Raw genomic sequence first — 43,196 nt, forward strand, 5'->3', positions numbered from 1 at the left:
GCTTCCGGTGCTCACGTACTTAAGTACGCTCCGCTCCGGTTCTCGGCAGCCACCACTTTCGACTCGGCCTGACCTGACGCTCAACATACCTTAATTCCCCGACCCTTGCGCGTCGTCATAGGCTTTCTTGATGTCCTCCGGCCAGTCCTTGACCGGTGGCCAGGCCTGCGGCTCGCCATTGTCGCCGCGGCGGGCGAAATAGACCTTCTGCTTGCCCGGATCGACCGCCATGAAGCCGTCATTGCCGCCGCAGTCATGCGGCACGCAGCCGGTGGCGTAGAAGGCGCCCGATGCCGTCTTTTCGGTGCCGCCGCCGACCAGCAGGCTGGTCGCCATGTCGGGCATGTCGTCGCCCAGCAGAGCCTGTCCAGCCTTGTAGACGGCCTCGTTGTGGAAGGCGTCGATGATGTTGTCGTATTTCGACGGGTCGACGTCCTTCCAGTCGGTGCCGGGTTCGGGCGTGTAGGTCAGGTTGCCGGAGGTGGTCAGCCCTTCCGTGGGCGACCATTGCAGAGCGCCGGCTTGGAATCGCCCGGCAGCAGATAGGGCACGAAATAGACGGCGCTGTCGGAGATCGCGGCCGGCGGCGCCCCGCATTCGTCCTGCTCGACCGTGGTGGTCTGGATCTCGCCGTCCTTCGGCTTCCAGACGATGACCTTGGCCGGCCCGCACTGGTTGCCGCCGTCGCCGACATCGACCAGCGCCACGTTGACGTCGCCGATCTTGACGATCCTGTCGAAGAAGACGTCGTAATTGCTGGCCAGCTGCTTGCCGTCATAGGACAGCACCTTCTCGCCATCCTGCTCCGGCTGCGTGATGGTGAGCTGGCCGCCCTCGAACGGGATCGGCGCTTGCTTTTCCTCGTCCGAACCGGCCTGGTCGCTGCCCGATCCCTGGTCGGTCACGCCTTGATCGGCCGCCGGCTGGTCGGACGCGGGCGCCGGCTGCGGGGCCGGCGCGGTGGTCTGCGCATTGGCGCCGATTGTGGCGAGAAGAATTGCCGCCGACGCGCAGGCACCGGCTAAAGACAAGCGTGTCATGACTGTCCCTCCATTCCGCCGCCGCGAACCCGGCCGCTTGCGGCCGGATTCATCTATCTCAGTGCTTTCGGGCCCTCAGGCCCAGGGACGCTGCTCGGCGTTCTTCTTCTCGAACGATGCGATGGCGCCGGCCTTCTCCATGGTCAGCCCGATGTCGTCAAGGCCGTTCAAGAGGCAATGGCGCTTGAAGTCGTCGAGGTCGAAGGTGACCACGCCGCCATCCGGCCCGCGGATTTCCTTCGCCTCGAGATCGATCGACAGCGTTGCATTGGAGCCGCGCGAGGCGTCGTCCATCAGCTTGTCCAGGTCTTCCGGGCTGACGGTGATCGGCAGGATGCCGTTCTTGAAGCAATTGTTGTAGAAGATGTCGGCGAACGAGGTCGAGATCACGCAGCGGATACCGAAATCGAGCAGCGCCCAGGGCGCATGCTCGCGACTCGAGCCGCAGCCGAAATTGTCGCCGGCGACCAGGATCTGCGCCTTGCGGTAGGCCGGCTTGTTGAGCACGAAATCCGGGTTCTCCGAACCGTCCTCGTTGTAGCGCATCTCGGCGAACAGGCCGGTGCCGAGCCCGGTGCGCTTGATCGTCTTGAGATAATCCTTCGGAATGATCATGTCGGTGTCGACATTGACGATCGGCATGGGCGCGGCGACGCCGGTGAGCTTGGTGAATTTATCCATGGTCCTTGCCCGTCTTCTTGGCTTGCGGGGAACTTTGCGGGACGGTTTACACAAAGCCGGCGGCAAATGAAAGGCGACTGTCCGTGCATTGCCCTTGGGCCAATGGCGGCCATGGCGCACGGACCAGGGGCTGGAGCGCTTCAAAAACGGCTTCGAAATCCTGCCCGGCTGGTGCAGTCTGCGGCCATGGCCGATCCTTCCAAAGTTCTCTACGCCAGCGAGCCCGCCCTCGATGTCGCAGAATTCCGCCGCGTGCTGGTCGAATCCGGCCTGGGCAAGGTAAGGCCTGTCGACGACGAGGCCCGGCTGCAAGCCATGCTGGACAATGCCGACCTGGTGCTGACCGCGCGGCTCGACCGGCCGGACAGGCAACTGGTCGGCGTCGCGCGCGGCATGACCGACTTCTCTTGGGTCTGCTACATTTCCGACCTCGCCGTCTCGAAGGCGGCGCAAGGGCTCGGCGTCGGCAAGGGCCTGATGGACGAGGTCAAGCGCCAGCTCGGCCCTTCGGTCGCCGTCAGCCTGATCTCGATGCCCGACGCCGTCGGCTTCTACGAGCGCATCGGCATGACGCGCATGACGGACGCTTTCTGGTTCTCCCGCAAAAGCTGACCTGAACCGCCACCGATATCGGAGCCGACTCCTGCCTGGAACCGGCGAGCCAGATCGACCCCACTCCGTCGAGCTTCGCTCGACACCTCTCCCCCGATCGACGGGGGAGAGGAACCGAGCGAGTTCGCCGACCCTGGCTCCCTTCCTCGCCCTCCGGAGGGGGGAGAGGTGGCGCTGCGAAGCAGCGACGGAGCGGGGGACGGCGCTGCTCAAAAGCGAAGCCACCTCAAGACAGGCACAATCCGGCAAGCAAGAAACCTTAGGCAAGCAGTCATCAGGCAGCAGAATATTTTTGCCATCGCTTGACATGCAACCAAATGGTTGCATATTAAAGCCATGAGCATGGATGCCGTCTTTCGCGCCTTGGCCGACCCGACCCGCCGGCAATTGCTGGACAGTCTCCATGCCCGGAACGGACAGACGCTGAGCGCGCTCTGCGAGCACATGGAGATGACGCGTCAGGCGGTGACCAAGCACCTGGCGATCCTCGAGGAAGCGAATCTCGTCACCACCATGCGCCGCGGCCGCGAGAAGGAGCACTACCTCAACCCCGTTCCGATCAACGAGATCGCCGAGCGCTGGATCGGCAAGTTCGAGCGAGGGCGGCTTGCTGCCCTCAGCCACCTGAAGCAACGCCTTGAAAGGGAAGAGCCGTGAGCGAGAACAGCTTTGTTTATGTCACCTATATCCGCACGACGCCTGAAAAACTTTGGCAGGCGCTGACCGATCCGGAATTCAACCGGAAGTTCTTCCTCTGCTCCTATCAGGAGAGCGACTGGAAGGTCGGCGCGAGCTGGAAACTGGTCTTCCCCGACGGGCGCGTCGCCGACTCGGGCGAGATCCTCGAGGTTGACCCGCCAAAACGCCTGGTCATCAAATGGCGCAACGAATGGATGCCCGAGGTCAAGGAGGACGGCTATACGCGCTGCACCTTCACCATAGAGCCCGATGGCGAGCTGATGAAGCTCACCGTCATCCACGAGGCCGACGGCCCGCACAGGCTGATCCCGAACGTCGCCAAGGGCTGGCCGCTGGTTCTGGCGAGCCTCAAGAGCCTGCTCGAAACCGGCAAGGGTTTCGAGCGCCCGCCGTCAAAGGGATGAGCGTTCGTTTCGGATACGAGACAATCCTTTGTGGAGTTGAATCTGATGCTTCACTTGTCGTTACCGCAAGCCATGGCGAATGCAGACACGGTCATGGCCTCGGCCGAGCTCCCCGCCTCGCCGGACGAGGTTATCGCGGCGCTGGTCACCATTGAAGTCGAGCGCTGGTGGGGTTCGCCCGAAACCTATCGCATGACCGACTGGTCCGCCGATCTGCGCGTCGGCGGCGGCTGGAACGTCACGGTACAGGTCGCCGACGGCGGACACCTCCCCGCCGGCGGAAAATTCCTCGAAATCGCGATGCCGCGCCGCATCGTGCAGACGCGGCGCTACGATTGGGACCATCCGACGCTGGGATATCACGAAACGACGGTGGCTTATCTGCTTGAGCCGATCGGCGGTGGCACGCGGCTCACCGTCTGCCATGGCGGCTTCGCGGGTTTCCCGGATGCGGCGGCCGAACATGCCGAGGGCTGGGCGCGGGTGCTTGGCTGGCTGCAGGGCTATTTCGATACCCTGCCAGATGCCTGAACATCTCCCTTGACCTGGCAGTGGGCCTGTCCAGATTTTGGACATGGAGAACAGCCATTGTCTCGTAGGAACCGCTGGATGGAGCATACCGAAAGCGCATAGGCCTTCGTTCTCGGCGGCGGGCTCGCAGCTTGAACGCTATGCGGCATGGTTTCCGGTCGTGGAGATCAATTCCTCGTTCCACAAGCCGCATCGGCGGGAAACCTATGAGCGCTGGGCACGCTCAGTTCCGGATCATTTTCGCTTTTCCGCAAAAATCCCCAAAGCCGTGACGCATGAGCGCCGCCTGGAAGATTGCGATGATCTTCTGGACGCGTTTTTGGGTCAGGCCGCAGGACTCGATTCCAAGCTTTCGGTGCTCTTGGTTCAACTGCCGCCCAGCCTGCGGTTCGAACCCAAAACCGCCGAAAAGTTCTTCGCCGTGCTGCGTGCAAAGACCGACCGGCGCCTTGTTTGCGAGCCGCGTCACGCCAGCTGGTTCGAACCGGAAGCCGACGCTCTTTTGAGCCGCCTTCGGGTCGGTCGCGTTGCGGCCGACCCCGCTCCCGTGCCTGCTGCTGATATGCCTGGCGGCTGGCGCGATCTCGCCTACTTCCGTTTCCATGGCGCGCCGCAGGTCTACTATTCGGACTACGAGGCTGCTCAGCTGCTGGATATCAGCGGGCGGCTTGCCGAAGCCAGCGCATCGGCCGCCGAGGTCTGGTGCATCTTCGACAACACGGCACGAGGCCATGCGCTCGGCAATGCACTTTCGGTCGACGCGGCCGTTCGTCAGATGACGTTCAGCTCCCGGAACGCCCTTCCCTCGGCCACTCTCTCATAGTCGAACGCCGTGCAGTCCACCGTCCGGTAGCCGCCACGCACGATGAGCTCGGCGAGCGACTTCCCCACTGCCGGCGCCTGCTGCAGGCCGTGGCCGGAGAAACCGTTGGCGAAGAGGAAGTTCTCGACCTCCGGATGCGGCCCTATCACCGCGTTCTGGTCGAGCGTGTTGTAGTCGTAATGCCCGACCCAGGCGCGCGTCGGCTTGATCGCCTCGAAGGCCGGGATGCGGGCGGCTAAGGTCGGCCAGATCACCTCTTCGAACAGCGGCCAGTTGACGTCGAAGTCCTTCGGATCGGGAGCGACATCGCCCTCCTCCGGCTCAGCGCCGCCGGTGAGGTAGACGGAGCCTTCCGGCCGCACATAGATGCCGCTTGGATCGACCAGCAGCGGCATGTCGGCATATTTCTCGCGCGCCTCGAAGACGAAAACGTTGCGCTTGCGCGGTTCCACCGGCAGCGCCAGCCCGGCAAAACCCGCCACCTTGCCGGCGTTCGGCCCGGCGGCGTTGACGACGATGCCGGCCTCCAGCGTCTCGCCATTGTCGAGGCTGACGCCGGTCACACGATTGCCCTCGCGCGAAATGCCGGTGGCGGAAGCCGCGATGAAATCGATCTTCTTGTCGCGCAAAGCCTTGCGGAACAGCGCCAGCAGCGCATGTGCGTCGAACCAGCCCTCGCCGCTGCGGCCAAAGGCGCCGGCGGTGATGCCTTCGACCGACAGCCACGGGAAGCGGCGCGCCAGCTGCCCGGGGTCCTCGAGCAGGATATCGGCGCCCTCGGCGACCTGCGTCTCGTGATTGGCCTTGAGGATAGGCAGGCCGGCCTCGCCGGCGAGGATGAGGTAGCCGCCTTCGCGAAAGCCGATATCGGCATCGGCGCCGAAGGTTTCCTTCAGCCGCCGGAACAGTTTCAGCGTGAACTGCGACAGGCGGATGTTTTCCGGGATGGAAAATTGCTGGCGGATCGAGGCGAGCGACAAGGTCGTCGCCGCATGGGAGAATTGCGGATCGCGCTCGATCAGCGCGATCGAGCCGGTAAAGCCCTCCTCGCGCAGGTAATAGGCGACCGAGGACCCGACGATGGCTCCGCCGATGATGACGATGTCGTAGCGCATTTTTTCTCCGACCTGGAGCAATTCCAGGAAAAGTGTGTGGCGGTTACGCTCGACAACTTCGTCTTAGCGGCCCGTCCGGAATTGCGTAGAAACAATCCTCTGGACGGTCGCGTCTTCACGCAACCGGCAGGTCGATCTCGAAGCGCGTGCCGCGCTCGGAGTCAACCAGCCTGATCGTGCCATCATGCGCTTTCAGGAGGGCCAGCACGATGCCGAGCCCCATGCCGGTGCCACCGGACTCGCGCCGCGTGGTGAAGAACGGCTCGAAGATCCTGGCGCGGTTGGCGGCCGAGATGCCGTCGCCGTCGTCGCCGATCTGGACCGACGCGCGCGCGCCATCGGCTGAGGCATGGATCGCCGCCTGTCGGGCGCCGTGCCTCGCCGAGTTGTCGATGAGGTTGGCGAGCACGATGCCGAGATTCTCGGCCGAGATGCCAAGCCTGATGTCGCCGCCGCCTTCAAGCCGCGCTTCCAGCCTGGTGTCGATCGGCAATGATGCCAGGGCCGCATGAAGCGTCGTGCTGTCGCCGCTCGGTTCCAGGTTCTCGACGCGCGCCAGGTCGAGCAGCCGGCGCACCAGGAGATTGAGCCGCCCGGCATCGGTGACGATGTTGTTGGAGAAGCGCCGCCGCTCGGCCTCGTCCATCGCGCCGCCGGAATCCCTGAGCAGCTCCGCCGCGCCCTGGATCGCCGTCAGCGGCGATTTCAATTCATGCGAGACGTGGGTGGCGAAGGTCTGGATGCTGTCGGAGCGCGCCTGCAGCTTTTGCGCCATGTCGAGGAAGGCGGTCGACAGCGCCGCCATCTCGCGCGTGCCGTGATGGTCGAGCGGCCGGATTGCATCGCGGTCGCCGGCGGCGATGCGCTTCGTCCGGTCGATCAGCGCGTAGATCGGCCGGCTGACTGTGCGGATGAACACCAGCGCGATCAAAAGTGTGCCGCCGAGGATGGCGATGGCCGCCAACGTCACCTTGCCGCGCTCGCCATAGAGGTGCTTGACGATGTTGTTCGGCGTTCGCGACAGGTACACGACGCCGGCGACCCGGCCGTCGAGCTCGACCGGCATGGCGACGAAGACGCGCACCTTGGTGCCGCGGCTGACCGAATAGAGCGGCGGGGTCGGCTGGTCGGGGATGCGCAGCCTGAGCTCGCTGGCATAGGTGCCGGAAAGCGCGGCCCGCACCTCTTCGATCTCGCCGAGCGACCGGCCGACCTCGTCGCCACCGGCAATCACCACACCGCGTGGATCGAGCAGCCGGAAGCCGGCGAGCGTCGTTTTCTGCGTCTGGTCGAGAATGCCGTCGAGCCGCGCGCCTATTGCCGCGAAGACGGGATCGGGCGTGGCGGGAAGCGCCGCCGGCCGCGACGGCATGACATCGTCCGAGGCAAGGTCGAGGCGCGGCTCGATCGGATCATAGGGATAGTTGTTGTCCCTTGCCGGATCGGCCGAGACCGGCGCCCCCAGTCTTTCCGGGGCGATGCCGGCCGCGCGCACCTCGCTGGCATAGACGGCGGCGACGACCGCCCCTTGCGCGATCAGCTCGCCCTCGGTCTGGCGGATCAGCTGGTTCTCATAGAGCCGGAAGAAGAACAGCCCGACCAGCGGCAGCGCCATGACCAGGATCAGGATGACGACGACGACGGTGGCGAGCCGCGGCCGCCACCTTTCCTTGCTCAACCACCGCATCGGCCGAGCCGGAAGCCGACGCCATGCACCGTCGCGATCGCATCGATACAGCCGACCGCGGCCAGCTTGGCCCGCACGTTGCGGATGTGGCTGTCGACCGTGCGTTCCGAGACATGGATGTTGGAGGCATAGGCATTGGCCATCACCGCGTCGCGGCCAAGCACGTGCTGCGGCCGGGCGAGGAAGCCTTTCAGGATCGCGAACTCGATCGCCGTCAAGGTGAGCGGCTTGCCGCCGAAGCTTGCTTCATGGCTTGCCGGGACGAGCATGAGCTTGCCATGCGTGAATTCACGATCGTCCGCCTCTTCCTCCACGGCGGCCGGCCGCGCGCGCCGCAGGATGACGTTGACGCGGGCGACCAGCTCGCGCGGGCTGAACGGCTTGGTCACATAGTCGTCGCCGCCCATCTCCAGACCCAGAACGCGGTCGATCTCTTCATCCCGCGCGGACAGGAACAGCACCGGCACGTCGGATTTTTGCCTGAGCCGCCGGCAGACCTCGAGCCCGTCCATCTCCGGCATGCCGATGTCGAGCACGATGAGGTCGGGCGCGCTGCGCTCGACCGCCTGCAGTGCTGCGGCGCCGTCGGCGACGGCGGCCGTCTTCATGCCGGCCTTTTCCAGCGCGAAGCAGATGATCTCGCGGATATGCGGGTCGTCGTCGGCGACGAGGATATTGTGCGGCATGAAATCAGCGGCCCGGTGCGTAGGGTTCGGTGACGGCAGGATTAGCAAGCGCGCCGTGCTTGTCGAGTGTGCGCAGCAGCCGCCAGTCGCGAAAACCCCAGGCGTGCCAGTTTTTCTGCTCCGTGCGATAGCGGAATTCGGCTATCGCGTCGGGCCCGTCGCCGACCGCGCGATCGGGGAATGTTTTCTTCTGATGCTCGAAATAGCGCCCGAGCGCCGGCAAAGCGCTCGGCCCGAGCGAGCGTATATGCCAGATGTCGAGGGGAACGCCCTTTCCGGTCATTTCAAGCGAGTGGTCGACATTGTAGTTGGCGATCGTTGCGGCGAAGTTGACGAAGCAGCAGGCATAAAGCGTCGCCGATAGTGTCGCAAGATTGGCGGAGAGCAGCCATTCGCCGGATTTTTGAAGCGCGATGCGGGCGACGATGAGGGCCAGCCCCGCCGCCACCAGTCCCATCCAGATGAAGGCGGCGATGCGCAGATAGGTGAGCGCATAGACATCGATATAGAGATCGAGCCGAAGCATCGAGGAGATCACCAGCGCGATGTTCTGCGTCACCCAGAGATAGACCAGCCCGCGGATCAGCGGATCCCGGGACGTCTCGCTGCCCGAGCGCAGCGCCGCCAGCACGAAGCCGGCGGCCAGCAGCGCGGTGGCGACCAGCGGATAGGCGCCACGATGCGCATAGGCGGCATAGGTCATCCCGTCGGGCAGGGCGACTCCGCCCCAGAGATAGGTGGCGTCGAGCGCGCTCTGCACCGCGAACAAGCCATTGAAGACAATCAGCGCGCGAAGAATGGCCGCCTTGCCGAAGAGGATATCCTCGGCCTTCGCCGGTCTCGCTATGGGCGCGGCAGGCAAAGCGCGCCTGACACGGAAGGCGAAGCGCGGCAGGCGCGGCCTCAGGAACGCCCAGACGCCGGCAAGCACGATCAGCCAGAAGATAAGCCGCGCGATCTCGATTTTTTCGAGGAGCGCGTGGAGGTCGATCAGCGACAGCCAGTGCTCGATGATCGGATTGGCGGCGCCGAACAGCGCCAGGAAAACGACGCCCAGCGTCAAGGGCACGATCCAGACGACAATGGCCGTAAGCTGAAGCCGCCGCTGGCCGAGTTCCCGCGCCGCCTTGCGCCAGCGGAAGAAGTCGCGGGCGAAGCGGAAGGGCGTTGCGACCAGGAACAGGCTGAGCTGGCGGGCTATTCGGGCAGGTTCGCCACGCAGCCGCCCGGCCAACGACAGCGCGAAGACCGCAAGTGCCGCGACAGCGACCAGCAGCGAAAGCGGGCTGACATTTTCGACCAGCGGCAGCAGCGCGACGAACAGCGCGGCCGGCTTCAGCCAGACCCGGCCGTCGCTGAGCGCCGACGGATGCATGGCGACGACCGTGGCGGCGAGCACGGTCGCGAAGATGAAGACGGTGATCCCGACCGGCTGGCCGTAGAAAAGAAAATCGGCCAGCGCCACCAGCAGCGCGGCGGCGCCGACGCGGCGGCAGTAGCTCGGGACAGGCGATGTCTTGCTCGCCGGCGCCGTCATGGTCATCGTCGTCATCGCCGCGCCTTCGTGGCTGTGTTACCGCCGGCGCATGCCGGCCGGGCCCTGAACGGAAGCACCGACCCCGTGACGCGCCGCCTTTGCGGCTCGACCAGCCACCAACCTTCGTCGCGGAGCCGGCGCGGCAGCGACCAGCGGGATGTGTGAGGCGTTCGCATGCCGGCTTTATCGCCGACGGGCACGGTGAACGCGCGGCGGAATCCCGGAGCTTTTCAGCAAGGGTTTGCAGTTTTCGTGCAAGACAGCCCGGCGCCGGCGCCCGAGACGCTCGAGTACGGCAATCGCATATGGCGGTGCCAGCCCCTGGGATGTCGTCAAAGGCGATAGAGAGGGTTCTTGCGCGTGAAACGGCGACGTATCCTTCGTCATTCCAGGGCGGAGCAAGGAGCGAAGCGACGCGGCGCAGATCCTGGAATGACGAAGGACAGGTAGGTAGGACAGCGTGCGCCTCCGCCCTGCCGGGCATCTCACCCTTGCGGCCCCTCAAGGAGAAGATTGCTCCCCGCCTTGCCTCATCCGCCATCACCCTGCATAGATCGGCCATGGCTCAGGAACCCTACCGCCCGCGCCGCTCGGTGCTTTACATTCCCGCCTCGAACGACAAGGCGCTCGCCAAAATCGGCGCCTTGGCCTGCGACGCCGTCATCATCGATCTCGAGGACGCCGTCCTGCCCGCCGACAAGAAAGCCGCGCGCGACAAGATTGCCGGCATCCTTGGCCGGCGCGAAAAACGCTGCGAAATGGTGGTGCGCGTCAACCCGCTCGCCAGCGAATGGGGCGCCGACGATCTGTTGGCCATGGCCAAGGCCGAGCCCGACGGCATTCTCCTGCCCAAGATCGGCACGCCGCGCGACATCCTCGAGGCGGGTGACCTGCTCGACGACAATTTCGCGCCGGACGGCGTGAAACTGTGGGCGATGGTCGAGACGCCCAAAGCGCTGCTCAACATCGGCGCCATCGCCGAGCTTGGCCGCGATCCAGCGTCGCGCCTCGCTTGTTTCGTCGCCGGAACGAATGACCTGGTGAAGGCGACCGGCATCCTGGCGACGCCCGACCGGCGCTATCTGATGCCCTGGCTGATGCAACTGGTGCTCGCCGCGCGGGCCGGCGGCCTCGACGTGATCGACGGCGTCGCCAATGATTTTCGCGACCTCGACGCCCTGGCGCGCGAATGCGCCGACGGCGCGGCCATGGGTTTCGACGGCAAGTCGCTGATCCATCCCGCCCAGATCGAGCCGGCGAACCGCGCCTTCACGCCGTCGCCCGAGGCGCTGGCCAGGGCCCGTGCGATCAGGGATGCGTTCGCGCGGCCCGAAAATACCGGCAGGGGCGTGATCGCGATGGACGGCCGCATGGTCGAGCGGCTGCATCTGGCGGAAGCCGAGAAACTTCTGGCGAAGGCGATAATCATCGGCGCATGATGCGCCGATATTCAAGACAGGCTCGAAAAATGAAACTCTACCGCTTTCTGTCCGGCCCGGACGATTCAACCTTCTGCCACAAGGTGACGGCGGCCCTGAACAAGGGCTGGCACCTGTTCGGCTCGCCGACCTACGCCTATGACAAGAAGACCAAGTCGATGCGCTGCGGCCAGGCCGTGGTGAAGGATGTCGAAGGTCAGGACTACGGCCCGGACACCAAGCTGAGCGACTGGTAGAAAGGACGCAACCCCCACTTCGTCATTCTAGGGCGGAGCAGGAGCGAAGCTCCGTCGCGCAGACCCTAGAGGCGCAGCGGATCAGAATATAGGGGACGTTTGCGGGTGTCGGGCGGCAAGCGTTCCGTTCTGCACCGCGGGTTTGGTGTTGATGGAACGGCATGGATCCTAGGGTCTGCGCGCGTCGCTTCGCTTCTTGCTTCGCCCTAGGATGACGAAGTGCGCGCTCAGCCCGCCGCCGCCTGCTCGGCCGCTTCCTCGATGCGCTCCATGTCGTCGTCCGACAGGCCGAAATGGTGGCCGATCTCGTGGATCAGCACGTGGGTGACGATGTCGCCCATCGTCTCTTCGTTCTCGGCCCAGTAGTCGAGTATGGCGCGGCGGTAGAGCGTGATGCGGTTCGGCCCCTCGCCGGTCTGCGGGTTCCAGCGCTCGGCGATGCCACGTCCTTCGAACAGGCCGAGCAGGTCGAAAGGCGTCTCCAGCGACAGGTCGTCCATGATCTCGTCGGTCGGGAAATCGGCGATCTGGATAATGATCTCGCCGGTGAGCTTGCGGAATTCGTCCGGCAGATGGGCATAGGTCTCCAGCGCCAGAAGCTCCATCTCGTCCATCGACGGGGAGAGCTGGTCGTGCCAGGTGCGTGTCTTATAGATGCGGGCCATGAAATTTCCTTTGATCCCGGCATATAGGCTTTCGCGCGGGTCGAGGCAAATGAGCCGGCTGGGCGTTCGCTTTCAGGGTAAAGGCTCGAAGGAATAAATTCCTTGTGACTCTGCTTGACTCTTCCGGACGCCTCTGGAATCTATAGGAACATAACAGGAACAATTGCTGCTGGAAGTGAACGTCATGGCGATGAGCGCCGTGGCGCGGGACACTGTTTTTGCCCTGCGCCGCCAGATCGCGAAGATCGAGGGAACGCTGCCCGAGCGCCTGCAGGCGCCGACGGCTGGCGCGCCTGGGGCGATTCCAGGAGAAGTGCGAAGCGGTCTTCCGTCCGCAATTGCGGAAAAGCTGAACCGCTCTGGCGATGCCACCGGACCGGATATGACGCGGGACAGGACGATCGTCCGGCGTGGGCTCGCCGTGGCTTCGGCGGACGCCTTCCTGCATACCGGCATCGGTCGCCTCGATGCCGCCCTCGGCGGCGGCCTGCCCAAGGCGGCGCTCAGCGAAATCCATGGCCTGGAGACCCGCGATGCCGGCGCCGTTGCCGGCTTCGCGCTGTCGCTCGTAAGCCTGGTCCTCAGAGAGAAGCAGGGCCTGCCGATCCTCTGGGTCGGCACGGCGGAAATTTTCCACGAGGCCGGCTTTCCCTATGCCAGGGGCCTTCACGCCCTGTTCGGCATCGAGCCGGAGCAATTGCTGTTTTCCGAGGCGCCAAAACTGCTCGATGCGCTGTGGATCGCCGAGGAGGCCGCCCGCATGACGGCCTTTGCCGCGGTCATCCTCGAGATCCGCGGAAGTCCGCGGCGGCTCGACCTCACCGCCACGCGCCGGCTGCACGCCCGCGCCCAGAATGCCGGCCGGCCGCTGCTTTTGCTGCGCCAGGCCGGCGAGGCCGACCCCACTGCCGCCCCGGTGCGCCTCATCGTCTCGGCGGCGGCGGCGGCAAGCCGCGAAACCGTCGCCGGGCCGCTCGCCGGCTCGATCGGCCGCCCCGCCTTCAAACTCGATATCGGCAAGAGCCGCACGGCCCTGCCCGGACAATTCACACTGGAGTGGAACCCAAATGAGCACGCTTTTGCAGAAAGAACAGAGAATTCTGTCGCTGTGGTTCCCGCATCTGGCCGCGGAGCGGATCCTGCGCCAGCGCCTGGGGCGGTCCTGGCGTTCCCGGCCCCCGCATCACCTGCCGTCACCTCACCCGCCGCTTGTGATCAGCCATCGCGACAACAACACCCAGCGCATCGCGGCCCTCGACGAGCGGGCTGAGGCGCTCAGATTGAAGCGCGGCATGGGCATCGCCGATGCGCGCGCCATGCATCCCTCGATCGATGTGGTCGAGGCCGACACGGAAGCCGACCGCCGGCTGCTCGAAGGCCTTGCCGACTGGTGCGACCGCTACACGCCGTTGGTGGCGATCGACGGCGAGGACGGGCTGTTCCTCGACGTCACCGGCTGCACGCATCTGTTCGGCGGCGAGCGCGCCATGCAGGACGAGATCCTCACCCGCTTCTTCCAGCAGGGTTTCGATGTCCGCGCCGGGCTGGCTTCGACGCCGGGCGCCGCCTGGGCGGCGGCGCGCTTCCATGGCGACCGCATCATCGCCGGCGGCGAGGAGGAGGCGCTGCTTTCGCCGCTGCCATTGTCGGCGCTGCGCATCGCGCCGGAAACCCGCGCCGGCCTGGAAAGCGTGGGCCTGCGCACCGCCGGCGCGGTGATGGCCGCGCCCCGCGCGCCGCTCGCCCGCCGCTTCGGCGCCACCTTGCTTCTGCGCCTCGACCAGGCGCTCGGCCGTCTCGACGAGGCCGTGTCGCCGCGCCTTCCCGTCGCGCCGCTCTCGGTCGAGCGCCACCTTGCCGAGCCGGTCGTGCTCACCGACGACATCGAGCGGCTGGTGAGCCGGCTGGCGATCGCCTTGAAGACCGACCTCGAACGCCGCGGCGAGGGCGCGCGCACGCTGGCGCTGCTTCTCTTCCGCGTCGACGGCGCCGTCAGCCGCATCGCCGTCGGCACCTCGCGCCCGATACGCGAGCCGCGGCTGATCCAAAGACTGTTCCATGAGCGGCTCACCGCGCTGGAGCAGACCATCGACGCCGGCTTCGGCTTCGACCTCGTGCGGTTGTCCGTGCTGTCGGTCGCGGCCTTCGACTTGGCTCAGGGCGACCTCACCGGCGAGACGAACGACGATGACGCCGACATCGCGCTCTTCGCCGACCGCGTCCGCGCCCGTCTCGGCGAGGCCGCCGTGCTGAAGCCGCTGGCCGTCGAAAGCCATCTGCCGGAACGCGCCGTCAAAACCGTGCCTTTCGCCGAAGCGCCGCAAAGACGCGCCCCGGCGGCCGGCCGGGCGGCACCCCCCCGAACGGCGCCGCCGATGACCGTCTATCCGCCGGAGCGGCCGGTTCGCCTGTTCCGCTCGCCCGAGCCGATCGAGGTGCCGGCGACCGAGATCCCGGAAGGTCCGCCGATGAATTTCCGCTGGCGGCGCGCGCTCTACCGCGTCGCCCGCGCCGAAGGGCCGGAGCGCATCGCCGCCGAATGGTGGTGGCAGCTGCCCGGCGAGGAGGAGGCGCCGACCCGCGATTATTACCGCATCGAGGACAGCGAGGGACGCCGCTACTGGCTCTACCGCCAGGGCCTCTACAGCAGCGCCGCGCAGGCCGCGCCGCCGCGCTGGTTCATGCATGGGGTGTTCGCATGAACGCGCTGACCGTCATTCCCTATGCCGAATTCGGCATCCGGTCGAACTTCTCCTTCCTGCGCGGCGCCTCCAAGCCGGAGGAGCTGGTGGTCACGGCGAAATTCTACGGTTTTGCCTCGATCGGGCTTGCCGACAGGAACACGGTCGCCGGCGTCGTGCGCGCCTGGCAGCAGGCCAGGGTGGAGAAGATGGCCTATCATCCCGGCTGTCGCCTGGTGTTCGGCGACGGCACGCCGGACATCCTCGCCTATCCCCGCGACCGCCAGGGCTGGGGCCATCTCTGCCGCATGCTGACCCAGGCCAATCTGCGCGACGAGAACGAGAAGGGCGCGACGCTGCTCCGATTGAGCGACCTGCTCGAATGGGGCGATCGGATGTCGCTGGCGATCCTGCCCGATCTGTCGGCAAGCGCCGAGGGCAGCTTGTCATTTATTAGCCGGCTTAAGGATCGTTTCGGCGCGGCGCTCCGTCTTGCCGTGGCGCCGGATTATGCCGGTAACGATCGTTTCCGCATCGAGCAGGCGGCGTCGATGACCGAGCACGCCCGCGTCCCGCTGATGGCGACCAACGACGTGCTCTATCACGCCGCCGACCGCCGCCCGCTGCAGGACGTGCTCACCGCGATCCGCCTCAACACCCCGGTCTCCGAGGTCGGGCTTGAGCTGACCGCCAATGCCGAGCGCCACCTGAAGCCGCCGCTGGAGATGGCGCGGCTTTTCCGCCGCCACCCGCAGGCGCTGGCGGAGACGCTGCGCTTCGCCGACGAGCTCACCTTCTCGCTCAGCGACCTCGAATACAATTATCCGGACGAGCCGACCGAATCCGGGCTTGGACCGCAGGCCGAGCTCGAACGCCTGGCGCGGGAAGGGGCGGTCAGGCGCTATCCGGCCGGCGTTCCCGATTATGTGCTGAAACGCATCGACAGCGAACTCGCTTTGATCGAGCGCCTGAACTATGCCCGCTATTTCCTCACCGTCCACGACATCGTCAAATTCGCCCGCAGCCAGGACATCCTCTGCCAGGGCCGCGGCTCGGCCGCCAATTCGATCATCTGCTTCTGCATCGGCATCACCGAGGTCGGCCCCGAACGCATCGACACCTTGTTCGAGCGCTTCATCTCGGAGGAGCGCAACGAGCCGCCCGACATCGACGTCGATTTCGAGCATGAGCGGCGTGAAGAGGTCATTCAGTACATCTATACGAAATACAGCACCAAGCGCACCGCCTTGGCCGCCGCCGTCATCAGCTATCGCGGCCGCTCCGCCTTGCGCGAGGTGGCCAAGGCCATGGGCCTGTCGGAAGATGTCCGCAGCGCGCTGTCCAGCACCATCTGGGGCTGGTCGACCTCCGAGCTTGGCGAAAAAGAAGCCAATGCCGGCGGCCTCGACCGCACCGATCCGCTGTCCAGGCAGGTGCTTGAGCGCGCCAACGAGATCATGGGCTTTCCCCGCCATCTTTCCCAGCATGTCGGCGGCTTCGTCATCACCAGGGACCGTCTCGACGAGGTCGTGCCCATCGTCAAGACGGCGATGGAGGAGCGCAAGATGGTCGAGTGGGACAAGGACGACCTCGACGCGGTGAAGATCCTCAAGGTCGACGTGCTGGCGCTTGGCATGCTGACCTGCCTGAAGCGCGCTCTGACCTTGCTCACGCAGCATTATCCGCAGGCGCGGGACGATTACGGCCGGCCCTACAGCTTGGACTCTATCCCGCCGGAGAACCAGCGCGTCTACGACATGATCTGCCGGGCGGATACGCTGGGCGTCTTCCAGATTGAATCCCGCGCTCAGATGTCGATGCTGCCGCGGCTTAAGCCCCGCGAATTCTATGATCTCGTCATCGAGGTGGCGATCGTGCGGCCCGGTCCGATCCAGGGCGACATGGTGCATCCTTATCTGCGTAGACGACAGGGCAAGGAGAAGGCCGAATACCCCAAGCCTGAGTTGGAAGAGATCCTTGGCAAGACGCTCGGTGTGCCTTTGTTTCAGGAGCAGGCGATGAAGATCGCCATTGTCGCCGGCGGCTTCCGGCCGGGCGAAGCCGACGAACTACGCCGCGCCATGGCGACCTTCAAGCGAACCGGCACGATAGGCAACTATGAGACGCGGATGGTCGAAGGGATGGTCGAGAAAGGCTATCCCAGGGAGTTCGCCGAACGCTGCTTCAAGCAGATCGAAGGTTTTGGCGAATACGGCTTTCCTGAAAGCCACGCCGCCTCCTTCGCGCTGCTGGTCTACGCCTCCTGCTGGTTCAAGACCTTCTTTCCCGACGTATTCTGCGCCGCGATCCTGAATTCCCAGCCGATGGGTTTCTACCAGCCGGCGCAGCTCGTGCGCGATGCGCGCGACCATGGCGTCGAGGTGCGCGAGGTCGACATCAACCATTCCGTCTGGGACTGCACGCTGGAGGCCACCGCCTTCGATCCGTCCCGCATCCTCGAGCGCCACGCCTCGATGCGCGGCATCATCGAGACGGCGCATGCCGTCCGCCTCGGCTTTCGCCAGATCAAGGGCCTGTCCGAGGAGCGCATGGATATCGTCGTTGCCCAGCGCGGCGATGGCTATCGGTCGGTCAGGGATGTCTGGTTGCGCTCGGGCCTCGATGTCGGCGAGATCGAGAGATTGGCACAGGCTGATGCGTTCCGCTCGATCGGCCTCGACCGCCGTGCCGCGCTCTGGGAGGTGCGGTCGCTCGACGGCAGGAGCGCCGCCGAAAAACTGCCGCTGTTCGACCGGCCCGCTCTCGGCTTACGCGAGCTGGAGCCGGAAACGAAACTGCCGAAGATGCCGCTCGGTGAGCATGTCGTGCACGATTACCGCTCGCTCGGCCTGTCGCTGAAGGAGCATCCCGTCGCCTTCCTGCGCGAAAGGCTGGATCGCGCCGGCGTCACCGCCAATGCCCGCCTGCCGTCGGTGCGCGACGGCCGCCGCGTCTCCGTCGCCGGGCTTGTGCTGGTGCGCCAGCGCCCAGGCAAGGGCAATGCGATCTTCCTCACGCTGGAGGACGAAAAATCGATCGCCAACGTCATCATCTGGCCACGCGTCTTCGACCGCTTCCGCTCCATCGTCATGGGCGCGCGCTTCATCCGCGTCACCGGCAAGCTGCAGCATGAATCGGACGTCATCCACATCGTCGCCGACCGGATCGAGGATCTGACCTCCTGGCTGAGCGTGTTGCTGGAGTCCGCCAGCCACCCGGTCATCGAGCATGATCCCGCCGAACGGCCGGTTGGATCAGAGTCCGCCGCAAGCCGCGGCCTGCCGGTCCGCCAGGATATCGCCACGCTGTCGGGCACGGCACGCCAGGTCATGCCGAAGGGGCGGAATTTTCAGTAGCAGCGATTTCCAGCACAAAAGGGAACGCAGCAGAGGCAAGAAGCGTAATCGCCGCCTGCGCAAGCACACTCATGACGGCCCGCCGAGCCGCGGCGGCCGTGGCGCCAGCATGTCCTCGGCCGAGATCGTGCGCGCCTCCGAAGGCAGCATGATCGGGATACCGTCGCGCACCGGATAGGCGAGCTTCGCCACGCGCGAGACCAGCTCGCTGCGCTCGGGGTCCCAGGTCAGCGGCCCCTTGGTCAGCGGGCAGGCCAGCAACTCCAGCAGCTTCGGGTCGACCTCGGCCTTCCGCCCGTCACGTCCGTCAGCCATGAACCCATTCCCGTACCGGCAACCTATTGCAGGCTTGACCCAAATTCATCATCCTCGCGCGCCAGCGTTATTTCGGTGATGGCGATCAGCGTCTCGGCGCGCGTCTTCAGGTCCGGCGCTTCCAGCAGCGCCTGTTTCTCGGCCGGTCCATAGGGCGCCATCATCGACAGCGCGTTGACCAGCATGCCGTTTTCGGCGCGGCTGACGCTTTCCCAGTCGGCCTCGAGGTCGTTGGCCTGCAGATAGGCGCGAAACGCCTTGAGCAGCGCCGGCCGGTCGACCTCGGCGCCGGCCGGGTCTTCATCGAGGTCGGCCAAGAACGGCCTGATCTTGCACTGCCGGAACGGCGCCTTTGCCGCGAGCTCCTGCACGATGCGAAACCGGCATACGCCCTGCAGCGAGATCAGGTAGCGCCCGTCGCCGGTCTCGGCGAGCGAAATGATGCGCCCGGCGCAACCGACGCTGCACAGCTCGGGCTCGCCGTCATCGCGCAATGCGCCGTCAAGGCTGGGCTGGACCATGCCGATCAGCCGCGAGCCGGCCATCGCCAGGTCGATCATCTGCAGGTAACGCGGCTCGAAGACGTTGAGCGGCATGCGGCCGCCCGGCAGAAGCAGCGCCCCGGCAAGCGGGAACACCGGGATTGCCGGCGGCAGATCCTTGGCAAGCCGATAGAGTGCGTTACCGACGCGCACCGCGACCCTCCCAAAGCAACGGCGGCAAGAGCATCAAGCTGCAATCTCCTCTCGCACCGGCAAACTCGCCTCTATCGGCGTCCGGCCCCGCCCTTATCTGGCGCTGACGTCCCGCTGCGCAAGCCTACCGGCCACGACAGCCGGCAAAAAATTCACGGCAATTCCGCGAAAAGTGCCTGGCGGTCAGGTTCGGCGACGTCGCCGTAGCCTCCCGTCCGGAATTGCGCAAAACCAAACTTAAAGCGGTTCGGCGATTCTGTGAAACGCCGAACCGTTCTAGGAAAACAGCAGCGACGAGAGCTTGCGGCGTGCCGCGAGCGTCGCCTCGTCGGTCATTCCCCAGGCCTCGAACAGTTTCAACAGCTGCGCCCTGGCGCCGTCGTCGTTCCAAGTCCGGTCGGCCTTGACGATCGCCAGCAGGTTGTCGGCGGCCGCGTTGCGCTCGCCGCGCGCGTTCTGGATCATCGCCAGGTCGAAGCGCGCCTGATGGTCGGCCGGGTCGGCGGCGAGCCGGCGCTCGAACTCGGCCGGATTGCCGAGCGCGGCCGCTTCCGCGGCAAGCGTCATCTTGGCGCGCAGCGCCGCCAGCGCCGGCGCGTCCTTCTTGTCCTCGGGCGCCCGCGCCAGAACGGCTTCGGCGCCTTCCGCATCCCCGGCATCGAACAGGATCTCGCCCAGGCCCGCGACCGCCTCGATCGTCTCCGGCGCCTGCTCGAGGATCGCATCGTAGATGTCGGCCGCGGTCTGGACGTCGCCGGCCGTACGCGCCTCCGCCGCCGCGGCAAGTGCGTCCGCGATCTGCGGCGCGCCGCCGCCCTTGCCGCCGACCTTCTGGATGAACTGGGCGATCTGGCTTTCCGGGACCGCGCCCATGAAGCCGTCGACGGGCTGGCCGTCCTTGAAGGCGATGACCGCGGGGATCGACTGGATGCCGAGCTGGCCGGCGATCGAGGGATGGTCGTCGATGTTCATCTTGACCAGCTTGACCTTGCCGCCGGCGTCCTTCACCGCCTTTTCGAGCTGCGGCGTCAGCTGCTTGCAGGGCCCGCACCATGGCGCCCAGAAGTCGACCAGCACCGGCTGGCGGCGCGATTCCTGGATGACGTCGGCGGCGAAGGTGGCGGTCGTGGTGTCCTTGATCAGGTCGACCGCCGCCGGCGCGTCGCCGAGCGAAACCTTGGCGCGGTCGCCGCCGCCATATTGCACCGTCTGGGCGTACTGGCCGCCATTGCCGCCGAACGCGCCGCTATACGGATTGTCGTCACTCATATTCTCGCCCTTTCGGTCGCGCTCTCGGCGTCGGCGCCCGGCGCGTCATTGTCGTATTTCAAAAACCGCCTTCCATGTGGCGATCAGCCCCCGAGTTTCAAGGTAACGGGACTTTCAAGGTCATGAGACTTTCAGGATAACAGGATCGTGGCCGGTTGCCTCGACGAATCTGATCAGGTCGGCGGCGGCGATCGAGGTCGTCGCCTCATTGGTCAGCGGGTGGCCGTTGATGACGTCGTGGCTCATCAACGCCTGGTCGAGCACGATCTTGACCTTCCCTTCCGTGTCGTTGATCAGGCCGAAAACGGTGACCGCGCCGGGGCTGACGCCGAGCAGCTCCATCAGCATTTCCGGCCTGCCGAAGGACACCCGGCTCGCGGCGCCGATCAGGTGGTGGATCTGTTTCAGGTCGACCACGGCGTCCTCGCCGACGGTGACGAGGAAATAATTGTCCTTCTTGTCCTTGAGGAACAGGTTCTTGGTGTGGCCACCGGGAATCTCGCCGCGCAGGCCTTGCGAATCGGCGACCGTGAACAGCGGCGGGTGCCGCACCGTCGTGACGGCAATGCCGAGATCGGCAAGAAAGGCGTTGAGCTCGGCTTCGGTCTTCGGCATCGGTCCTCGCGCGGTCGAACAGGGCTCATGCCGTTTACGGCCAACGGTGCCCTCGGGGCAAGGCTGCCGCAGCGATTCCAGGCAAGGCGAACGGCGGTTTTGCCCGGGACTCGCGACCGGCCCGGTTTTGGCCCCGCTTCGATGCTTTCGAAGCAAACTTCGCCGCGGGAGGAATTCGCTCCAAAAAGACCGTCATTTCCCTGTTGCAATCGCCGCGCTCTTCGGCCATATAGGCGCGGCTTGCGGCCCAAGGCCGCGCGAGCGGGTGTAGCTCAGGGGTAGAGCACAACCTTGCCAAGGTTGGGGTCGAGCGTTCGAATCGCTTCACCCGCTCCAATTTCCTCAAGGAAGTTAAGCGCTATGAAAAAGGGCCGGATCGATCCGGCCCTTTTCATTTTTGCCGCTGACATACGCTGTTTTTCACTCATGCCTGCCGCTTGGCGGAGCCTTTCGCGGATCATTTCGCGATTGCCCCTCGCACCGGAGGTAGGTTAACAACGGCAAGACAGGCCTCGGCGGGGCGCTTGTCGCGTAACGCAGGCACGCTTGCCGCAGTATCTGGCCTGAACAGGCTCCATACCCATGACCTTCCCTCTCTCATCAACGGTTGCTCGGTGCGCCGCGATTGTCGATCCGGTCACCACGTGGGCGTGCGCTGAGCAGGTGCCGCGTGTACCAGCCTGATTGCTCACAGGCCGATTTGGAGGCCCGCAACGGACTGGCGGAGGCGCTCTCGCCTCTATTGCAGGGTTTTGTTCGGGCTCCCTCCGGATCCGGGCCTGCCGAAGCGATTCATGGCTTGTTCGCATGTTTCAAGCGCCGTTTCGCCGAGCCGGCGGCGCACTGGGCGCAGAACAACCTTGCGGCGCACCGGACCACGGTCGAGACCATTTTCTATCCTTTCGGCGGCCCGGACCTGCTGTTCCCCCTTCACCTTTTCCCGCACGCTCGAGAATATATACTGGTTGGCGCCGAACCATGCGGCCCCTGGCCGCTCGCGGAAAGACCGGACGACTTCGCGTTGGCCGGCGTTGCGGACATCTTGCGGCACTATCTCGACTGCTCCTATTTCGTCACCAGGGACCTGCGATCGCAGCTGACGAGCGGCAGCATAGGGGGCGTCCTGCCGCTCCTGATCGCGCAGATCGCCCATGCCGGGCTGCCGCTGCACCGGATCGATCCCGTCGACGGCACGGGGATCCATATCCTGTTCGGTGACCGGGCGGCGCCAACCCGCCTCACCTATTTCCAGCAGGACCTTCGCGACGAACACTGGCGGCGGGAGAGTCCGCTCAGCCGTCACCTCGGGGCCACCCGCCGCCTGGCGACCTTTGTGAAGAGCGCGAGCTATCTCCTGCACGAACCGCCCTTCGAGCGGCTTCGCCGTCTTCTGCGGGAGCGGACCGATGTCCTGGTGCAGGATCCAAGCGGCATCCCCTACCGCCTGTTGCGCGACTGGGGTTGGCATATCGAGCTGCATGGACGCTTTGTCGCCGATATTCCGGTGTTCGCGAAGTATGATCAGGCGGAGCTGGCCGCGGCCTATGGCGACAGGGGCGACGGTCCGGTCCTGCCCTTCGGGATCGGCTATCTCAACGACGCCGCAAGGGCCGGCCTTATCGTCGCCGTGCCCCCGTCCCGCTTATAGAGGCCGGCATGCGGCTCCTGATGACCCAACGCGAGCTTGTCGACTTCCACGGGTCGGAGATGGTCACCGTCGAGGTCGCCCGCGAAATGGCCGAGCGCGGCCACGAAATCACGGTTTTCAGTCCTCGCCTCGGCGGTGTCGCCAAACTGCTCTGGCCAAGCGGCGTGCGTGTGGTATCGCGCCTGGACGACGTGCCGTGGACCCCGGACCTGATCCACGCCCACCATCATCTGCCGGCCATGGCGGCCCTGGCGCGCTTCGAAACAACGCCTGCCGTCTACTATTGTCACGGCGCCATACCATGGGTGGAGCAGCCGCCTATGCACCAGCGCATCCACTGCTATGTGATGATGTGCGAATGGATGGTGCGACGCGCCATCGCCGAGTTCGATCTCGATCCCGGGCGTGTTTCCTGCGTGCCGAACTTTGTCAACACGACGCGCTTCTCCGAGGTGCGCGCGCCGCCTCGGGAGATGCGCCGGGCGCTGCTCTTCCAGAGCAGTGGCCTGCCCGCGATCGAGCTTTCGCAACTGGAATCCGGTTGTGCCGCGCTCGGTCTCCAACTCGACAAGATCGGCGCGGCCTATGGCAACAGCCAACCCCGGCCGGAGATGCTGCTGCAGCAATATGATCTCGTCTTCGCAAGCGGCAAATCCGCGCTGGAAGCAATGGCGACCGGTTGCGCGGTGATGACGCTGGCGCCGACCCAGGCCGGTGGACTGGTGACCGTGGAGAACTTCGGCCGCGGCTCCTTCCTGAATTTCGGACCCCGCTACTTCAGCGGCGCGACGCCGATCAACGAGGCATGGCTGCGCCGGGAGCTTGCTCTCTATTCGCCGGAGGACGCGGCCCAGGTGACGGCAAAGGTGCGGCGCGAACGAACCCTCCAGATTGCGGTCGACGGACTGGAAGGCCTTTATCGAAAAGCGCTGGAATCCGGTGTGCCGGAGCCGGCGGTGGGTCCGTTCGCGGCCTATCTCGAACGCCTGGCGAGCGAGGTTGACGCGATGTGGCTGGAGCGGGAAAGCTTGCCGGCGCTGCGCGGGCGCATCGCCTATCTGGAAAGCAAGCTCGCGCGGAGATGGCCGTCTCGTCTCAAGAAAATCATCAAATCCATCTCGCGCAGACGTGGGCATGAATAGGGCAGCGCGTCTTGGCGCCGTGCATGGCCCGAAAAACATCCCCGCCTGAACCGAGCGCCTGTGCGCCTTCCGCCACGGACTTCCCGCAAAAGGGATCAAGCAGATGGATCACGCGATATTTCTCCCGGGCAGGTAGCGTTCGCAATCCTGAAAATATTAGCGACCCATCAGACTTGGGTCGCATGCCGAAGGGACTGTAGAGCCTCTTTTGCCGGGCGCCCGACAACTATATGTTGAGCGAAAGTGCCGGAATTAATCCGGCCGGGCAGTTTCGCGGGGACCATTCCGCAAGTCGTAACGTTGGGGCATAGCTAAACAAAACGGCCATGAGGTTCACAGCCTTACAGGATCCGTGCGGCCAATGGATGGTGTACGATCTGCGGTCCGGTTGCCCGGCGCAGATGCCGGACAGGGTGCTGCTCGGTCTCACGCGCGAGCAAGCGGAGGAATTCGCCAGCCGGGCGAATGAACTCCACTCGACGCCGCGGCCGGCGGAGCTTTCTCGATATTTCAGCCTTTTACCGATATTTCATTGGCCTGCGCCGGAACAATCGGACTCTGATTCAATTTCTATGCGTGTCGTGGGAGCGCGCTGCGGTTCCGGGGCAACACAAGGGCCAAAACAAAGACTTAGGGCGGTCAGCGATTCTGCGGACACCGAGCCCGTTCCTGCTGCGCCGAAACAAGGAGCGCCAATGAGGTTCGCAGCGATGCAGGATCCGTGCGACGACTGGCTCGTGTGTGATCTGGCTTTCGACGTCCCGGCGGAGATGGACGGCCGGCCGCTGATCGGGCTGACGCGCGGCGAAGCCGAGCAGCTTGCCGACCTGGCCAATGCCGGGCTTGGCGGACAGACTGCCAGTTCGCCGGTCCCGTTCGCCAGCGTCGCCTGAAGACCCCGGCCCGCGCATTGGCGATTCAACGCCCGTTCACATCGGATAACGTTTGCGTTCCACCCTCGTTTCAACGCCGGGACGGCTTCTATATGTCTGTTTTGGGCCGAGAAACGCCGGCGGTAAATGACCTGCACCGCGACACGACGCGACAGGACGGCCCGTTTCGGAAAAAGCGGTTTTGCCGCTTCTTCCATCGCAGGGAGATGTCATCATGCATTCTTTCATCCCAAAACTCATTGCGGCCGCCTCGATCTTCGCGGCCATACCGCTTTCCAGCGCCTATGCCGTGCACCGCCACCATAGAGCCGCGGTCGACACGACAACCACGGCGTCAGTGCCGATGGATCCCGAGGCGAGAGCCGCGACGGAGCAGCTGCTTGGCGTCAAGCAAGGTATCCGCGACGCCAGGGAGCTCGGCAAGATCTCCGAGGCCAAGGCCCGCGATCTGATGCAGCAAGCCGACAGCATCCAGCGCGGCGGATCGGCGATCGGACAGATCAACGAGCTGGATCAGCGGCTTCAGGACGCCACCGGCCAGGGAACCTATATGGGCGACGGCTCGGACGGCGGCTACTATCCGAACGGCTGACGAGCCTGCCTTCCTTGCAAGGCGGCTGCCGGTGTGATCGGGCCTTCCCAGGCTTCACACCGGCGCTGCCGTACAATGCCGCTGCAGCGACGGCGCCGGCATCCGCCATACCGGGCTACACTCTTTGGCGGTCTTCGCTTCTCCGCCATGCGCAAACACGTCGCCTGGCACGTCGCCTAATGGTTGTGGGAACTGCTGGAACCCGGCCACGTCATATTGCGATACGCTCTTCGGCAAGCAAGCCTCGACCGGCCCTGCGGCTACGCAAGCCGCGCCCGCGTCGTCCTCGGCGTCGCCAGGAGCAGGCTTGTCTCGCTCCCCGTTATGCCGGGGATCAGCCGGATGCGCCGCAGCACAGCGTCGAAATCGGTGAGCGTGGCGGTGCCGAGCTCGACCACCAGGTCCCAACGGCCGTTTGTGGTGTGGATGGTCGAGACCTCGGCGAGGCCGCCGAGCGCCTTGACGACGCGGTCGGCGGCGTGGCCCTCGATCTCGATCGTCATCACGCCGCGTATCCTCTGGTCGACCGCGTCGGCGCGCAGCACGACCGTGTAGCCGATGATCTCGCCGGATTTTTCCAGCCGTTCCATGCGCGACCTGACCGTGGCGCGTGACACGCCGAGATCGATGGCGAGGTCGGATACGCTGCGCCGCGCATCATGCCTCAGCAACGTCACCAGCTTCTCGTCGAGAGCGTCCATGGCTTCCATTTCGATCAAATCATCTGACCAATATGATAGATTAGTCTTCTCGAAATGCCAATTTTAGCTGTTCAAACCGCCAGCGGGCGATGGTTCACTTGTTCGATCAATCGCAAGGTGAGAAAAATGCGCTGCAGGATCGTCGGCGCGCCGGTGCAGGACGGCGCGGGCAGGATGGGATGCGAAATGGGGCCGAGCGCGCTGCGCACGGCGGGGCTGGTTTCGGTGCTGGCCGAGCTCGGCCACGAGGTCGAGGACTGGGGCGCGGTCGAGAAGGCCGGGGCGCGGCCCGTGGTCCACGGCAACCTGGCGCTGAAGGCGCTGCCGGAGATCTCTGCCTGGACGGCGGTGATCGCCGAGACCGCCTACGCCGCTTCCAGGGATGCCATGCCGATCTTCCTCGGCGGCGACCATTCGATCTCCGCCGGCACCGTGTCCGGCGTGGCGCGCCGCGCTGCCGAGCGCGGCCGGCCGCTCTTCGTGTTGTGGCTCGACGCGCATCCCGATTTCCACACGCTCGACACCACCACCAGCGGCAATCTGCACGGCGTGCCGCTCGCCTATGCCAGCGGCCAGGCGGGTTTCAAGGGTTATTTCCCGGATCTGCCGCAAGCGGTCGACCCGGCCCGCATCTGCGCCATCGGCCTGCGCAGCGTCGATCCGGCCGAGCGCCGCGCGCTCACCGAAGCCGGCGTCACCGTGCATGACATGCGCGCCATCGACGAACACGGCATCGCGCCCCTGCTGCGCGCCTTCCTGGCCCGCGTCGAGAAGGAGAACGGGCTGCTGCATGTCAGCCTCGATGTCGATTTCCTCGACCCTTCGATCGCGCCCGCCGTCGGCACCACGGTGCCCGGCGGCGCCACGTTCCGCGAGGCGCATCTGGTGATGGAGATGCTGTCCGACAGCGGCCTGGTTTCGAGCCTCGACCTGGTCGAATTGAACCCGTTCCTCGACGAGCGCGGCCGTACCGCGACCCTGATGGTCGACCTCACCGCCAGCCTGATGGGCCGCCGCATCATGGACCGCCCGACCCGCAGCCACTCCGGAAGCCTCTGATCATGACCCAGCCTTCGCGCCTTGCCATCGTCCCCTTCGTCAGCGTCGACCGCATGATGAAGCTTGTGCTCGCCATCGGCGTCGAGCGCTTCCTGACCGAGCTCGCCGCCTATATCGAGGAGGATTTCCGCCGCTGGGAGCTGTTCGACAAGACCCCGCGCATCGCCTCGCACAGCCATGACGGCGTCATCGAGCTGATGCCGACCAGCGACGGCAAGATGTACGGCTTCAAATATGTCAACGGCCATCCGAAGAACATGCGCGAGGGCCGCCAGACGGTGACCGCCTTCGGCGTGCTCGCCGATGTCGGTTCCGGCTATCCGATGCTGCTCACCGAAATGACCATCCTGACGGCGCTGCGCACCGCCGCCACCTCGGCCGTCGCGGCCAAATACCTGGCGCCGAAGGGCAGCCAAGCCATGGCCATCATCGGCAACGGCGCCCAGTCGGAGTTCCAGGCCATCGCCTTCAAGGCGCTGCTCGGCATCGATAGGCTGCGGCTCTACGACATCGACCGCCAGGCTTCCGAGAAATGCGCCCGCAACCTCGCCGGCAAGGGTTTCGACATCACCATCTGCGCGACAGGACAGGATGCCGTGGAAGGCGTCGACATCATCACCACGGTAACCGCCGACAAGCAATGCGCCACCATCCTCACCGACAACATGGTCGGCTCCGGCGTCCACATCAACGCCGTCGGCGGCGACTGCCCCGGCAAGACCGAACTGCACCGCGACATTCTGCTGCGCTCCGACATCTTCGTCGAGTTCCCGCCGCAGACCCGCATCGAGGGCGAGATCCAGCAACTCGACGCCGATCATCCGGTGACCGAGCTGTGGCAGGTGATGACCGGGAAGGCTGAGGGCCGCAAATCGGCCAAGCAGATCACGCTGTTCGATTCCGTCGGCTTCGCCACGGAAGATTTTTCCGCGCTGCGCTACGTCCGCGACCAGCTCCAGGCCACCGGCCTCTACGAGGAGCTCGACCTGCTCGCCGACCCCGACGAGCCGCGCGACCTGTTCGGCATGCTGCTCAGGGCCGCCATGCAGCCGGCGGCCTGAAGCCTGTCAGCAAGGCGGTTTCAAACGGCGGGGCAATCGCATAGGGCGCTCCCCCTCTCCGTCTTATGTAGCGCTGGTCGACCCCCACTCCGTCTCGGCTTCGCCGAGCCACCTCTCCCCCGTTCGACGGGGGAGAGGAAAGGCGCCAAGCTTCTTGCCGTCAACGCTCGTCCAGCAACGCTCCCTTCCTTTCCCTCCGGAGGGGGGAAAGGTGGCGCTGCGAAGCAGCGACGGATTGGGGGAACCACATGGCAATCAAGCCTCGGCCTGATCAGTCACGCCAGCCACAGAAGGTGTGCATAGCAGTGGGGGAGAGGTGGATCGGCGAAGCCGAGACGGAGCGGGGGCCAGCGCCAGCGTCGGCGATTGCCAGCACCTACCGCCGCGCCGCGCAGCTTTCCCTTTCCACCAGCACCGGCGCCAGCACCTCGCGGCGCGAGGGCGCGGCCGGATCGCCGAGGCGTTCCAGCAGCAGGCTCACCGCCCGCGTGCCGATCTTTTCGACCGGCTGCGCGATCGTCGTCAGCGGCGGCCAGGTGGTGACGGCATAGGGGATGTCGTCGAAGCCGACCATCGACATGTCGTCGGGAACCCGCAATCCGCGCGAGCGCAGCACGGTCAGCGCGCCCATCGCCATCAAATCGTTGCAGGCAAACAGCGCCGTGATGTCGCGCGCCTGCGCCATCAGCTGCTCCATCGCCAGCCGGCCGCCGGCGAAATGATAGTCGGAATCGACGATCGAGGACGGCGGCAGCTCGAGGCCTGCCTCCTCGAGCGCGCGGACAAAGCCGCGCAAGCGGGCGGGGCTGGAGCTCGAATCGCGCGGCCCGCCGATGACGCCGATCTTCCGGTGCCCGAGCCCGGCCAGGTATTTCCCGGCGAGATAGCCGCCATGGTCGTGGTCGACCAGCACGGAATCGACATTGACCGACTGGATCTCGCGATCGAGCAGCACCGCCGGCACGCTGGGCAGGAGGCGGGCGAACACCCGCGCGTGGTCGGACGAGCCTGCGAAGATCAGCCCGTCGATCTGCTTTGCCATCAGCACCGAAAGATAGCGCTCCTCCTTCTCGGCGTTGCCGTCGGAGTTGCACAGGATCACCGTGTAGCCGGAAACGAAGCCCGCGTCCTCGATCTGCCGCGCGACGCTGGCGAAGAACGGATTGGAATTGTCCGGAAGCAGCAGGCCGATGGTCTTGGTCTCGCCGCGCCGCAGGCTCCGCGCCACCGAGTTCGGGCTGTAGCGCAGCGCAGCGATCGCGGCGCGCACCCGCTCTGCCGTTTCCGGCTCGACATGGCGGGTATGGTTCATCACATGCGAGACGGTAGCGACGGATACCCCCGCGTGGCGCGCGACATCGGCGATCGTCGTCATGGCCCGTTCCCCTCAGCGGATCCTCCGCAACAGCCTCTCCCGGTACGCGTCTAGGATGACCGCGAGCACGATGACAAGGCCGATTACGATGGGTTTGAAATTGTCGCCGACGCCGAGCAGCTGCAATCCGGTGGAGAGCACCTGCAGGATGCAGGCGCCGACCAGCGTGCCGATGATCGAGCCCTTGCCGCCGCTGAGGCTGGTGCCGCCGATGATGACGGCGGCGATCGCGTTGAGCTCGTAGCCGACGCCGGCGATCGGGCTGCCGATGTTGAGGCGCAACAGATAGACCATGGCCGCGATGCCGGCGGTGAGCCCGCTGATGGTGAAGGCGGCGACCTTGTAGAAATCCGGGTTGTGGCCCGACAGCCGCACCGCCTCGTCATTGGTGCCGACGGCGAAGATCATGCGGCCGAAGACGGTGAAGCGCAGCACGAACCAGCCGGCCGCGATCACCAGCACCGCCACCAGGAAGATCGACGGCAGGAAGCCGCCGATGATCAGATTGCCGAAATCGACGAAACTCTGCGGCAGGCCGGTGATGGTGGAATTGTCGCTGACGACGCGGGCAGCGCCCGCCGCCATGTTGAGCATGCCGAGCGTGACGATGAAGGACGGGATCTTCCAGCGCGTCGATATCCAGCCATTGAGGAAGCCGCACACCGCGCCCGTCGCCATGCAGGCGAGCAGCGCCAGCGTGATGGCGACGGCCGGCGACAGGTTCTCGTCGATCATCACGGTGGCGCCGACGACCGTGCACAGCGCCAGCACCGAGCCGACAGAAAGATCGATGCCGCCGGTCAGGATGACGAAGGTCATGCCGGCCGCCAGCACCGTGTTGATGGCGATCTGCACGAAGATCTTCAGCGCGTTGCCGGAGGTGGCGAAATAAGGCGCGGTCGCCGAGAAGAACAGCGTGATCAGCACCAGCGCCAGCAACACGCCTGCATCGCGCACCAGGAAGCGCAGGAACTTCGCCCTTGCGGGAGAAACCGGCGCCGCCACGGCTATCTCGGACGTCTCGCTCATGGTCGCACATACTCCTGATAGGCGAGCGACAGGATACGCTCCTGGTCGAATTCGGACCGCGGCACCTCGCCGACGATCCTGTTCCTGGAAAAGACGATGATGCGGTGGCACATGCCCATCAGCTCGGGCAGGTCGGACGACACCATGATGATGCCCTTCTGCTGCGCCGCCAGCATCCAGAGCAGTTGGTAGATCTCGCGCCGCGCGCCGATGTCGACGCCCCGCGTCGGCTCGTCGAGGATCAGCGTCGAGGTGCCGCGGAACAGCCACTTGGCCAGAACCACCTTCTGCTGGTTGCCGCCGGAAAGGTTGCGCACCGCCTGCTCGATCGAGCTCGCCTTGACGCGCAGCTGGCCGACCAAATCGTTTGCCGCCGCGCTCTCCGCCCGGCGGTTGAGCAGCCCGTTGCGCGAGACCTTGCCGAGATCGGTGATGGTGATGTTCTTGTCGACGGCCATGTCGAGCAGCAGGCCCTGGCCCTTGCGGTCCTCGGTGAGCAGGCTCAAGCCGTGCCGCACCGCGTCCTTGGGCGCGGCGATCGCCACCGGCTTGCCGTCGATCTCGACGACGCCGTCGAGCTTGGGATCGGCGCCGAACAAGGCGCGCATGGCTTCGGTGCGGCCGCTGCCGACCAGGCCGGCGACGCCGAGGATCTCGCCATGGCGCACGGCGAAGGAAATGTCCGGCGTCGCGGCGTCGCGCTTCAGATTGGCGACGCTGAGCGCGACCTTGCCCGGCACGATCGAGGCGTCGAAACCATATTCGTCAGCGATGTCGCGGCCGATCATCATGCGCACCAGGTCGGGCACGGTGAGGCCCTCGAGATCGCGGGTCGCGACCAGCCTGCCATTGCGCAACACCGTCACCCGGTTGCCGATCTCGAACACTTCGTGCAGCCGGTGCGAGATGTAGATGATGGTGACGCCCTTGGCCTTGAGCCGCTTGATGATGGAAAACAGCCGTTCGATCTCGGGCGGCGTCAGCGTCGCCGTCGGCTCGTCGAGCACCAAGAGCTTCGAGTCGTAGCTAAGCGCCTTGGCGATCTCGACCAGTTGCATCTGCGCGACGCCCAAGGCTTCAACGCGCGTGCGCGGATCGACGTCGAGGCCGACTTCCTTGAGCAGCGCCACGGCGCGGCTGTTGAGCGTCTTGCGGTCGACGATGCCGAAGCGGCGGCGCGGCAGGTTTTCCAGCATCAGATTCTCGGCGATGCTGAGATAGGGCAGAAGGTTCAGTTCCTGGTGCACGATGCGGATGCCGCTCTGCTGCGCGTCATGCGGCGTCTTCGGCTGGTAGGGCTGGCCGTTGAAGGCGATCCTGCCCGAGTCCGGCTGGTAGATGCCGGCCAGGAGCTTGATCAGCGTCGACTTGCCGGCGCCGTTCTCGCCCAGGATGATATGGGTTTCGCCGCGCGCGATCGACAGCGACACGTCGCTCAGCGCGACGGCGCCGGGAAAGATTTTTCCGACCCCTTCAAGGGAAAGAATCACGTCGTTCATGCGGCAATCCTGAACAGCGCTCTTCTATCGCAACGGCGGTACGAGCGCGCGGTCATCGCCGCCGGCAGGTTGCCGGCGACGATGACGAGGCAAGCACGTGCCGGAAGGGAGCGCCGGCGGCGGCTCGCCTCAGGCGGTGATCAGCTTGATGTCGGTCTTGACCCAGCCGGAGAATTTCTCGCCGGCAAGCTCGCGCAGGCCGTAGTCGATGCCCATGGCGGCCATCTGCGCGCCATACTGCTCGACGGTGGCGAGCATCTTGCCGTCCTTCAGCAGCGGGCCGACGGCCGGGATGTTGTCGAAGCCGACGACCTTGATCTGACCGGACTTGCCGGCCGCGTCGATCGCCTTGACGACGCCGAGCGCCATCGAGTCGTTGGCCGCCATCACGCCCTGGATGTCGGGATGCTGGGTGAGGAAGTTGGTCATCAGCGTGTTGGCCTCCTCGGTTTCCCAATGCGCGGTCTTGGAATCGAGCAGGTCGAGGCCGTTTTCCTTCACCGCGTCGTCGAAGCCGAGCTTGCGTTCCTTGGCGTTGTCGGCCTCGGGATTGCCTTCGAGGATGACGACCTTGCCGCCCTTGCCCAGCGCCTTGCCGAGCGCGTCGCCGGCGAGCTTGGCGCCGGCGCGGTTGTCCGGCCCGAAAAAGGCGAGGTCGATGCCGGCCTTCTTCTTGGCCTCGGTGTCGAGCGAGACGTCGATGTTGATCACCTTGATGCCGGCCTTCAGCGCCTTCGCGATCGGCGTGACCATGGCCTTCGAATCGGCCGGCGCCACGACGATGATGTTGTAGTTCTGGGTGATGAAGTTCTCGATCGCGTCGACCTGGGCGGCGAAGTCGCGCTCGTCCTTCATGCCGACGGCGGCGAAATCGAACTTGTCCTTGTTCTTCGCCGCGTAGTCCTCCGCGCCGGCCTGCATCTGCTTGAAGAACTCGTTGGCGAGCGACTTCATGACCAGGCCGACCTTCGGCTTGTCGGCAGCAAGAGCCGGGCCGAGCGGCAGTGCGAGCGCGCCTGCAGCCAAGGCGCTGGTCTTCAGGAATTGGCGGCGCGAGAACGGGCCAAACCCGTGCGTGTCCGAAATCTTGCTCATTAGTCTCCTCCACTTGATTGAGCCGTAATCGGTTACGTAACCGATTACGCTACAAAGTAGATCGCTATTTTATCAGATGTCAACGTCGAGGGTAAGGACGGGAGGAGCCCGGGCGCCGAAGCTGCCGATCTCCCCACTTGCGGGGAAGATATCCGGCAGGACAGAGGGGGTGGGAAGGAACGCGGCCTATAGCTTCAAGAGCGGCGCCACTAGCGAGCGACGCGGCGCAGACCTGGGATCCGGGCCGCGTCCTATGAGCGTAGCGTGGTGCAGAATTCCGAAAGCTGCATTCGTCTGACAGAGCTAAAGAAACCGAATGCTGAGATGCCGGCGGGACAGAACCCCCTCTGGCCTGCCGGCCATCTCCCCCGCAAGATTACGCCATTTGCGGTTTTCGCGACCTCACCGCCAGCCCAGGGCCGGCGCGACGTGCTTCAGGATCGACTCGATGACATGGGCGTTGTAGTCGACGCCGAGTTGGTTGGGCACGGTGAGCAGCAGCGTGTCGGCCTCGGCGATCGCCTCGTCCTCCTTGAGCTGCTCGACCAGCTTGTCCGGCTCGTCGGCATAGGTGCGGCCGAACACGGCGCGCTTCTCGGGCTCGATATAGCCGAAATGGTCCTCGCCCTCGCTGCCGCCGAAATAGGCGCGGTCCATGTCGTTGACGAGGGCAAAAATGCTGCGGCTGACCGAGACGCGCGGCTCCCTGGCATGGCCTGCCTCCTTCCAGGCAGCGCGATAGGCTCTTATCTGCTTGGCCTGCTGGACATGCAGCGGCTCGCCGCTCTCGTCGAATTTCAGCGTCGAGCTTTGCAGGTTCATGCCGAGCTTGGCCGCCCACACCGCGGTGGCGTCGGTGGCCGCGCCCCACCAGATGCGGTCGCGCAAGCCCGCCGAGAAGGGCTCCAGCCTAAGCAGGCCAGGCGGGTTGGGGAACATCGGGCGCGGATTGGGCTGGGCAAAGCCTTCGCCGCGCAACAGGTCGAGGAAGATCTCCGAATGCCGGCGCGCCATGTCGGCGTCGCTCTTGCCCTCTTCCGGCACATAGCCGAAATGGCGCCAGCCATCGATCACCTGCTCGGGCGAGCCGCGGCTGATGCCCAACTGCAGACGTCCGCCGGCGATGAGGTCTGCAGCACCCGCATCCTCGGCCATGTAGAGCGGGTTCTCATAGCGCATGTCGATGACGGCGGTGCCGAGTTCGATACGCTTGGTTTTGGCGCCCGCCGCGGCAAGCAACGGAAACGGCGAGGCGAGCTGGCGGGCAAAATGGTGGACGCGATAATAGGCGCCGTCGGCGCCGAGCTCCTCGGCCGCCACCGCGAGGTCGATCGACTGCAAAAGCGCGTCGGCGCCCGAGCGCGTGCCCGATTGCGGCGAGGGTGACCAATGCCCGAACGACAGAAATCCGATCTTCTTCATGGTTCCATTCCTGCTGGAGCGATCCATCGGCCGCTCGAACTCCTTGTTGCTCCAGCAGATAGCCAGGGCAGCGCCGGGATACAACGGACACCGAACGGATACAGACCGTCAATGAGTAAGGCTCGGCGCGCCGATCGGTCCTGTGATCCACGGCCGGCGTTGTCACACGGATGTAATGAACATTTCGGAATGTCATCGCCGTAGCGAATGCTACGATCCTTCCTGACGAATGGCCGACAATCATGACATCCGACGATCCCGCCGACCGGCAACGCGCTTTCGACGATCGCGTCGAGGCGGCGCTGGAAGCCCTGTCGCCGGCCGAGCAGCGCATGGCGCGCTTTTTCGTCAGCCAGAAGCGGGCGGTGCTTCTGGGATCGGCGGCCGAGATCGCCGCCCTTGCCGGCGCCAGCGACGCAACCGTGGTGCGCACCGCCCGCTCGCTCGGCTTCGACAGCCTGTCGGCGCTGCGCCAGATGCTGCTCGCGGACCTGACCGGAACGGCCTCGCCCGGCAGGCGGCTGGCCCGCACCTTGCAGGAGACGGGCGGCGACAGCGCCGCGGCGTTGCGCCATGTCGTCGGCCTCCATGAAAGCGCGCTCGAGGCGCTGAAGCTGCCCGAGATGGAAGCGGCCTTCGCCAGCGCCGTCGATATCCTTTCGCGCGCCCGGCGCCGCCACATCTTCGGCATCGGCCCGTCCGGCGCCATGGCCGAATACGCGGCGCTGCAATTCAACAGGATCGGCCTGCCGAGCAGCGCGCTTTCGGTGTCGGGCGTCGCGCTTGCCGACCGCCTGCTATGGCTGGAAAGCGGCGACGCCGTGCTGATGATGGCCTACGCGCCGCTTTACCGCGAGGTCGAGATCGTCCTCGACCAGGCCGGCCTGCATGAGGTGCCGGTGGTGCTGGTCAGCGACAATCTCGGGCCGCTCGTCGCAGACAGGATAGCGGCGATGCTGCCGGTCCCGCGCGGCAAGGCGGATCACCTCGCCACCCATGGCGGCACCATGGTGCTCATCGAAGCAATGATCATCGCCCTGGCGGCGAAGGCCGGCGAGACCGCATTCGACAGCCTGGACCGGTTGAGCGGCCTGCGCGGCGCAATCGACAAGGCATGGATAAAACGAGGAACGCGCAAGAAGTAATCGCCATCGACATAAAAGTGTCAGCAACAATAATATAACATAAAATCGGCATTACTTTGCCTTTTCCGAACAACAGGAGAGCGAAATGACTGTAAAGGCAACGCTTGGACTTGCGTTGAGTTTGACGGCCCTATCCATCGCCGCGCCGGCTTGCGCCGCCGATCTGGTGCTCTATGACGCGCTCGACTTTGCCGGCCCGGTCGCCAAGGCCTTCCAGGCCAAGACCGGGCTGACCGTCGACGTCGTCGAACCCGGCAGCACCGGCGAGACGCTGGGCAAGATCGCCGCCGAAGGCAGCAACCCGCAATTCGACATCGTCTGGCTCGACGGTTCCGCCGTGATGGAGCGCATGGCGGCCGACCACGTGCTGCAGCCCGTGCCGGCCGAAGCCTATGACAAGATCGCCTGGACCGATCTCGGCAAGTCGCTGATCCCGCAGAGCCGTGCTTTCCTGCCGACCGGCACCAGCACCACCGCGATCGAGGTCAACACCAAGAAGGTCAAGGCCGACAAGATGCCGAAATCCTGGGCTGACCTCGAGGGCTTCGCCGGCAGCGTCGCCGCCAAGGACCCGAACCTTTCCGGTCCGGCCTATCAATGGCTTGCCGGCCTGTTCCAGACCAACGGCGTCGACGCCGGCAAGGAGCTGCTCGCCAAGACGCTGACCAACAAGTCGCTCTCGGGGCTCTCCAGCGGCGGCAAGGTCAACAAGGCCGTGCTCACCGGCGACGCCTCCGTCGGCATCAACCAGGACAGCGCCATCTTCTCCAAGATCGCCGCCGGCGAGCCGGTCATCGCCGTCTATCCGAGCGAGGGTTCGGTGTCGCTGCCGCAGGGCCTCGGCATCAGCGCCAAGACGCAGCACATGGATGCCGCGAAGAAGTTCATCGACTTCGTCACCAGCGCCGATGGCCAGGCCGCGATGCAGAACGGCGACGACACCGACTTCTTCTACATTCCGATCGTCAAGGGCGTGAACCCCAAGCCCGGCCGCGAGACCAGCATCGCCTATACCCATCTCGACGACGCGACCGCCTCGGCGCACGAGACGGAGTGGAAGCAGTGGTACAAGGAAAAGTTCGTCCAGTGACCGCGCTCGCCAGGCAATGACGATGGTGCAGAAATTCGATGTCGCCGCCGGCGGCATCGGTTCGAGCGGGTGGGCGCGCAGGCGCTTGCCCGCGCTGGCGCGCCTTGGCGGGCCGCTGGCGGTCTATGCGGTCTTCGCCCTGCTGATCGGCCTGCCGCTTGCGCTCGTGCTGCTGCAGGCCGTCATGCCCGGACTGTTCGCGGTCGATGGCGCGCAGGCTCTCGTCAGCGCCGAACCGCTCGCGCGCATCCTTTCCTCACCCTATGTCGCCGGCTCGATCCTGCATTCGCTGGAGCTCGGCCTGCTTGCGGCCCTGACCACGACGATCCTCGGTGGCGCCTTCGCCGTGCTGGTGCAGCGTTGCGAGATTCCGCTGCGCGGCCCGGTTTCCCTGGTGCCCTGGCTTGTGTTCCTGACGCCGTCCTACCTGAAGGCGCTGGCCTGGGTGCTGCTGATGTCCTCGGGCGGCTACCTGGCACAGCTCGGCCTGTTGCCGCCGTGGCTCGGTGCTTCCTTCTTCGGGCTGGGCGGCCTGGTCTTCGTGCACACGCTGAGCCTCTTCCCCCTCGCGGCATTCATCATCGGCGGCGCGCTGGCGGGACTGGGCGGCGAGATGGAGGACGCGGCGCGCCTGTCGGGCGCCGGACCGGTGCGGATCTGGCTGCGCGTCAACGGCCCGTTGCTGGCGCCGGCAATCGTGCTCAGCTTCATCGCCAGCTTCGCCGAAGTGCTCTCCGATTTCGGCCTGGCCTCCACGATTGCCAGGATGTCGAGCTTCGGCGTGCTGACCTATGGCATCTATGCCGCGGCAAGCGACTACCCCGTCGACTTCCCCGCCGCCGGCGCGCAGGCCCTGGTGCTGCTGGCGCTGGTGCTGCTCGTCGTCATGGCCGACAGGCTGCTGCGCCGCCGCGCCGATCCCCGGCTGATTTCCGGACGGGCCAGGCCGGCCCGGCGCTATCGGCTCGGTGCCTGGCGCTGGCTAGTTCTGGCGATGGCGCTGCTGGTCGCATTCCTGGCGCTGATCCTGCCGCTTGGTGCGATCGCGGCAAGGTCGCTGACCAGCACGCTTGGCCATGGTCTCGAGCCCGGCAACTTTACCTTGGCCAACCTCGACGCCGCGCTCAGCCTCGACACACCAGCCAATGACGGGCTGATGCGCAGCCTCTTCTATGCCGGCCTGACCGCGATCATCGCCAGCGCGCTGGCCTTGCTGCTCGCGGCCCAGCTCGACCGGTCGAGCCCGGTCATACGCACCGCGGTGCTTGGCCTGTCGCTCGGCGCGGTCGCGATCCCGGGCATCGTGCTCGGCTTCGGCTACATCCTGGTCTGGAACCGGTTGCCCGGCTTCCGCGACTGGCCGTTTCCGCATTATGGCGACGGCTCGTTGCTCGTCATGGGTTATGTCGCCGCGGCTCTGCCCTATTGCCTGGTGGTCATCCTCTCGGCCATCGGCCAATTGGCGCCGAGCCTGACCGACGCCGCGCGGCTCTCCGGCATCGGAGCCGTTCGGCGTCTCATATCGGTGACTTTGCCGTTGATCCTGCTCAGCGTCGTCACAGCCTTTCTGCTCACCTTCATCCGCACCGTCTTCGAATTGCCGATGTCGCAGATGCTCATTCCGCAAAGCGGTCCGCCGGCGCCGACCCTGATCCTGAAACTGTTCAGCCATGATCGCGACGGACTGGCCTGCGCCATCGCGCTGGCCGCCATGACCGCTGCCGGCGGTGCGGCGGCGTTGATCTGGTATCCGCTCAAGCGCTTCATTGCCTTCGGCCGACCGCAAGGCATTCCGGCCAAGTCGAGAGAGCCGTCATGACCGCCTCGCTCCGCTGCGCCGGCATCTCGAAGTCGCTCGGCGGCCGCGCCGTGCTCAGCAACCTCGACCTTGCCATCAAGGCCGGCGAGGTCGTCTCGTTGCTTGGCCCGAGCGGTTCCGGCAAGACTACGCTGTTGCGCAGCATTGCCGGGCTGATCGACCCCGACAGCGGCATGATCGCGCTCGGCGACCGTGTCGTCTGGAGCGAACGATCCGTCCTGCCGGCGGAAAAGCGGCGAATCGGCATGGTGTTCCAGGACTACGCGCTGTGGCCGCATATGACAGTGGCCGGCAACCTGTCTTTCGGCTTGCGCGCGCAGCGCCTCGCCGAACCGGAGATCGCCGCCCGCGTCGGCCATGCGCTGGAGGTCGCGCGGCTCGCACCCTATCGAGACCGCTACCCCTCGGAGCTGTCGGGCGGGCAGCAGCAGCGTGTCGCCATCGCCCGCTGCCTCGCGGCGCGGCCGGCGCTGATGCTGTTCGACGAGCCGCTCAGCAATCTCGACGCGGCACTGCGCGAGGACATGCGCATCGAGATGATGGAGCTGGTGCGGCGCGAAGCTGCCACCGTCATCTATGTGACGCACGACCAGGCCGAAGCCATGGCCGTTTCGGATCGCATCGCTGTGATGCGCGACGGCCGCATCGCCCAGTTCGACACGCCGTTCGCGATCTACGAGGCACCGGCCGATTCCTTCGTCGCCGGTTTCATCGGCGGCTTTTCGGTGGTGCCCGGCACCGTGCGCGACGGGCTGTTCAGTGTGCGGGGCGCCGCCGCCGACAGCCTGCGCACGCCCGGGGCGAAATCAGGCGATGGCATGCTTGTGGTCCGGCCGGAAGACGCGCGGCCGGCCGAGGCGCATCCCGGCAACCGGCTGCAGGGCAAGGTGCTGTCGAGCGCCTTCCAGGGCCGCTGCTGGCGGCTGGCGGTGGAGCTTGGTCCGCAGCGTGTCCGCCTCGATTGGCCCGAGGCACCCCCGGTCGGCTCGTTCCTGGCATTCTCGCTGCCGCCCGAGCGCTGTATCGTTCTCGCCAACTGATGATTCCGGACTATAGGATGCCTGCATGCATGGCCTGACACCCATACTTTCCACCGTGACGGCCTCTTTCCTGGCCTCCTTCGTCGAGGTGGTCGAAGCCTTCACGATCGTGCTCGCCGTCGGCGTGACGCGCAGCTGGCGCCCGGCGCTGACCGGCGCGGCGCTGGCGCTTGCCGTGCTGGCGGCGCTGGTGCTGGCGTTCGGACCGCTGCTGGCGCTCGTTCCCATCACCGTCCTGCAATTCGTGGTCGGCGTGCTTTTGATCCTGTTCGGCATGCGCTGGCTGAGGAAAGCGATCCTGCGCAGCGTCGGCGTCATCGCGCTGCATGACGAGCAGCAGGCCTTTTCCAAGGAGACGGCGGCGCTGCAGCGGCAGGCCGATGACCGCCGCGCCGACTATCTTGCGGCCGTCGCGTCGTTCAAGGCGGTGCTGCTCGAAGGCGTCGAGGTGGTGTTCATCGTCATCGCCGTCGGCGCCGCGCATGGCCAGACGCTCTATGCCGGCCTCGGCGCGCTGGCCGCCTTCGTGCTGGTGATGCTGATCGGCCTCGCCGTGCACCGGCCTTTGGCGCGCGTGCCGGAAAACGCACTGAAATTCGTCGTCGGGCTGATGCTGACCAGCTTCGGCGTGTTCTGGACCGGCGAAGGCCTCGGTGCCGAATGGCCGGGCGCCGACCTCGCTCTGCTCGCCATCTTCGCCATCATTGCCGCCGCATCCTTCGCCATCGTGCGCTGGCTGCGCGGCGCCTATCCGACGCCGGTCGAAGGAGTCGCCCGATGATCATGATCCGTCTTGTCTTCAAGGAGCTCGTCGGCATGTTCGTCGACGACGGCAGCCTGGCGCTGCTGGCGCTGATCCTCATTGCACTGATCGCCGCCGCGGTGAAGTTCCTGGGACTGCCGCCGCTCGCCGGCGGCTGGCTGCTTCTCGCCGGCTGCCTGGCAATTCTTCTGCAGAGCACGCGCCGCGCCGCGCGCGACAAGGGGCGCTGATCGCGTAACGCTGGAGATTGGCGGAAGCTTCCCAGCTTCGTCATTCCAGGGCGGAGCAGCCGCGAAGCGGCGTCGCGGAGACCCTGGAATCCATGCCGTGCCCTCAGCCGTGGAATGCAGCGAGGCAGAATTCTGCACCGTTGTGACGCTTCAAAGTAATGGCATGGATCCTACGGTCTGCGCGCGTCGCTTCGCTCCTTGCTCCGCCATAGGATGACGATCGCGATGGGCGCTTCAGTCAATCTCCAAGCATGCCGCCTGCCAAGGCAAAGCATAGCCGCCGGCCAAATCCGCGCCGGAGACCTAATAGACCGTAAAAAGCGTCGGCAGATCGCCGCTGAGGCGGAAATACTCCACCGCCTCGATGACCGGAAACAGTGCCAGGAAATAGAGCCCGTCGCGGAATGTGTTCCTCAGCGCGCGCGTCGAAAACAGCCATTGCGCCTCGTCGCGGTAAAGCAGCGGATTCGGCCAGAAGCGCGGCGTGCGGTCGGCATAAGCCGCGTAAGCCGCACCGAACTTGCCGGCGAGGTATTCGGCCTCCTTGCGCGCGGTGAAGCGGAAGACCAGGAAGCTCGCCAGGCCAAGCATCGCGGCGGCCAGCAGCGAGCCGAACATCAGGCCGATGCCGGCAGCGCCGACGGTCGAGAAGAAATAGAGCGGGTTGCGGGTCATCGAGAACGGACCGGACATGATCAGCTCGTCATTCTTCCTGCCGCCGACGAAGAGGATGCTCCACAGCCGGCCAAGGAAACAGATCAGCACCATCGCGAACCCGATCGTCTCGACGATTTCGTGCCCGCCCGACCCTTCGGCCAGCGCCGGCTTGCTGAACAGGAGCAGGATGACGGCAAGCACGGCGGCCACCTGCACGACGATCAGGCGCTTGTGCTGGTCGAACGCCTTCGGCGCCGATCTGAGGGATGCGTAGGCCATTCTTTCTCACCGCTGCGGCGTCGACAGGGGCGCCAAGGCTTCTCTAACCCTTCCGCCGCGCGATGACGAGGCCCGGCGGAGGTTTTCGGCCGACCTTACGAATTTGTAAGCGCCCAGACAGGCTGCGGTGAATTCGCCCGTCTAGCCTGACGATCGCCGCACGGAATTTTGAGGCGGCGTGAACAGGCGCCGAATATCGGCCTTCAGCATCAGGATAGAGTCATGAACAAATTTGCCCTTGCTTTCGCCTTTGCCGCTGCCGCGATCGCCGCTCCGCTGGCCTCGGCCGTTGCCGCCCCGACGCCTTGCGAGACGGCGCTGAAGGACCTGCGCGCCGCCGAAGCCAAGGCGAAGCCCAACGATGCCGACAAGAACAAGGTTTCCGAACTGGAGACGAAGGGCATCGAGCGTTGCAACGCCGACGACGACAAGCGCGCCGACGACTTCTTCGCCCAGGCCATGAAGATTCTTGGCAAGTAAGCGCCGGAGGAACCGGAGATGGATATCGCCATGACCGTAGCAAGCCATGCACACGAGTCCGAATTGAACCGCGTCCCGGATGTCACCATCGATTTCTGGCTGATCAAGATCATGGCGGTGACCATGGGCGAGACGGCGGCCGACTATCTCGCCGTCAATCTCGGCCTCGGCCTTACAGTCACGTCCTTGATCATGGGCGGCATCCTCGTCGTCGCGCTCGTCCTTCAGTTCGCGCGGAAGCGCTACGTGCCGTGGGCCTACTGGCTGGCGGTGGTGCTGATCAGCGTCGTCGGTACCTTGGTCACCGACAACCTCGTCGACAATTTCGGCGTGCGGCTGGAGACGACGACGATCGTCTTCTCGGCCGCCCTCGCACTGACTTTCGCGGCCTGGTACGCCAGCGAAAGGACGCTCTCGATCCACACCATCTTCACCACCAGGCGCGAGATCTTCTACTGGCTGGCGATCCTCTTCACCTTCTCGCTCGGCACGGCCGCCGGCGATCTGGTCGCTGAGCGTTTCGGCATGGGTTATCTCGCCACCGGCCTCATCTTCGGCGGTGTCATCGCGGCGATCGCGCTCGCCTGGTTCTTCCTCGGCCTGAACTCTATCCTCGCCTTCTGGCTCGCCTATATCCTGACCCGGCCGTTCGGCGCCTCCTTCGGCGACCTGCTGTCGCAACCGGTCGAATATGGCGGCATGGGCTTCGGCACCACCACCACCAGCCTGACCTTCCTCGGCTGCATCGTGGTCATCGTTCTCTATATGACGCTGAGGAACCTGATCGACGAAGACGAACAGGCCCTGCTCGACTAAAACGCTTCTCGCAAAAATGTGTTGCGGCCTTCGCTCCGGCAGCGCGTAAAAACAGATGGTTAGAGCAATTCCAGCAACGGGTGACGCGGGATTTCCGTCAGGAACCGCGTCAAGCGAAGAAATAGAGACCGGCCAAGAAAAAGCCGCAGCCGGCGCTACCATGCCGGTGAGGTTGAGGCGGCAAGGACAGCACGGGGCGATGCGACTTCTGCTTGTTGAAGACGATCCGAGAACCGCCGACTACGTCGTCAGGGGACTGACCGAGGCCGGCCATG

41 protein-coding genes, 1 tRNA gene and 1 pseudogene are annotated in these 43,196 nt (G+C 65.5%); 25 read left to right on the forward strand and 18 right to left on the reverse strand.

Annotation, left to right across the window (positions count from 1 at the left end):
- Positions 1 to 90 precede the first annotated feature (90 nt).
- Positions 91 to 1,040: pseudogene (locus FJW10_RS27880) on the reverse strand (hypothetical protein).
- A 75-nt stretch (positions 1,041 to 1,115) separates the two neighbouring features.
- On the reverse strand, positions 1,116 to 1,721 hold the full coding sequence (gene leuD, locus FJW10_RS27885) for a 3-isopropylmalate dehydratase small subunit (RefSeq protein WP_140647189.1): 606 nt from the start codon (positions 1,719 to 1,721) through the stop codon (positions 1,116 to 1,118).
- A gap of 186 nt (positions 1,722 to 1,907) precedes the next feature.
- On the opposite strand from leuD, the gene FJW10_RS27890 reads away from it, so the two are divergent.
- From FJW10_RS27890 to FJW10_RS27910, 5 genes are all read left to right on the forward strand, one after another.
- On the forward strand, positions 1,908 to 2,333 hold the full coding sequence (locus FJW10_RS27890) for a GNAT family N-acetyltransferase (protein ID WP_140836041.1): 426 nt from the start codon (positions 1,908 to 1,910) through the stop codon (positions 2,331 to 2,333).
- A gap of 336 nt (positions 2,334 to 2,669) precedes the next feature.
- On the forward strand, positions 2,670 to 2,990 hold the full coding sequence (locus FJW10_RS27895) for a metalloregulator ArsR/SmtB family transcription factor (protein WP_140836042.1): 321 nt from the start codon (positions 2,670 to 2,672) through the stop codon (positions 2,988 to 2,990).
- Positions 2,987 to 3,436 (forward strand): SRPBCC family protein, encoded by a 450-nt coding sequence (locus FJW10_RS27900; protein WP_140902461.1) that lies wholly within the window; start codon positions 2,987 to 2,989, stop codon positions 3,434 to 3,436. The genes FJW10_RS27895 and FJW10_RS27900 overlap by 4 nt, the downstream gene beginning before the upstream one ends.
- A gap of 72 nt (positions 3,437 to 3,508) precedes the next feature.
- The gene (locus FJW10_RS27905; RefSeq protein ID WP_246674384.1) at positions 3,509 to 3,967 is read left to right on the forward strand and encodes an SRPBCC domain-containing protein; all 459 of its coding nucleotides are present in this window, start codon (positions 3,509 to 3,511) and stop codon (positions 3,965 to 3,967) included.
- A gap of 43 nt (positions 3,968 to 4,010) precedes the next feature.
- Positions 4,011 to 4,790, forward strand: coding sequence for a DUF72 domain-containing protein (locus tag FJW10_RS27910; protein ID WP_140902463.1), 780 nt, complete (start codon positions 4,011 to 4,013; stop codon positions 4,788 to 4,790).
- Here the strand turns inward: FJW10_RS27910 and FJW10_RS27915 are convergent.
- The 4 genes from FJW10_RS27915 to FJW10_RS27930 all read right to left on the reverse strand — a co-directional run bounded on the left by FJW10_RS27915 (position 4,739) and on the right by FJW10_RS27930 (position 9,830).
- The gene (locus tag FJW10_RS27915; RefSeq protein ID WP_140902464.1) at positions 4,739 to 5,905 is read right to left on the reverse strand and encodes an FAD-binding oxidoreductase; all 1,167 of its coding nucleotides are present in this window, start codon (positions 5,903 to 5,905) and stop codon (positions 4,739 to 4,741) included. The two genes, FJW10_RS27910 and FJW10_RS27915, sit on opposite strands and share 52 nt — an antisense overlap.
- Positions 5,906 to 6,020: 115 nt before the next feature.
- The gene (locus FJW10_RS27920; protein WP_140902465.1) at positions 6,021 to 7,592 is read right to left on the reverse strand and encodes a HAMP domain-containing sensor histidine kinase; all 1,572 of its coding nucleotides are present in this window, start codon (positions 7,590 to 7,592) and stop codon (positions 6,021 to 6,023) included.
- Positions 7,580 to 8,278, reverse strand: a complete 699-nt coding sequence (locus tag FJW10_RS27925) for a response regulator transcription factor (protein WP_140902466.1) — start codon at positions 8,276 to 8,278, stop codon at positions 7,580 to 7,582. Before FJW10_RS27925 ends, FJW10_RS27920 begins: the two co-directional genes overlap by 13 nt.
- 4 nt (positions 8,279 to 8,282) lie before the next feature.
- Positions 8,283 to 9,830, reverse strand: coding sequence for a DUF4173 domain-containing protein (locus FJW10_RS27930; RefSeq protein ID WP_246674385.1), 1,548 nt, complete (start codon positions 9,828 to 9,830; stop codon positions 8,283 to 8,285).
- 545 nt (positions 9,831 to 10,375) lie between these two features.
- Here FJW10_RS27930 and FJW10_RS27935 point away from each other — a divergent pair.
- Together FJW10_RS27935 and FJW10_RS27940 are read left to right on the forward strand one after the other, a co-directional pair.
- Positions 10,376 to 11,254, forward strand: a complete 879-nt coding sequence (locus FJW10_RS27935; protein WP_140902467.1) for a CoA ester lyase — start codon at positions 10,376 to 10,378, stop codon at positions 11,252 to 11,254.
- 29 nt (positions 11,255 to 11,283) lie between these two features.
- Positions 11,284 to 11,490, forward strand: coding sequence for a DUF1737 domain-containing protein (locus FJW10_RS27940; RefSeq protein WP_140647198.1), 207 nt, complete (start codon positions 11,284 to 11,286; stop codon positions 11,488 to 11,490).
- 227 nt (positions 11,491 to 11,717) lie between these two features.
- On the opposite strand, the gene FJW10_RS27945 is transcribed toward FJW10_RS27940, so the two are convergent.
- Entirely contained in the window at positions 11,718 to 12,155 is a 438-nt protein-coding gene (locus tag FJW10_RS27945) for a metallopeptidase family protein (protein ID WP_140647199.1), read from the reverse strand.
- 184 nt (positions 12,156 to 12,339) lie between these two features.
- Between FJW10_RS27945 and FJW10_RS30900 the strand changes: the two genes are divergently transcribed.
- From FJW10_RS30900 to FJW10_RS27960, 3 genes are read left to right on the forward strand one after another with little or no spacing between them, the layout of a single operon-like run.
- Positions 12,340 to 13,425, forward strand: coding sequence for a hypothetical protein (locus FJW10_RS30900; protein ID WP_140902489.1), 1,086 nt, complete (start codon positions 12,340 to 12,342; stop codon positions 13,423 to 13,425).
- Entirely contained in the window at positions 13,367 to 14,857 is a 1,491-nt protein-coding gene (locus FJW10_RS27955; protein ID WP_140902468.1) for a DUF6504 family protein, read from the forward strand. Before FJW10_RS30900 ends, FJW10_RS27955 begins: the two co-directional genes overlap by 59 nt.
- The gene (locus tag FJW10_RS27960) at positions 14,854 to 18,192 is read left to right on the forward strand and encodes an error-prone DNA polymerase (RefSeq protein WP_140902469.1); all 3,339 of its coding nucleotides are present in this window, start codon (positions 14,854 to 14,856) and stop codon (positions 18,190 to 18,192) included. The genes FJW10_RS27955 and FJW10_RS27960 overlap by 4 nt, the downstream gene beginning before the upstream one ends.
- 69 nt (positions 18,193 to 18,261) lie before the next feature.
- Here the strand turns inward: FJW10_RS27960 and FJW10_RS27965 are convergent, their stop codons facing one another.
- The 4 genes from FJW10_RS27965 to FJW10_RS27980 all read right to left on the reverse strand — a co-directional run bounded on the left by FJW10_RS27965 (position 18,262) and on the right by FJW10_RS27980 (position 21,086).
- Positions 18,262 to 18,507, reverse strand: a complete 246-nt coding sequence (locus FJW10_RS27965) for a Trm112 family protein (RefSeq protein WP_140783197.1) — start codon at positions 18,505 to 18,507, stop codon at positions 18,262 to 18,264.
- A gap of 23 nt (positions 18,508 to 18,530) precedes the next feature.
- Positions 18,531 to 19,202, reverse strand: a complete 672-nt coding sequence (locus FJW10_RS27970) for an LON peptidase substrate-binding domain-containing protein (protein WP_140659057.1) — start codon at positions 19,200 to 19,202, stop codon at positions 18,531 to 18,533.
- A gap of 276 nt (positions 19,203 to 19,478) precedes the next feature.
- Positions 19,479 to 20,471, reverse strand: coding sequence for a thioredoxin (gene trxA, locus FJW10_RS27975; RefSeq protein ID WP_140836053.1), 993 nt, complete (start codon positions 20,469 to 20,471; stop codon positions 19,479 to 19,481).
- A 120-nt stretch (positions 20,472 to 20,591) separates the two neighbouring features.
- Positions 20,592 to 21,086, reverse strand: coding sequence for a prolyl-tRNA synthetase associated domain-containing protein (locus tag FJW10_RS27980; RefSeq protein ID WP_140836054.1), 495 nt, complete (start codon positions 21,084 to 21,086; stop codon positions 20,592 to 20,594).
- Positions 21,087 to 21,347: 261 nt separating this feature from the next.
- Here FJW10_RS27980 and FJW10_RS27985 point away from each other — a divergent pair.
- From FJW10_RS27985 to FJW10_RS28005, 5 genes are all read left to right on the forward strand, one after another.
- Positions 21,348 to 21,422, forward strand: a tRNA-Gly gene (locus FJW10_RS27985).
- Between the two features lie 334 nt (positions 21,423 to 21,756).
- Positions 21,757 to 22,734, forward strand: a complete 978-nt coding sequence (locus tag FJW10_RS27990) for a hypothetical protein (protein ID WP_140902470.1) — start codon at positions 21,757 to 21,759, stop codon at positions 22,732 to 22,734.
- A gap of 59 nt (positions 22,735 to 22,793) precedes the next feature.
- Entirely contained in the window at positions 22,794 to 23,876 is a 1,083-nt protein-coding gene (locus FJW10_RS27995) for a glycosyltransferase family 4 protein (protein WP_281405144.1), read from the forward strand.
- A 695-nt stretch (positions 23,877 to 24,571) separates the two neighbouring features.
- Positions 24,572 to 24,769: a hypothetical protein gene (locus FJW10_RS28000; protein ID WP_140902472.1), complete on the forward strand. Its 198-nt coding sequence runs from the start codon at positions 24,572 to 24,574 to the stop codon at positions 24,767 to 24,769.
- 214 nt (positions 24,770 to 24,983) lie between these two features.
- Positions 24,984 to 25,361: a hypothetical protein gene (locus FJW10_RS28005; RefSeq protein WP_140902473.1), complete on the forward strand. Its 378-nt coding sequence runs from the start codon at positions 24,984 to 24,986 to the stop codon at positions 25,359 to 25,361.
- Positions 25,362 to 25,621: 260 nt separating this feature from the next.
- Here FJW10_RS28005 and FJW10_RS28010 read toward each other — a convergent pair whose 3' ends face one another.
- Positions 25,622 to 26,062 carry an Lrp/AsnC family transcriptional regulator gene (locus tag FJW10_RS28010; RefSeq protein WP_140902474.1) on the reverse strand — a complete coding sequence of 147 codons (441 nt, stop codon included), beginning with the start codon at positions 26,060 to 26,062 and terminating at the stop codon, positions 25,622 to 25,624.
- Between the two features lie 126 nt (positions 26,063 to 26,188).
- Here FJW10_RS28010 and rocF point away from each other — a divergent pair, with 126 nt between their 5' ends.
- Positions 26,189 to 27,121, forward strand: a complete 933-nt coding sequence (gene rocF, locus FJW10_RS28015; RefSeq protein WP_140902475.1) for an arginase — start codon at positions 26,189 to 26,191, stop codon at positions 27,119 to 27,121.
- A gap of 2 nt (positions 27,122 to 27,123) precedes the next feature.
- A complete protein-coding gene (locus FJW10_RS28020; RefSeq protein WP_140902476.1) occupies positions 27,124 to 28,182 on the forward strand; it encodes an ornithine cyclodeaminase in 1,059 nt (352 codons plus the stop codon).
- A 376-nt stretch (positions 28,183 to 28,558) separates the two neighbouring features.
- Here the strand turns inward: FJW10_RS28020 and FJW10_RS28025 are convergent, their stop codons facing one another.
- The 5 genes from FJW10_RS28025 to FJW10_RS28045 all read right to left on the reverse strand — a co-directional run bounded on the left by FJW10_RS28025 (position 28,559) and on the right by FJW10_RS28045 (position 34,602).
- Entirely contained in the window at positions 28,559 to 29,557 is a 999-nt protein-coding gene (locus FJW10_RS28025; protein WP_140902477.1) for a substrate-binding domain-containing protein, read from the reverse strand.
- Positions 29,558 to 29,569: 12 nt separating this feature from the next.
- Positions 29,570 to 30,586: an ABC transporter permease gene (locus FJW10_RS28030; protein ID WP_140659065.1), complete on the reverse strand. Its 1,017-nt coding sequence runs from the start codon at positions 30,584 to 30,586 to the stop codon at positions 29,570 to 29,572.
- Positions 30,583 to 32,085, reverse strand: a complete 1,503-nt coding sequence (locus FJW10_RS28035; protein WP_140902478.1) for a sugar ABC transporter ATP-binding protein — start codon at positions 32,083 to 32,085, stop codon at positions 30,583 to 30,585. The genes FJW10_RS28030 and FJW10_RS28035 overlap by 4 nt, the downstream gene beginning before the upstream one ends.
- Before the next feature lie 129 nt (positions 32,086 to 32,214).
- Positions 32,215 to 33,180 (reverse strand): sugar ABC transporter substrate-binding protein, encoded by a 966-nt coding sequence (locus FJW10_RS28040; RefSeq protein WP_140707329.1) that lies wholly within the window; start codon positions 33,178 to 33,180, stop codon positions 32,215 to 32,217.
- 402 nt (positions 33,181 to 33,582) lie between these two features.
- A complete protein-coding gene (locus tag FJW10_RS28045; RefSeq protein ID WP_140902479.1) occupies positions 33,583 to 34,602 on the reverse strand; it encodes an LLM class flavin-dependent oxidoreductase in 1,020 nt (339 codons plus the stop codon).
- Between the two features lie 242 nt (positions 34,603 to 34,844).
- On the opposite strand from FJW10_RS28045, the gene FJW10_RS28050 reads away from it, so the two are divergent.
- The 6 genes from FJW10_RS28050 (at position 34,845) to FJW10_RS28075 (ending at position 40,689) form a co-directional block, all read left to right on the forward strand.
- Complete coding sequence (locus tag FJW10_RS28050; protein ID WP_140902480.1) at positions 34,845 to 35,747, forward strand: MurR/RpiR family transcriptional regulator; 903 nt, start codon at positions 34,845 to 34,847, stop codon at positions 35,745 to 35,747.
- Positions 35,748 to 35,832: 85 nt separating this feature from the next.
- Positions 35,833 to 36,837 carry an extracellular solute-binding protein gene (locus tag FJW10_RS28055; protein ID WP_140902481.1) on the forward strand — a complete coding sequence of 335 codons (1,005 nt, stop codon included), beginning with the start codon at positions 35,833 to 35,835 and terminating at the stop codon, positions 36,835 to 36,837.
- 22 nt (positions 36,838 to 36,859) lie between these two features.
- Positions 36,860 to 38,656: an ABC transporter permease subunit gene (locus FJW10_RS28060; protein WP_181177688.1), complete on the forward strand. Its 1,797-nt coding sequence runs from the start codon at positions 36,860 to 36,862 to the stop codon at positions 38,654 to 38,656.
- A complete protein-coding gene (locus FJW10_RS28065) occupies positions 38,653 to 39,696 on the forward strand; it encodes an ABC transporter ATP-binding protein (RefSeq protein ID WP_181177689.1) in 1,044 nt (347 codons plus the stop codon). Before FJW10_RS28060 ends, FJW10_RS28065 begins: the two co-directional genes overlap by 4 nt.
- A gap of 25 nt (positions 39,697 to 39,721) precedes the next feature.
- Positions 39,722 to 40,477 (forward strand): COG4280 domain-containing protein, encoded by a 756-nt coding sequence (locus FJW10_RS28070; protein ID WP_140902483.1) that lies wholly within the window; start codon positions 39,722 to 39,724, stop codon positions 40,475 to 40,477.
- Positions 40,474 to 40,689 carry a hypothetical protein gene (locus FJW10_RS28075; RefSeq protein WP_140902484.1) on the forward strand — a complete coding sequence of 72 codons (216 nt, stop codon included), beginning with the start codon at positions 40,474 to 40,476 and terminating at the stop codon, positions 40,687 to 40,689. Before FJW10_RS28070 ends, FJW10_RS28075 begins: the two co-directional genes overlap by 4 nt.
- Before the next feature lie 303 nt (positions 40,690 to 40,992).
- Here FJW10_RS28075 and FJW10_RS28080 read toward each other — a convergent pair whose 3' ends face one another.
- Positions 40,993 to 41,625 carry an isoprenylcysteine carboxylmethyltransferase family protein gene (locus FJW10_RS28080; RefSeq protein WP_140902485.1) on the reverse strand — a complete coding sequence of 211 codons (633 nt, stop codon included), beginning with the start codon at positions 41,623 to 41,625 and terminating at the stop codon, positions 40,993 to 40,995.
- A gap of 222 nt (positions 41,626 to 41,847) precedes the next feature.
- On the opposite strand from FJW10_RS28080, the gene FJW10_RS28085 reads away from it, so the two are divergent.
- Positions 41,848 to 42,105: a hypothetical protein gene (locus tag FJW10_RS28085; RefSeq protein ID WP_140902486.1), complete on the forward strand. Its 258-nt coding sequence runs from the start codon at positions 41,848 to 41,850 to the stop codon at positions 42,103 to 42,105.
- A 30-nt stretch (positions 42,106 to 42,135) separates the two neighbouring features.
- Positions 42,136 to 42,921 (forward strand): hypothetical protein, encoded by a 786-nt coding sequence (locus FJW10_RS28090; protein WP_140902487.1) that lies wholly within the window; start codon positions 42,136 to 42,138, stop codon positions 42,919 to 42,921.
- Positions 42,922 to 43,196 lie beyond the last annotated feature (275 nt).

The organism is Mesorhizobium sp. B4-1-1 (assembly GCF_006439375.1).
Classification (GTDB): Bacteria; Pseudomonadota; Alphaproteobacteria; order Rhizobiales; family Rhizobiaceae; genus Mesorhizobium.

Coding starts and splice junctions, on each gene's coding strand:
- FJW10_RS28065 (WP_181177689.1), top strand. CDS start 38,653: ATGACCGCCTCGCTCCGCTGCGCCGGCATCTCGAAGTCGCTCGGCGGC.
- FJW10_RS28060 (WP_181177688.1), top strand. CDS start 36,860: ATGGTGCAGAAATTCGATGTCGCCGCCGGCGGCATCGGTTCGAGCGGG.
- FJW10_RS27905 (WP_246674384.1), top strand. CDS start 3,509: ATGGCGAATGCAGACACGGTCATGGCCTCGGCCGAGCTCCCCGCCTCG.
- leuD (WP_140647189.1), bottom strand. CDS start 1,721: ATGGATAAATTCACCAAGCTCACCGGCGTCGCCGCGCCCATGCCGATC.
- FJW10_RS28030 (WP_140659065.1), bottom strand. CDS start 30,586: ATGAGCGAGACGTCCGAGATAGCCGTGGCGGCGCCGGTTTCTCCCGCA.
- FJW10_RS28040 (WP_140707329.1), bottom strand. CDS start 33,180: ATGAGCAAGATTTCGGACACGCACGGGTTTGGCCCGTTCTCGCGCCGC.
- FJW10_RS27925 (WP_140902466.1), bottom strand. CDS start 8,278: ATGCCGCACAATATCCTCGTCGCCGACGACGACCCGCATATCCGCGAG.
- FJW10_RS27920 (WP_140902465.1), bottom strand. CDS start 7,592: ATGCGGTGGTTGAGCAAGGAAAGGTGGCGGCCGCGGCTCGCCACCGTC.
- FJW10_RS28075 (WP_140902484.1), top strand. CDS start 40,474: ATGATCATGATCCGTCTTGTCTTCAAGGAGCTCGTCGGCATGTTCGTC.
- FJW10_RS27915 (WP_140902464.1), bottom strand. CDS start 5,905: ATGCGCTACGACATCGTCATCATCGGCGGAGCCATCGTCGGGTCCTCG.
- FJW10_RS28085 (WP_140902486.1), top strand. CDS start 41,848: ATGAACAAATTTGCCCTTGCTTTCGCCTTTGCCGCTGCCGCGATCGCC.
- FJW10_RS28005 (WP_140902473.1), top strand. CDS start 24,984: ATGCATTCTTTCATCCCAAAACTCATTGCGGCCGCCTCGATCTTCGCG.
- FJW10_RS28045 (WP_140902479.1), bottom strand. CDS start 34,602: ATGAAGAAGATCGGATTTCTGTCGTTCGGGCATTGGTCACCCTCGCCG.
- FJW10_RS28070 (WP_140902483.1), top strand. CDS start 39,722: ATGCATGGCCTGACACCCATACTTTCCACCGTGACGGCCTCTTTCCTG.
- FJW10_RS28035 (WP_140902478.1), bottom strand. CDS start 32,085: ATGAACGACGTGATTCTTTCCCTTGAAGGGGTCGGAAAAATCTTTCCC.
- FJW10_RS27995 (WP_281405144.1), top strand. CDS start 22,794: ATGGTCACCGTCGAGGTCGCCCGCGAAATGGCCGAGCGCGGCCACGAA.
- FJW10_RS27965 (WP_140783197.1), bottom strand. CDS start 18,507: ATGGCTGACGGACGTGACGGGCGGAAGGCCGAGGTCGACCCGAAGCTG.
- FJW10_RS27935 (WP_140902467.1), top strand. CDS start 10,376: ATGGCTCAGGAACCCTACCGCCCGCGCCGCTCGGTGCTTTACATTCCC.
- rocF (WP_140902475.1), top strand. CDS start 26,189: ATGCGCTGCAGGATCGTCGGCGCGCCGGTGCAGGACGGCGCGGGCAGG.
- FJW10_RS27930 (WP_246674385.1), bottom strand. CDS start 9,830: ATGACGACGATGACCATGACGGCGCCGGCGAGCAAGACATCGCCTGTC.
- FJW10_RS28050 (WP_140902480.1), top strand. CDS start 34,845: ATGACATCCGACGATCCCGCCGACCGGCAACGCGCTTTCGACGATCGC.
- FJW10_RS27940 (WP_140647198.1), top strand. CDS start 11,284: ATGAAACTCTACCGCTTTCTGTCCGGCCCGGACGATTCAACCTTCTGC.
- FJW10_RS28010 (WP_140902474.1), bottom strand. CDS start 26,062: ATGGACGCTCTCGACGAGAAGCTGGTGACGTTGCTGAGGCATGATGCG.
- FJW10_RS27945 (WP_140647199.1), bottom strand. CDS start 12,155: ATGGCCCGCATCTATAAGACACGCACCTGGCACGACCAGCTCTCCCCG.
- FJW10_RS27960 (WP_140902469.1), top strand. CDS start 14,854: ATGAACGCGCTGACCGTCATTCCCTATGCCGAATTCGGCATCCGGTCG.
- FJW10_RS27910 (WP_140902463.1), top strand. CDS start 4,011: ATGGAGAACAGCCATTGTCTCGTAGGAACCGCTGGATGGAGCATACCG.
- FJW10_RS28000 (WP_140902472.1), top strand. CDS start 24,572: ATGAGGTTCGCAGCGATGCAGGATCCGTGCGACGACTGGCTCGTGTGT.
- FJW10_RS27980 (WP_140836054.1), bottom strand. CDS start 21,086: ATGCCGAAGACCGAAGCCGAGCTCAACGCCTTTCTTGCCGATCTCGGC.
- FJW10_RS28080 (WP_140902485.1), bottom strand. CDS start 41,625: ATGGCCTACGCATCCCTCAGATCGGCGCCGAAGGCGTTCGACCAGCAC.
- FJW10_RS28055 (WP_140902481.1), top strand. CDS start 35,833: ATGACTGTAAAGGCAACGCTTGGACTTGCGTTGAGTTTGACGGCCCTA.
- FJW10_RS28090 (WP_140902487.1), top strand. CDS start 42,136: ATGACCGTAGCAAGCCATGCACACGAGTCCGAATTGAACCGCGTCCCG.
- trxA (WP_140836053.1), bottom strand. CDS start 20,471: ATGAGTGACGACAATCCGTATAGCGGCGCGTTCGGCGGCAATGGCGGC.
- FJW10_RS30900 (WP_140902489.1), top strand. CDS start 12,340: ATGGCGATGAGCGCCGTGGCGCGGGACACTGTTTTTGCCCTGCGCCGC.
- FJW10_RS27890 (WP_140836041.1), top strand. CDS start 1,908: ATGGCCGATCCTTCCAAAGTTCTCTACGCCAGCGAGCCCGCCCTCGAT.
- FJW10_RS28025 (WP_140902477.1), bottom strand. CDS start 29,557: ATGACGACGATCGCCGATGTCGCGCGCCACGCGGGGGTATCCGTCGCT.
- FJW10_RS27895 (WP_140836042.1), top strand. CDS start 2,670: ATGAGCATGGATGCCGTCTTTCGCGCCTTGGCCGACCCGACCCGCCGG.
- FJW10_RS28020 (WP_140902476.1), top strand. CDS start 27,124: ATGACCCAGCCTTCGCGCCTTGCCATCGTCCCCTTCGTCAGCGTCGAC.